This is a genomic window from Demequina sp. (assembly GCF_016278765.1).
Lineage (GTDB): Bacteria > Actinomycetota > Actinomycetes > Actinomycetales > Demequinaceae > Demequina.
In genome coordinates this window covers 1-51,259 of record NZ_JADQBE010000028.1, presented here as the reverse complement: position 1 = coordinate 51,259, position 51,259 = coordinate 1, and the positions used below count along the sequence as shown (strand labels likewise).

42 protein-coding genes and 2 pseudogenes are annotated in these 51,259 nt (G+C 65.3%); 18 read left to right on the top strand and 26 right to left on the bottom strand.

The genetic code is table 11. The features are described 5' to 3' along the window. The 7 genes and pseudogenes from QZZ29_RS05660 to QZZ29_RS05630 all read left to right on the top strand — a co-directional run. On the top strand, window positions 1-189 hold a 189-nt coding region (locus tag QZZ29_RS05660; RefSeq protein WP_291382014.1), incomplete at its 5' end, for a hypothetical protein. A 100-nt stretch (window positions 190-289) separates the two neighbouring features. Continuing rightward, entirely contained in the window at window positions 290-5,002 is a 4,713-nt protein-coding gene (locus QZZ29_RS05655) for a DEAD/DEAH box helicase family protein (RefSeq protein WP_291382013.1), read from the top strand. A gap of 68 nt (window positions 5,003-5,070) precedes the next feature. Further along, window positions 5,071-6,519 (top strand): NERD domain-containing protein, encoded by a 1,449-nt coding sequence (locus QZZ29_RS05650; RefSeq protein ID WP_291382015.1) that lies wholly within the window; start codon window positions 5,071-5,073, stop codon window positions 6,517-6,519. Beyond that, window positions 6,516-9,695: a helicase-related protein gene (locus QZZ29_RS05645; protein WP_291382012.1), complete on the top strand. Its 3,180-nt coding sequence runs from the start codon at window positions 6,516-6,518 to the stop codon at window positions 9,693-9,695. Before QZZ29_RS05650 ends, QZZ29_RS05645 begins: the two co-directional genes overlap by 4 nt. Beyond that, window positions 9,695-11,512, top strand: coding sequence for a DUF1998 domain-containing protein (locus QZZ29_RS05640; protein WP_291382011.1), 1,818 nt, complete (start codon window positions 9,695-9,697; stop codon window positions 11,510-11,512). The genes QZZ29_RS05645 and QZZ29_RS05640 overlap by 1 nt, the downstream gene beginning before the upstream one ends. 73 nt (window positions 11,513-11,585) lie before the next feature. Further along, window positions 11,586-11,705: pseudogene (locus QZZ29_RS05635) on the top strand (IS3 family transposase); the annotation flags it as partial. 683 nt (window positions 11,706-12,388) lie between these two features. After that, window positions 12,389-13,519 (top strand): DNA cytosine methyltransferase, encoded by a 1,131-nt coding sequence (locus QZZ29_RS05630; protein ID WP_291382010.1) that lies wholly within the window; start codon window positions 12,389-12,391, stop codon window positions 13,517-13,519. 132 nt (window positions 13,520-13,651) lie between these two features. Here the strand turns inward: QZZ29_RS05630 and QZZ29_RS05625 are convergent, their stop codons facing one another. From QZZ29_RS05625 to QZZ29_RS05615, 3 genes are all read right to left on the bottom strand, one after another. Further along, window positions 13,652-13,996, bottom strand: coding sequence for a YrdB family protein (locus QZZ29_RS05625; protein ID WP_291382009.1), 345 nt, complete (start codon window positions 13,994-13,996; stop codon window positions 13,652-13,654). A 116-nt stretch (window positions 13,997-14,112) separates the two neighbouring features. After that, window positions 14,113-15,279 (bottom strand): ATP-binding protein, encoded by a 1,167-nt coding sequence (locus QZZ29_RS05620; RefSeq protein WP_291382008.1) that lies wholly within the window; start codon window positions 15,277-15,279, stop codon window positions 14,113-14,115. After that, entirely contained in the window at window positions 15,276-15,995 is a 720-nt protein-coding gene (locus tag QZZ29_RS05615; RefSeq protein WP_291382007.1) for a response regulator transcription factor, read from the bottom strand. The genes QZZ29_RS05620 and QZZ29_RS05615 overlap by 4 nt, the downstream gene beginning before the upstream one ends. Before the next feature lie 150 nt (window positions 15,996-16,145). On the opposite strand from QZZ29_RS05615, the gene QZZ29_RS05610 reads away from it, so the two are divergent. From QZZ29_RS05610 to QZZ29_RS05600, 3 genes are read left to right on the top strand one after another with little or no spacing between them, the layout of a single operon-like run. Next, window positions 16,146-16,451 carry a glutaredoxin gene (locus QZZ29_RS05610; protein ID WP_291382006.1) on the top strand — a complete coding sequence of 102 codons (306 nt, stop codon included), beginning with the start codon at window positions 16,146-16,148 and terminating at the stop codon, window positions 16,449-16,451. A 1-nt stretch (window position 16,452) separates the two neighbouring features. Beyond that, the gene (locus tag QZZ29_RS05605) at window positions 16,453-17,415 is read left to right on the top strand and encodes a cytochrome c biogenesis CcdA family protein (protein WP_291382005.1); all 963 of its coding nucleotides are present in this window, start codon (window positions 16,453-16,455) and stop codon (window positions 17,413-17,415) included. Then, the gene (locus QZZ29_RS05600) at window positions 17,412-18,029 is read left to right on the top strand and encodes a peroxiredoxin (RefSeq protein WP_291382004.1); all 618 of its coding nucleotides are present in this window, start codon (window positions 17,412-17,414) and stop codon (window positions 18,027-18,029) included. The genes QZZ29_RS05605 and QZZ29_RS05600 overlap by 4 nt, the downstream gene beginning before the upstream one ends. A 37-nt stretch (window positions 18,030-18,066) precedes the next feature. Here QZZ29_RS05600 and QZZ29_RS05595 read toward each other — a convergent pair whose 3' ends face one another. From QZZ29_RS05595 to QZZ29_RS05575, 5 genes are all read right to left on the bottom strand, one after another. Continuing rightward, a complete protein-coding gene (locus tag QZZ29_RS05595; RefSeq protein ID WP_291382003.1) occupies window positions 18,067-19,497 on the bottom strand; it encodes a multicopper oxidase family protein in 1,431 nt (476 codons plus the stop codon). Further along, entirely contained in the window at window positions 19,494-19,742 is a 249-nt protein-coding gene (locus QZZ29_RS05590; RefSeq protein ID WP_291382002.1) for an SHOCT domain-containing protein, read from the bottom strand. The genes QZZ29_RS05595 and QZZ29_RS05590 overlap by 4 nt, the downstream gene beginning before the upstream one ends. 153 nt (window positions 19,743-19,895) lie before the next feature. After that, complete coding sequence (locus QZZ29_RS05585) at window positions 19,896-20,624, bottom strand: M50 family metallopeptidase (RefSeq protein ID WP_291382001.1); 729 nt, start codon at window positions 20,622-20,624, stop codon at window positions 19,896-19,898. A 37-nt stretch (window positions 20,625-20,661) separates the two neighbouring features. After that, entirely contained in the window at window positions 20,662-21,651 is a 990-nt protein-coding gene (locus tag QZZ29_RS05580) for an alpha/beta hydrolase (protein ID WP_291382000.1), read from the bottom strand. Beyond that, complete coding sequence (locus QZZ29_RS05575) at window positions 21,648-22,091, bottom strand: YbhB/YbcL family Raf kinase inhibitor-like protein (protein WP_291381999.1); 444 nt, start codon at window positions 22,089-22,091, stop codon at window positions 21,648-21,650. Before QZZ29_RS05575 ends, QZZ29_RS05580 begins: the two co-directional genes overlap by 4 nt. A gap of 154 nt (window positions 22,092-22,245) precedes the next feature. On the opposite strand from QZZ29_RS05575, the gene QZZ29_RS05570 reads away from it, so the two are divergent. Further along, the gene (locus tag QZZ29_RS05570; RefSeq protein WP_291381998.1) at window positions 22,246-22,614 is read left to right on the top strand and encodes a metalloregulator ArsR/SmtB family transcription factor; all 369 of its coding nucleotides are present in this window, start codon (window positions 22,246-22,248) and stop codon (window positions 22,612-22,614) included. Beyond that, a complete protein-coding gene (locus tag QZZ29_RS05565) occupies window positions 22,611-23,297 on the top strand; it encodes a cation transporter (RefSeq protein WP_291381997.1) in 687 nt (228 codons plus the stop codon). Before QZZ29_RS05570 ends, QZZ29_RS05565 begins: the two co-directional genes overlap by 4 nt. 99 nt (window positions 23,298-23,396) lie before the next feature. On the opposite strand, the pseudogene QZZ29_RS12760 reads toward QZZ29_RS05565, so the two are convergent. The 3 genes and pseudogenes from QZZ29_RS12760 to QZZ29_RS05555 all read right to left on the bottom strand — a co-directional run. Continuing rightward, window positions 23,397-23,501: pseudogene (locus QZZ29_RS12760) on the bottom strand (hypothetical protein); the annotation flags it as partial. Further along, window positions 23,498-24,895, bottom strand: coding sequence for a HAMP domain-containing sensor histidine kinase (locus QZZ29_RS05560; RefSeq protein ID WP_291381996.1), 1,398 nt, complete (start codon window positions 24,893-24,895; stop codon window positions 23,498-23,500). The gene QZZ29_RS05560 and the pseudogene QZZ29_RS12760, both read right to left, overlap by 4 nt. Next, window positions 24,892-25,593, bottom strand: coding sequence for a response regulator transcription factor (locus tag QZZ29_RS05555; protein WP_291381995.1), 702 nt, complete (start codon window positions 25,591-25,593; stop codon window positions 24,892-24,894). The genes QZZ29_RS05560 and QZZ29_RS05555 overlap by 4 nt, the downstream gene beginning before the upstream one ends. 214 nt (window positions 25,594-25,807) lie before the next feature. On the opposite strand from QZZ29_RS05555, the gene QZZ29_RS05550 reads away from it, so the two are divergent. Then, window positions 25,808-26,149 (top strand): hypothetical protein, encoded by a 342-nt coding sequence (locus tag QZZ29_RS05550; protein WP_291381994.1) that lies wholly within the window; start codon window positions 25,808-25,810, stop codon window positions 26,147-26,149. Window positions 26,150-26,215: 66 nt separating this feature from the next. Here QZZ29_RS05550 and QZZ29_RS05545 read toward each other — a convergent pair whose 3' ends face one another. The 6 genes from QZZ29_RS05545 to ilvD all read right to left on the bottom strand — a co-directional run bounded on the left by QZZ29_RS05545 (window position 26,216) and on the right by ilvD (window position 33,991). Then, the gene (locus QZZ29_RS05545; protein ID WP_291381993.1) at window positions 26,216-27,334 is read right to left on the bottom strand and encodes a branched-chain amino acid aminotransferase; all 1,119 of its coding nucleotides are present in this window, start codon (window positions 27,332-27,334) and stop codon (window positions 26,216-26,218) included. Window positions 27,335-27,442: 108 nt separating this feature from the next. After that, on the bottom strand, window positions 27,443-28,486 hold the full coding sequence (locus QZZ29_RS05540; protein ID WP_291381992.1) for a 3-isopropylmalate dehydrogenase: 1,044 nt from the start codon (window positions 28,484-28,486) through the stop codon (window positions 27,443-27,445). Between the two features lie 26 nt (window positions 28,487-28,512). Further along, window positions 28,513-29,544 (bottom strand): ketol-acid reductoisomerase, encoded by a 1,032-nt coding sequence (gene ilvC / locus QZZ29_RS05535; protein WP_291381991.1) that lies wholly within the window; start codon window positions 29,542-29,544, stop codon window positions 28,513-28,515. 47 nt (window positions 29,545-29,591) lie between these two features. Then, window positions 29,592-30,113: an acetolactate synthase small subunit gene (ilvN, locus tag QZZ29_RS05530; RefSeq protein ID WP_291381990.1), complete on the bottom strand. Its 522-nt coding sequence runs from the start codon at window positions 30,111-30,113 to the stop codon at window positions 29,592-29,594. Window positions 30,114-30,115: 2 nt separating this feature from the next. Then, complete coding sequence (locus QZZ29_RS05525) at window positions 30,116-31,966, bottom strand: acetolactate synthase large subunit (RefSeq protein WP_291381989.1); 1,851 nt, start codon at window positions 31,964-31,966, stop codon at window positions 30,116-30,118. A gap of 327 nt (window positions 31,967-32,293) precedes the next feature. Continuing rightward, entirely contained in the window at window positions 32,294-33,991 is a 1,698-nt protein-coding gene (gene ilvD, locus QZZ29_RS05520; RefSeq protein WP_291381988.1) for a dihydroxy-acid dehydratase, read from the bottom strand. Between the two features lie 95 nt (window positions 33,992-34,086). On the opposite strand from ilvD, the gene QZZ29_RS05515 reads away from it, so the two are divergent. The 3 genes from QZZ29_RS05515 (at window position 34,087) to QZZ29_RS05505 (ending at window position 36,906) form a co-directional block, all read left to right on the top strand. Continuing rightward, on the top strand, window positions 34,087-34,860 hold the full coding sequence (locus QZZ29_RS05515) for a MerR family transcriptional regulator (protein WP_291381987.1): 774 nt from the start codon (window positions 34,087-34,089) through the stop codon (window positions 34,858-34,860). 78 nt (window positions 34,861-34,938) lie between these two features. Next, on the top strand, window positions 34,939-35,493 hold the full coding sequence (locus tag QZZ29_RS05510) for an NADPH-dependent FMN reductase (RefSeq protein ID WP_291381986.1): 555 nt from the start codon (window positions 34,939-34,941) through the stop codon (window positions 35,491-35,493). Between the two features lie 66 nt (window positions 35,494-35,559). Continuing rightward, a complete protein-coding gene (locus QZZ29_RS05505; RefSeq protein ID WP_291381985.1) occupies window positions 35,560-36,906 on the top strand; it encodes a deoxyribodipyrimidine photo-lyase in 1,347 nt (448 codons plus the stop codon). On the opposite strand, the gene QZZ29_RS05500 is transcribed toward QZZ29_RS05505, so the two are convergent. Then, entirely contained in the window at window positions 36,872-37,822 is a 951-nt protein-coding gene (locus QZZ29_RS05500; RefSeq protein WP_291381984.1) for a 2-hydroxyacid dehydrogenase, read from the bottom strand. The two genes, QZZ29_RS05505 and QZZ29_RS05500, sit on opposite strands and share 35 nt — an antisense overlap. Before the next feature lie 155 nt (window positions 37,823-37,977). Here QZZ29_RS05500 and QZZ29_RS05495 point away from each other — a divergent pair, with 155 nt between their 5' ends. Then, a complete protein-coding gene (locus QZZ29_RS05495; RefSeq protein WP_291381983.1) occupies window positions 37,978-38,979 on the top strand; it encodes a LacI family DNA-binding transcriptional regulator in 1,002 nt (333 codons plus the stop codon). 59 nt (window positions 38,980-39,038) lie between these two features. Here QZZ29_RS05495 and xylB read toward each other — a convergent pair whose 3' ends face one another. Together xylB and xylA are read right to left on the bottom strand one after the other, a co-directional pair. Then, window positions 39,039-40,460 (bottom strand): xylulokinase, encoded by a 1,422-nt coding sequence (xylB, locus tag QZZ29_RS05490; protein WP_291381982.1) that lies wholly within the window; start codon window positions 40,458-40,460, stop codon window positions 39,039-39,041. Between the two features lie 91 nt (window positions 40,461-40,551). After that, window positions 40,552-41,745, bottom strand: coding sequence for a xylose isomerase (gene xylA / locus QZZ29_RS05485; protein WP_291381981.1), 1,194 nt, complete (start codon window positions 41,743-41,745; stop codon window positions 40,552-40,554). A 222-nt stretch (window positions 41,746-41,967) separates the two neighbouring features. Between xylA and QZZ29_RS05480 the strand changes: the two genes are divergently transcribed. Beyond that, window positions 41,968-43,218 (top strand): ROK family transcriptional regulator, encoded by a 1,251-nt coding sequence (locus QZZ29_RS05480; protein WP_291381980.1) that lies wholly within the window; start codon window positions 41,968-41,970, stop codon window positions 43,216-43,218. Between the two features lie 44 nt (window positions 43,219-43,262). On the opposite strand, the gene gatB is transcribed toward QZZ29_RS05480, so the two are convergent. The 6 genes from gatB to QZZ29_RS05450 form a co-directional block, all read right to left on the bottom strand. Then, the gene (gatB, locus tag QZZ29_RS05475) at window positions 43,263-44,792 is read right to left on the bottom strand and encodes an Asp-tRNA(Asn)/Glu-tRNA(Gln) amidotransferase subunit GatB (RefSeq protein WP_291381979.1); all 1,530 of its coding nucleotides are present in this window, start codon (window positions 44,790-44,792) and stop codon (window positions 43,263-43,265) included. Further along, window positions 44,789-46,294, bottom strand: a complete 1,506-nt coding sequence (gatA, locus tag QZZ29_RS05470) for an Asp-tRNA(Asn)/Glu-tRNA(Gln) amidotransferase subunit GatA (protein WP_291381978.1) — start codon at window positions 46,292-46,294, stop codon at window positions 44,789-44,791. Before gatA ends, gatB begins: the two co-directional genes overlap by 4 nt. Continuing rightward, window positions 46,291-46,590, bottom strand: coding sequence for an Asp-tRNA(Asn)/Glu-tRNA(Gln) amidotransferase subunit GatC (gene gatC, locus QZZ29_RS05465; protein ID WP_291381977.1), 300 nt, complete (start codon window positions 46,588-46,590; stop codon window positions 46,291-46,293). Before gatC ends, gatA begins: the two co-directional genes overlap by 4 nt. A gap of 10 nt (window positions 46,591-46,600) precedes the next feature. Continuing rightward, window positions 46,601-47,176 carry a GNAT family N-acetyltransferase gene (locus QZZ29_RS05460; RefSeq protein WP_291381976.1) on the bottom strand — a complete coding sequence of 192 codons (576 nt, stop codon included), beginning with the start codon at window positions 47,174-47,176 and terminating at the stop codon, window positions 46,601-46,603. Window positions 47,177-47,322: 146 nt separating this feature from the next. Beyond that, the gene (gene ligA, locus QZZ29_RS05455) at window positions 47,323-49,428 is read right to left on the bottom strand and encodes an NAD-dependent DNA ligase LigA (RefSeq protein WP_291381975.1); all 2,106 of its coding nucleotides are present in this window, start codon (window positions 49,426-49,428) and stop codon (window positions 47,323-47,325) included. Between the two features lie 150 nt (window positions 49,429-49,578). Continuing rightward, on the bottom strand, window positions 49,579-50,955 hold the full coding sequence (locus tag QZZ29_RS05450; protein ID WP_291381974.1) for an HNH endonuclease signature motif containing protein: 1,377 nt from the start codon (window positions 50,953-50,955) through the stop codon (window positions 49,579-49,581). Window positions 50,956-51,259: the final 304 nt, after the last annotated feature.

Below are 51,259 nucleotides of genomic sequence, written 5' to 3'. Positions count from 1 at the left end.
TCCCATAATGGACATCCTCTCTTACAAGGTGTCCACCAAACCGGGGCAAAGCCATCCGCGATCTTCGAATGGATCGAGGGGTTCTACAACCCCCACCGCCACCATACGGGCCTCACCGACGACCACGGCCGATCCCTCAGCCACGTCACCGTCGAAGCACTTCACACCCATCTTGAATTTGCGGCATGATCAACACACACCCCGTGTCTGGAAAAGCGGGGTTGGCTCCCTGTCTGCCAATGCGCAAGTCGCACCCGCTATCGGTTGACGACCTGGCTACCCTTGTCGAGTGACTATTTCGGTTGAGACATGGGCAGCGGACACTAGGCTGATTGGCGAAGTGAGGGACCAGTTTGACCGGGCAATCGATGCATACAGGGTCCACCCAGACCTAATATCTGAGCACGCCAACCATGAGGAATCGATACGAACTGGCGGCTACGCGAATCGAACACTCCTGGAACTTGTCCAGAATGCGGCCGACGCGCTGTCGGGTGCCTCGGAAGGGAGTGCGGGCCCCAATTCGGGTCGCGTCGAGATTGTGCTCGACACCGAGAATGACACGCTATATTGCGCGAACGCTGGACGCCCGTTCTCATCCAACGGGCTGACCGCGATTACCATGGCGCACCTGAGCGGCAAGCGTGGTGATGAGATTGGACGCTTCGGACTCGGATTTAAGTCGGTCCTCGCCGTCACAGATTCTCCTCAGGTGTTTAGCCAATCGATGTCGTTCGAGTTCAACTCGCAATTTGCGCGCGACGCATTGACTTCCGTTGGGCCTAGAGCCAAGAGGTACCCAGTGCTTCGCACTGCGACACCACTCGATGCGGTTGAGGAGTTTCGGAGGGACAAGACCCTCGCAGAACTCGGCGAGTGGGCGACGACGATCGTCAAATTGCCGCATGCCCGGAATCTCCAGCGATTGCGGGAGGAGATGGAGAGTTTCTCCTCGGAGTTCCTGCTATTCGTCCACGAGGTCAGGGAGGTGAAACTGCGCATTCTCGGCACAGACTCCCTCACCACAACCCACACCTCGCGAGACCTCGGCAACGGGGTCCTCAGAATCGAGGATCCCGATGGCCAAGGCGACGAATGGCTCGTTCAAGATCGAATGCACGCGCCAACGCCCGAAGCGCGGTCGCAAGTCGGCGAAGCCGTCTCACGAGAGCAAGTTAAAGTCACCGTCGCCGTGCCAACCCGCCAAACCCGCCTACGGATTGGCGAGTTTTGGTCTTACTTCCCTCTGCAGGATAGGACTTCGGCATCCGGTCTCTTCAACGCACCCTGGAGCGTCAACGATGACAGGACGACACTGCTAAACAACGACTACAACCGCGAGATCCTTCGCACGCTTTCAGAGATGTTTGTCAATCTGATGCCACGGGTGAGAACCGCTGACGATCCTGCGGTTCACCTCGATTACATGCCCGCGCGTGGTCGCGAGATACTGAGTTTCGGTGACGAAATCCTAATCGCACACATACCTCTCATCGCCAGTGAGACGGGACTCGTGCCCGACTCCGAAGGGAAGTTGCGACACGCAAGCGAGCTTCGGCCACTTGATTTTGCCATCACCTTCGACGCGCGCATCCACAAGGCGTGGAGCGACTCACCGAACACTGGGCTCGACGTACCGTCCTGGCGTTGCTACGGCACACCCACCCGGGCGACGCGACTTCGCGACATGTTCATCTCCAGCACCGCGCGTGACAGCATGGCGGGAGGGGTCAGAGACGCCAAGCGTGCTCTGGAGTCGGTGCCGACCCGGGGACTCCTCTCCTGGTTGCGGGAATGGGCTGAGGGAGACGACCCTGCGTCAGCAGCTGACGCTTTCAAGGTGGTGTGCGCGAATAGCCGCCTCGAGGGAGTTGACCAAGCCAAGGTGATCCCGACGACAGATGGCCTACGGGCGGTCGCCGACCACAGCGTCGTGTTCCTCACGCGCGACCAGGATGTTGAACTCGAGGGTTCCGCTTTCATAGATGAGAAGTTCCTGAAGCAGCCAGATGTTGAGGGCCTGCTTCGCAAGTGCGGTTTCCGGAGTCTCGACCCGCAAGCGATCCTCAACGCACGCCTCGCGAAACTGACGAGCAAGTCCGGTGACGAAGAGTTCGCACGACTCTGGGAGGCAGTGCTAGATGTCCCAGTCCAAGCGGCTGTGAAGTCGCTGCGCGCGGACCTACCGAAAATAAAGGTGCCCACACTCGCCGGAGGTTGGGCAGCCCCCTACTCGGTATTCGACGTCGATGATTCGATCGGCGCCGCTTTCCCCGAACGCTCGCTCGACCGCGAGCGCTGCCTGCCTGACGTGACGTACCAAATCGGTGTGGTACGGCACCCCGCGAAAGACTTCCTTCTTGAAGACGAGCCCCTCGTCGACGACTACCGCTCGTCGATTCTTGATGCGCTCAACGGAGTTCGGGGCCCTGGCGAGCGAGCCACGGAGCGCGTTGAGCTTACTCCGGGGCAGGGACCTGGCCCAGCGTCGATGCTCTTCATGTTGCGCGACGCGGGCGCCACTGAGGAAGCGCGTGAGTCGTGGACCAGCGCTCTGCTAAGTCACGGCGACAGCGAGTGGGTCGCTGAAGACCTGGATACCGGGCGGACATACGCCGCGAAGTCGCCGGTACGTTGGGCCGTCGACGCAGTCGGCCTCCTGAAAACAAACAGAGGCTTTCGAAGCCCAGCCGACGTGGTCGCGCCCTCGTTAGTCAAGTATGAGAGCCTGCTCCCGCTGTTGCGCGGATCGAGCAACGTTGCCACTTTGCTCAATCTCCCGGATGAGATCGAAGACGTGCCTCGACATTTGTTGCGCAAGGCGCTCGAGGCCGAGTTCTTCGCCCCGGCGATTTCGGATGCCACCTTGGTTGAGTTCATCCTCGTTGCGGTTCGGCGAGCGTACTCGGGAACAAGACCACCGAGCATTCCGGCTCGGGTCCGTCGGGCAGTGGAGGCCCGGTCTCCGAACGCCGTGTATTTGGCCACTACGGATGAGCAGGAAGAGTTTCTGTCGAATAGACAACGCCCCAGCCTGCGCGTGACCGAAGAAGACGCGCTCGAACTCGTTGCGGTCGTCGGCTGTAAGCGCTTTGAAGACAGCTTTGCCTTCTCAATGCTCGTCGAAGGGCAGCAGGATACTGAGCGTCTCGTCGACGTATTCACCGGGCTCAGGAACACAAGTGTGTCAGGCAAAGTGATCAACGCGAGCCTCACTCGCGCCGCGCTGCTAACGAAGCGAGTCACGACCGAAGACGGCGTTGAAGATCAGTCCATCGATTACCACCTCGATGCCGGGAACCTCATCGTAAAGAGCGAGGCAGACGCACCCGCAATCCTTCGATTCGCGAATGAGGCGTTTGACCTGGGTCTCAACAACGCTGAACTGGCAAATGTCCTACAGGCCGGCCTCGACCATCACCTTGAGGCGCTACGAGAGGAAGCCAAATCCGCATCGTCGGACGCTGAACGACTTGAAGTCTATTTCGGTCCGGACGATCTCCGCGACGCGCTACCCACAGGCCTCTGGTCTGCCTTGGAAGCTCAGGAACTAGTCAACCGGGAAACCTCCGTGGCCCAACTGTTCTTGACGGTATACGGCTCTGACTCGATCAAGATGCTCAGCGATCTGTTCCGCCAAGAGGGATTCTCAGATGTACCGAACGCTTGGGCTGGTGGAGGCGCGACGATCTCTTGGCTAAGGAAGATGGGCTTCAGTACAGAGTTTGCAGGTCGCCGGAACCAGCGCCAGGACGATGAGTTCGTAGTGCCAGGGGCAATAAAGCTGAATCCGCTCCACGAGTTCCAAGCGGCCATCAGCCGAGACCTGCGCGAGGTCATTACCACGCAGGAGGCCAATGGGCGCTACCAGAAGGCAATGGTTGAGTTGCCGACAGGCGCTGGCAAGACTCGCGTGGTAACGGAGACCGTGCTGCAAATGTTCATCGATGGCGAGCTGACGGGTCCCGTGCTGTGGATAGCCCAATCGCAAGAACTTTGCGAACAAGCAGTCCAGACTTGGAGCGAAGTGTGGAGGGGTCTCGGCGATGAGCGCCCGCTCACTATTGGTCGGCTCTGGGAGAGCAACTCGATACACAAACCCGATACCGAGTTCAGCATTGTGGTGGCCACCGACGCGAAACTGAATGTCATCCATGGCAGCCCCGAGTATGACTGGCTGAGCCAAGCATCGCTCGTGATCGTGGATGAGGGACACCGCGCAGGCGATTCTGCAATGTACGCACGCATCTTTGCGTGGCTTAGCATCGCGGGCCGCGGCTGGGAACGGCCGCTGGTCGGGCTTTCGGCTACACCGTTCAAGGGGACGTCCGTGAGTGCGACGCGTGCGCTTGCCAGTAGATTTGGAAATCACATCATCAGAGCATTCGAGGGAGACGCCTACCGTGAGCTCGCCCAACTCGGCGTGCTCGCTCGGGTGAACCACGAGGTCCTGCCGGGCGTCGAGGTAACGCTGTCCTCCGGGGAGATGGAGGACGTCCGCAATATCAGACGCCTTAGCCCCGCAGTCCTCGACCGAATCGGTCGCAATCAGGCTCGAATGTCTATCCTGGTCAGGCACATCATGAGTCAGGACTCTGATTGGCCCATCCTGGTCTTCACTCCCAACGTCTTATCTGCACAGGTACTCGCTGCGACGCTGCGGTACCGGGGGGTTGAAGCTGAGTCCGTAAGCGGGCAAACGGGACGACAGCAGCGCCGCGACGTCATTGAGAAGTTCAAGCAAGGCGAAATTCAGGTGTTGGCGAACTGCGATCTTCTCATTCAAGGCTTCGACGCGCCGGGTGTCCGCGCCTTGTATATTGCCCGGCCAACCTTCAGCCCCAACGCCTATATTCAGATGGCTGGGCGCGGACTCAGAGGTCCCGCGAACGGCGGGAAAGACGAATGCCTCATTGTCGATATGGCAGACGACTTTGGCGACATGAGCACCTTCCTCGGCTACCGCGAATATGAGCCACTCTGGCGGGAGCGGGACTCGTGATTCTTTCACCAGATCTCACAAGTATCCTGCAGACTGCGCAGAGTGACGCTGAGCGTCACCTCGCACGACTGCTTCTTGCAGTCGATGGTGACAACGATGCGGTTGGATTCCATTCCGTGAGGCTGAGATCTCATCCAGGGAAACAGCAGAGCGAGATCGATTTCGTCATTCTTTGGAGAGGGGTGGTGATTGTCGTCGAGGTAAAGGGCGGTGGGGTTCGGTGTATAGACGGCAAATGGTGGACCATTGATCGTCGCCAACAATGGAATGCGCTGCGCGAGTCGCCCATGGATCAAGCGGATGGCGCAAAGCATGCGCTGCGCGGAGTGTTGCATGAAGAGGGCCTTGCCTGGTACGCCGACCAACACGCTGTTGTGACACCTGATGTCGAAAACTTGGACCACGCGATTGGCTGGTACCCGTCACACTGGTTGGCAGCGCCTGACATGACTGTTGCTGGCATAAGAGATGCTCTGGATGCCATCGCGAAGCGCGCCCCATCGCCAGGGCCCGCGACAAAGCGAGCACGCATCGTGGACGTCCGTGAGCGGCTATATGGCGACTTCTCGCGACTGCCAATCATCGATGCCCAGCGGGGGGCCGTGCTTGAGGAACAGAATCGGGCGACCGCGGGACAAGCAAGATACTTTGAGGGGCTGTCTCGAAATTCACGGGTCCTTGTCCTCGGCGGAGCTGGCACGGGCAAGTCGCTCGCGCTCGCGGAAGGTGCAAAGCAAGACTTGGATCAAGGCAAGTCGGTGCTGATCACCTATCGGTCTCCGGGTCTCACTGACTTCTTCACCACACTCGTCGGCGAGCGCGAAATCGACGTCGTTCCGTTCGCCGAAATTCGGGCTGACCGCACCTATGACTCGGTGTTTGTCGACGAGGCCCAAGACCTCATGACTGCCGAGGACATGGACCGACTCGACCAAGTCATTGAGGGCGGTCGGGCGAACGGGCACTGGAGAATGTTTCTTGACAGGAACAACCAGGCCCACATAGACGGCGGCTTCGATGAGGATGTATTCGAGTTGGTCGTTGGAGAGGCCGTCGCTTATGAACTTCCCTTGAATGTTCGCAACACGAAGCCGATAGTCGACCTCGTTCAGAACTATTTGGGCGCGGATGTTGGGCAACCCGGAATCGTTCATGGCGAACCGCTCCACTGGCACGACGCAAAGGGCGCTGCAGACTTGGAGGCGGCTGAGACTCTTGCTGATGAATTGGTCGCCGACGGGACTCCGTCAGACTCGATCTGGATCATTGATGCTTCGTCCACGGATGCGCCAAGATCGACGCAATCTGGGTGCGTGATCACGAGTCCTCGCTACTCAAAAGGCTTGGAAGCCGACCGAGTCATTTTGTGCAATCTGCCAGAGGTCTTTGATCGTTTCGGCTCTGCCGCGTTTTATGTTGCTGCGACACGAGCACGCGTCGCGCTACACGTACTGCTGTCGAAGGCGGACAAGAAACGGCTGCAACAGTTGCTACGCACGGGGATGGGGATGAAGTGACACTCACGGCGGCGCAGGAAGCAGCCCTAAAGCATATTCGTTCGGCGTATATCGGCCCGGAGGGCGGGCCCAACGAGTTGATTGTAAACGGACGCCCAAACTTGCAATACAGCGTCGGAATGCTGTTTCCGCCCGAGTCCGACACGAATCCAGATGCGGAGTCCTTCGGGACGAGTGATGGAGACGACGGGGTTGATGCAGATGTCGCCGAGGGTGAAGTCGAGGACCTCGAGGCTGGAATTCCACTCGCGGAGGACTGGCGCCCGTCGTCAGTGGCCATATCCTTCGTGACAGATTCCAAAGGCATAAAGTGCGAATTCGCGGGTGGTACGTACGCTCCGATCGACGTAGACGGTCCACCTCAATGGCGTCGTGAACCCTTCGCCGTAGGCGACCTCGAACTGTCCGCAGACGCTCCGCCGCAAGAGCATCGAGTTGGAGAAGTGACGGTTGAAATCGGATCACGATGGCGACCGTACGGCGATGCTTCGCTCGTCACAGTTCACGCGAGAATACTTACCCGTGCCACGGGTGACAGCAAAGCGGATGCGGCCCTGATGCTCTACCAGGTGGCGCTAGCAGTAGTACCTGGAGCAGACGGACAATTCTTGGAATACGACACCTCGAGCGCGCTGGATACCGATTCCGAGTCGTCAGAACTCCGTCTGAGGTACGCGAATCGGAAGAACTACGCTGTCGGACACGGTATGGCGGCCGACTGGGAAATGATTGACGGAGCGTGTGCGAGAGTATTCATCGATCCGGTGCCTTCGTTCGTGGTTCCCGCCGTTGAGACGGTCTCCTTCGATCCAGAGTCCGTGGAGGCCCAGGCCCTGCAACTTGAATTTCTTTCAACCATCGATAGTGCCCCAGACTCTGTTGCCAACGCGCTCGATGAGTTCGTCAACGCGTTTAGCCAATGGGTCAAGCAACAGGAAGACCGGGTAGCCGGATACGGTGCCAGCGAACCCATAGCAAACGACATTGTTGGGCGATCACGTATCGCGGCCGATCGAATGCGGGCAACGGTAGAACTCTTGCGCAGTCCAAATCGCACCAATTTGCGAACTGCTTTCGCCTTGGCAATGGCCGCCATGCGGCTTCAGATGCGCCAGGCACGTGTCAGTGAAGGTAAGAGTCCAGACTCCTTGGCAGAACCAGCGTGGCGGCCATTTCAGTTGGGATTCATCCTCGTGTCCCTGGCCTCAGCAGTTGACGAGAATCACGAGGATCGTGAACTTGTCGACCTGATCTGGTACCCGACGGGTGGAGGCAAAACCGAGGCTTACTTGGGACTCGCAGCGATCGAGATGTTTCGAAGGAGGCTCGACTACGGCGCCGCCGGTGGAGGCACCGCAGTTGTGACGCGGTACACCCTGCGTCTCTTGACAGCACAGCAGTTTCACCGTGCTGCGGCACTGGTGTGCGCCATGGAATTGCTGCGGCGCACTGACCGGATTGCTGACGTCCGCGCTCGAGGAGTGGCCCCGTTCTCGATCGGACTCTGGGTCGGCAACCAAGTTACGCCGGGCTCTCGCGCTGAAGCGCGGCGCGCTCTAGAGCGTCTCCTCAAAGCTGCCCGCCCTGAAGAGGCCAACCGATTCCAGATCGAAAGTTGCCCATGGTGCGGTGCCTCGCTCCTGCCGACAAACCACTCGGCAGACCCGAACGACTACGGAATACGCGCGGTTGGCAATGACGTAGTAGTCGGATGCATCAGTGAAAGTTGTGAGTTTCAGTACGAGCTTCCTGTGTCTGTCGTGGACGAGATGCTCTACGAGAACCCGCCAACTTTCCTCCTAGCAACGGTGGACAAATTCGCTCGGATGCAGTTCAGGCCCGATGCGGGCCGACTCCTGGGTTTGGGTACGACATTCCGCCAACCTTCGATGATTATTCAGGACGAGCTGCATCTGTTGTCTGGCCCTCTCGGGACCACCGTTGCCGTATTCGATGCAGCAATTCAGCTGCTCGCGAGGAAAGACGGAACCACTCCGAAAATCATCGCTTCTACGGCTACGATCCGTTCCTCCGCAGAACAAGTCACAGGCCTGTACGGACGAGAGGTCGCCCTTTACCCGCCTTCCGGACTCGAGGACGACCGGAACTTCTTCTCACGCCCCGTCGCATCGGGAGAGGGGCGTCTATACCTCGGGCTTATGCCTCAGTCCATGTCGCAAGCCTCCGCGGTAATCGCGGCGGCAGCTCCGTTGCTGGAACTGCCAGAAGTCGTTAGCGCAGGTGAGGGACCCTCCAAAGACGCGTACTGGACCGCAGTGATGTACCACAACAGCCTGCGAGAACTGGGACGAACTGGGACTCTCGTGGTCGACGACGTCAATGCGAGGCTCGCAGCTCGCGCCGATCGACTGAGCCTGCCACTTCGTGGGGTGCGACCCGACCGCGTGCTCGAACTTACGAGCCGGCGTGGGCCCGAAGAATTGCCCAATGACCTGCGCGAACTGGGCCGGAGCATCGATACCACTGATCAGGCAATCGATGTAGTGCTCTCGTCCAACATGCTGTCCGTCGGTATCGACGTACCACGCCTAGCGCTCATGCTGATGGTCGGCCAGCCCAAGACTACATCCGAGTACATTCAAGCCACTAGCCGAGTTGGGCGCGGCGACGTGCGGGGGATCGTCGCCACGCTCTTCAGGTCGAACCGCGCCCGAGACCGCTCTCAGTTTGAAACGTTCCGCGGGTATCACGAGTCTCTGTATCGGACGGTCGAGCCAACCAGCGTTACGCCTTGGTCACTAGCGTCCCGTGAGCGTTCGCTCGCTGGCGCACTTGTGATGCTAATTCGACAGCAGTTCGGCAATTACGCAAGCAACGAGGCGGCGGCGCACCTGGACCTGAGTAACCCGAATATCAAAGGTGCGATAGACGCGCTTCTGGCGGAGTTCATCAAGCAAGTTGCCAAATCAGACAACGTGGAGGAGGAGGAGACAGCCACCCAGCTCCAGTTGTTGCTCGCAGATTGGGACCGCCGGGCAAGTGAGGCCCGCAGAACTGGGACCGGCCTGACGTACGAGCGTTCAAAGAACATCGATGCAGCATTGTTGAAGAGATTCGGGCAACCGGGAGAAGGGTGGCTTGTTGCTGACTCGATGCGCTCCGTGGACCCAAGCGTCGCGGTGGAAGTCCGTGAGCCGGAGGGTGGCAGCAACTAATGGATCCCATCAAACATGACCTACGGCTCTCGGAGACGGTCGCGCCATATGGCGTCGGAGCCATCGTCGACGTTCGCGGTGAGTCACTTATCGCACCTGACACTTCCTGGTGGGACAAGAAATCTTCACCCGAGATCAGTTGTGATCGGTTACTCAGTCGCATCGGCGTCGGGGTGCTGCGGCAGGCACCATCCCACTCAGGGCCCGCTGCCAAGGACACTCCAAGCCTGCGGTATTGGAGATTCCCCGAGTGGCGATTCTGCGAACGTTGCACGAGGGTCTCAAAGTGGACGGGCAAGAGCAAAGGGAAGTGGGTCAACAAGTGCGAGTGCGGCGGAGTGCTTGTTCCAATGCGCTACGTCGCGATTTGTGAAAAGGGGAGCCACATTCAAGATATCCCTTGGTTCAAGTGGGCGCACCGAGGGCATGATGCTGGCGTCACGGATGAGGTGCGATTCTGTCGGGCGTACAAGGAGCTCAAGTTCGTGCGATCAGCTAGCCTCGGCGAAGGCCTTGCTGCGCTAAGCATCCATTGCTCCGCGTGCAAACGATCACGCTCCATAGCGGAGTTGGTCCTTGCTGGTGCGCTTGCGCGCGATGGAATCCAATGCGACGGTCGTCAACCGTGGGTCGAGTCCGCCCCCGACGAGCCATGTGAACACAAACTCTTAGCGGTACAGCGAGGAGCTACTGGCAATTACATCGCCGAGCGTCTCTCAGCGCTAGATATTCCAGAAGAGAAGTCACAGTCGGCCGACCTCGCGGACGGAGTGCGAAGGCACATCTACTTCGAGAAAGTCGTGTCGGACAACGGTGGGCCTCAGGCGCAGATGGTCGCGGGATGGATTGCGACCGAGCTTGGCACCACGGAAGAGGAGGTTCTCAGGATCGCCTCAAACGACGTCTCTGATGACATAGAGACCAATCCGCTGTTGGACCTCAAGGATGGCGAATGGTCAGCCTTCCTAAAGAAACTCAAGAACAGCCGAGACGGAAGCGGTAGCGATTTTGTTGTCGACGGCTGGCCCATTGAATCCACACGCGCGTGGCCGCAGGCTTTGACTGATCGCTTGGTCGCGGTTGGGCAAGTTCGCCGTGTCCGAGAGGTACGAGCCTTGCTCGGGTTCCGCCGTCACTCCGCAGACGCTGAGTTCATCCCCGCCGATCTCGGACCGGACCAGAAGAGAAGGCCCATCTACCCAGCGATCGAGATGTTCGGTGAAGGTCTCTTTCTGCAGTTTGACGAACAACGGGTTAGTGCGTGGGAGAAACTCCCCGAGGTGAGGGCGCGCGCCAATGTGCTCGCACGACGCAGGGAGCAGTCAACGTGGGCCCACAGGCTCGACGTTCCCGAACCGCGGTTCATCGCACTCCACACTGTCGCTCACCTGCTCATCCGGAGGCTCGCGTTCGACAGTGGCTATTCGTCAGCGTCGCTTCAGGAACGCATCTATGCGAGTTCGGAACGGCCCGACCGCACTGCTGGGATTCTGATATACACCGCGGCGGGTGATGCACAAGGGACTCTCGGTGGCCTTGTGCGGCTCGGGGCACCCGACAAGCTCGTACCTCTACTCATTGCCGCGCTTGATGAGGCGGACGTTTGCTCAAACGACCCCGTTTGCATAGAGAGTGACCGTCAGGGTTCTTCGAGTTTGAACTTGTCGGCGTGCCACGGGTGTGCACTCGTGAGCGAGACGTCGTGCGAATGCGGCAACCGCCTTCTCGATCGTCAACTCGTCCTCGGCGGCAGCGCTACCGCTGGGTTCCTTGAAGGGGTGCTCAATGATTTCTGGGCGAGCGCGGCAGCCAACTAGCCGGGGCGCTGAAGGAGCGCACCGAACCCAGCCAGCGACCACAAGAGGGAACACGTGAATCTCGCATCAGACCCTCGTGTCGATCGTGGACGAGCACACCCGTGAATGCATTGGTGGCCTCGTGGAGCGTTCCATCACCGCCGGACGCCTCACCTCCCGCCTCGAGGACCTCGTCCAACTACGTGGCGCCCCCGACTTTGATCACGGTTTCGGTGCTGGGTGACCTGCGGGGCTGGGACCTGGGGTGATGCTCGTGGGTGGGGTGCTTTCTGTGCACTACGTGTGGGCGCTCTAGGGTTGTGTGGTGGCTCATATTCGTGTCGTGACGACTGCCTCGGGGGCGCGGGCGGTGCAGATCGTGTATTCCAATCGCAAGGGTTCGCGGGACATCGAGCACATTGGTTCGGCGCATGATGATGCCGAGTTGGAGTTGCTGAAGGCGGTGGCGCGCCAACGGCTCGCGGCCAACCAGGGCGAGCTGGACCTTCGACTATGCTCGGCAATGCACCCCTCACTTAGTTACCGACGACTCCCACAACGTCCAGACCTAACAACGGGGGCGGCCCAACTTCGCTGCACCGGGGGCCGTGATGCGACCGCCTTCCGCCGAGCCCAGGGGTCAGTTCGGTGTAGTCCGCAATCAGTTGGGAACTAACATCTGCGTCACGGTCCACATGCAGAAGGCGGCCGCGGCCAGCGTCGCCCTTAGCGCTGGCCGGGCGCAGACCAGAGGGATCGGCCAGCCTGCTCACGAATCTCGAAAGGCCTCGACGCACGACGTCAGCGCGACCAACGCTTGGCTCTCGCGGCGCGCGTTCTGCTCGTGCTCCAGCGATGCGCCCCCAAACGACTCGCTTTGGCGGATACGCTCAAGCCATGCAGCAAGGCGCCGTGACGGAGCGTGAATCGATGGAGGTCAGTGGCGTGAGCGAGAGGACCGATCGCATTCGTGTGCTCGACCTCTTCGCGGGTGCGGGCGGACTGACGTGCGGATTTCACGCGGCAAGTGACCGCTTTGAGACGGTCACAGCCGTGGAGATGGACGCGGAAGCGGCGGCGACGTATCGGCAGAACTTCGGCGACGTCGTCTATCAGGGGTCGATTCAGGATTGGCTCGCGGCAGAACAGGTTCCGCGGGCGGACGTGATAGTAGGAGGTCCGCCGTGTCAGGGGTTCTCCACGCTTGGTAAGCAGGACGTCGAGGATAAGCGCAACACCCTGTGGCACGAGTACGCGAAGACCATCGCACTCGCCAAACCGATGTACTTTGTCGTCGAGAATGTCGCCACATTCTTGAAGTCGAAGCAGTATGAAGACTTCCTCTGGGAGACGCACCGCGGCAAGCCGCTGGCCGCATATCGGATTCAGTCGACCGTCCTCAATGCCGCCGATTTTGGCGCGCCCCAGGCACGCAAGCGCGCGGTGCTGATTGGGCACCTGGCGACTCTCCCCTTCCCCGGCTTCCCGGAGCCGACCACACCGGGCGCGCATGTGACCGTGCGGCAGGCGCTGAAGGGGGTCCGGCGCTCCGTGACGGAGACTTTGCTGCCCCCGCGGTCCGTCGCAGTCGGTGGGCGGGTCCTAGCAGGGCCGTTCAAGTCTCGGGAGCTCCACCTCGGGCGTGACTATGAGCCACTGTCGCTAGCCCGTTTCGCCAGCATCCCATCTGGCGGAAACCGTTTCGACCTCCCTGACGCGCTCAAGGCGCGTTGCTGGATAGGCCACACGAAGGGCTCGGGTGATGTCATGGGGCGCATGCACTGGGACCGACCTTCGGTGACAATCAGGACAGAGTTCTTCAAGCCTGAGAAGGGCCGGTACCTGCACCCGGACGAAGACCGCGCGATCACGCACTTCGAGGCGGCGCGACTTCAAGGGTTCCCCGACGACTTCAAGTGGATTGGGTCCAAGACTTCTATTGCTCGGCAGATCGGCAACGCCGTGCCGATTCCTCTGGCGCGGGCGATCGGTGCGCAGCTTGTTGCCGCGATCGATCGCGAGAAATGACCAGCTCAAGGGCATGTGCCCCTCACTACTTAAACTTGCTCGGTCGGAAAGCCCACGACACCAGCAAGTGAATTGCTACGGATTCGTTGGCCGCCGAGTCCTCCCCGCTCCGACCGCGGCGCGAATCGGCTACTACCGACCAGCCTCGGCCACACCCTTGGTGTCCCCCGCCAGCACAGTCCCCACCAACGCGAACACAGCCACCAACACGGCGAGCCACCAGACGCCCGCCATCCACGCCGCCGCCGCACCGCCGAGCATCAGCATCAGCCGCACCATGACGTTGAGCGCGCGCTGCACAGGGCGCGGCGCCCGTGGAGACAGGAACATCCCCCAGAACACGGCGACCGCCACAGGCAACGCCACGCCTAGCACGACCCCAAGAACGCCCGTGGCGAGCGACCACCCCAGGACGGCAAACCCGGCATACATGCCGAGTTCTGCGAGGAACACGACCCCGGCCCCAAACGGCTTCATGCGCCCAGAATGCCACCGCGGGGTCGCCTCACGTTCGGAGGCGGCCCCACGGCGCACACGGCGAGCGCAAGTCGCCCGACTGCCCGGGTTCACCACAAGAGGACCCCGAGGCGTCGTCAGCGGTCACTCCCGACACCTGCTATCGGTAGCACCACGACGAAACGTGCGCCTGTCCCAGCACCGTCACTTTCGGCGCGCACCGCACCGCCGTGCGCTTCGACCAGGGCCTTCGTGATTGCGAGGCCGATGCCAGAACCCCCGTGAGCGCGGTCTCGCGCCGTATCGGCACGGTAGAAGCGCTCAAATACGTGAGGGAGGTGCTCCGGGGAAATTCCTCCTCCCGTGTCCGACACCGAAAGCTCCACGTTCGCCCCCGCAGGCCTCGCGGCGAGCACGATGCGACCTTGAGCCGGAGTGTGCCTCAACGCGTTGTCGACCAGGTTTCCGAGTACCTGGGCCATCCGATCAGCGTCCACCCTGACGCGCGCGCCGCCCGGTTCCGCATCGAGCGAGAGCGACACGTGGCGGTCCGCTGCGGCTTCGCGTGCCACCTGCTGCGCGGCGCGCAACAACTGTGCCGGATCGCATGGCTCGAGCGACAGCACCAGCTCCCCACTCTCAGCACGCATCACCGCAGCAAGGTCCTCGGCCAGGCGCGTCAGCCGCACGCTTTGCGCGCGCAACATCGCTACGGTGTCAGCGTCGAGATCCGTCACACCATCCTCGAGTGCCTCCAACGACGCGTGAATCGTGGCGACCGGAGTCCGCAATTCGTGGGCAACATCGGCGAGGAGGCGCTGACGCAACCTCTCACTCGCGCCGAGCCGTGAAGCCATCACATTGAACGACTCCACCACTTCGTCGAACTCGCGACCCAGGCGCGGCGAGGGCACTCTGGTGCCCACTTCACCGTCGGCCACTCGCCGGGACGCGGAGGACAGCGAAGCCAGCGACGACCCTATCCGGCGGGCGATCACCGCGCTCACCACCAACGCGGCAACAATCGCCACGCCCAACGCGACCAACAGGGCCACACCGCTCGCCGACCGGAACGCGAGTTCCGCGTGAGCGGCCTGCTCTGTGGCATTTCGACGCCCGTCACCCACGAGGTGTTGATGGAAGATGTATGGGCCGATTGCCGCTGCAACCAACCACGCGGTCAGGACGACTACGGCCAGCACAAGTGCGAGCGCTGCCAGCAGACGCGCCCCAAGCCCCGCCTGCGCGAGTCGATGTGATGTGGCTTCATGAATCCTTGCGATGCGCCCGCGCGACGTCGTCATTGGCCCGTGCCGATGCGGTAGCCCACTCCACGCACAGTGCGCACGTAGCGCTGCAGCTCTGCATTGTCGCCGAGCTTTTGCCGCAAATGGAGAACGTGCACGTCAACAAGGTGTTCGTCGCCATTCCAGCCACCACCCCACACCTCTTCGAGCAGCGCGGCACGACTGAGCACCATCTTGGGGCGGACCGCGAGCGCGGCAAGCACGTCAAATTCCGTACGCGTCAGGGGTACACCGTCGCCAGCAATCCGCGCGTCACGCGCAGGGACATCCACCACAAGATTGCCGATGACGATGGGGGCGCCTTCGTCGGCGGAGCGTGGAACTCCGGTCCGGGGACGGCGCAGCATCACCCGAATCCTCGCCACCAGCTCTCGTGGGCTGAATGGCTTTGTCAGATAGTCGTCGGCCCCCACTGAGAGCCCCACCAGCTTGTCGACCTCCTCCGCCCTCGCCGTCAGCATCACGACGTAGCAATCGGAGAAGGTGCGCAGGCGTCGGCACACCTCGACGCCGTCGATTCCCGGCAATCCGAGATCGAGCACCACCACGTCCGGGTCGAGCGTCCGCGCACGGCGAATGGCTTCTTCACCATCGCCCGCGACTTCCACTTCGAAGCCGTCGTGCCTGAGATATCCGGAAACCAGCTCCGCCAGTGGCGCTTCGTCCTCGACCACCAGCGCACGCAATCCGGTTGGCGCCGCGTCAGGGGTCATGGCACTCATTGTCACGCACCTCGCGACCGGAAGCGACGGAACCGTGAAGAACACTTCACGGTCTTCATCAAATCTTCATCGAACGACAAGCAATCCTGCAGGGAGGCGGAGTGAAGATGCTGGGGACACTCTTCAGAACGGGAGCCACCTGTGAACCAGCTTCACCCCACGCGGCCGGTAGCCGTCACCCTGGTGACGAGTCCTGCGTGCCACTTTTGTGACGACGCGCATCGCGCGCTGGGTGACCTCGCCACGACCTACGCGCTCGACATCACTGCGGTGGCGATCGACTCTCGCGAAGGACAGGCCCTCACCGCGACCCACCGGCCGCCCATGAGTCCGTTGGTGCTGGTCGACGGGGAGTATTTCTCGGCGGGCAGATTGCCGCGGCGAAAACTCACCAAGCTACTGGAAGAGCGCCGAGCGCGCCCCAGAGCAGTCAACGTGGCGCGCTGAGATGGGCGCCGAACTTCTCACCACCGGATCCATCCTCGCCGCCTTCTTCGCTGGCGGCGTCGCATTGTTCGCACCGTGTTGCATCGTGTTTCTCGCCCCGAGCTATGTGGCGGGCGCCATGAAGAATCGTCGCTGGAGTCTCTTGCCGCTGACGTTCACGTTCGCGGCGGGCCTCGCCCTTGTCCTGGTCCCCATCACTCTTGGGATGAGTTTGTTGGCGGGCGCCATAGCGCGCTACCACCAGGAGATCTACTTCGCGGGTGGTGCGCTCATGATCGCTCTCGCGGCACTGTCGCTGACCGGGCGCATGTGGTCACTGCCGTCCATGCTGAGAGCGCCCGACACGAGTCGTGGAGACACCGGAAGCTTCTTTGCCTTGGGTGTGTTTTCCGGAGTCGCTTCGAGTTGCTGCGCCCCTGTATTGGCGGGAGTCATGACGCTGTCCGTCCTGTCGGGCTCAGCCATCGGCGGCGTCACACTGGGGCTGGCGTACGTGTTTGGCATGGTCTTCCCGCTGTTCGTCATGGCACTGATCTGGGATCGTGCACGCCTCGGCGAACGCAGTTTTCTCCGCGCCAAGGCGGTGACGCTCCGACTTGGCGCGCGAACTCTTGTGACCAACACCGTGAACATCGCCGTCGCCGTGGCCTTCGTGATCATGGGCGGACTTGTGATCGCCCTTGCGGGATCCACGGACATGACGGGCGGCACCCAGGCGCAGACGTGGGCGAGCGGCTCTTTGACGACAGTCTTCAGTCGGGTGCAGGAGTTCCTCTCCCCCATTCCCGAGTGGATCCAGGGCGCCGGGCTTCTTGCGATCGTCGTCCTCTTCATCTGGGTCATGCTTCGGGACCGCCGATCGTCCAAGCCCATGCCCGCACCGACACCCACGGAAGCCCAGCACGAGTGCTGCGCTCCTGAGCCGGAGCGGACCGCCACCATCGATCACAAGGAGCGATCATGACCTCTGGAAGCACCGCAAAACATCAGCGCGCCGTAGCGGCCGTCATGGACGAGGCCCAAGCGCTGGAGCACCGCGGCGCGATGCGGGAACGGATCGGCTGGCTCATCGCGATCGTCGTGGTCGGGGCACTCGTGGCCTTTGCCTTGGTGTCGTCACGGCCAGAGACCGACACCGCGTCGTCGCAAGCAAGCGCCTTCACGTTGCCTACCAGCGACGGCGGATCGGTCTCGCTGTCAGACTTCACTGGCGAGCCTGTGCTCCTGTACTTCAACGAAGGCGCGGGATGCGACTCGTGCCTGTTGCAGATGGCTGCGATCGAGGCGAATCCCCAATTCGCCGACGCGGGCATTTCGGTGGTCCCCATCGTCATGAACACCGCCGATCAGATCAACGCGGACCGCGATCGTTTGGGGGTCGCAACGCCCTTTGCGCTGGACGACGGCACCGTCTCCGAAGCGTACGGAACGCTCGGCACGGGGATGCACGCCGGCCTGCCCGGTCACGGCTTTGTGCTGATCGATGCGGACGGCGTGCAGCAGTGGTACGGCAACTACCCGTCGATGTGGCTCGACCCGGAAGAACTCCTGAACATCGTTCAGTCCGAACTCGCCTAGCGCGCGGGTGGGCCCGTCACACCGACTGGCCCACCGCTCAGCTCGCCTCAATAACGCCCATCATGCCAAGGTCCTCGTGGTCGAGGATGTGGCAGTGATACACCGTCCGGCCCGGGAAGCGATCGAACGCGATCCGCACCCTGACCGACCTCCCGGCGGGCACGTCCACCACGTCGCGCACGTCAACGCCGTTATGGTCCACCAGCTGCATTGGCCAGATGTGCAGGTGGAAGGGGTGACCCATCATCGTGGCGTTGGCCAGCGTCCACTCCTCCACGGTGCCGATGTCGACCGTCTGGTCGACGCGGTCGGGATCGAAGGGACGGCCGTCTATCAGGAACCTCATGCCCCCTCCCATCCCCATCGTGAAGGTGAGGGTGCGCGCGTGGTCAATATCCCCATTGCGTAGGTCCCGCGGCGGGCTCTTCGCTGGGGCGGCGGCGGCGGTCGGACCGGCCCCGGCGTCGGGCACCAGCGTGAGAATGGTGGCGTCGGACTCTTGCTCGACCGCGCCCATCATGCCCATGCCGCCCGCACCCCGGTCGTAGGCGCGCGCCACCAGCGCGACGGGCCGGTCGGGCCCCTCAACCAGCACGTCGGCGCGGTTTCCGGGAGCGAGCACCAGACGGTCGACGGTGCGCGGCGGAACGAAGGAGCCCGAGTCGAGGCCCCGCACCGTCATGGCGAGGCCACCCAAGTCAAGGTAGCGGCTGACGCACGCGTTGACGATCAGCAGTCGCTCGGTGCCGCCCGAGGGAACCGCCAAGGGCGGCGCCGCGAGCCCGTTGGTCAAGACGACGTCGCCCACACGGCCCTGGAGTCTTTCCGCATCGGAAACGGACGCCACGGCGCCTCCCGCGAGGGTGACATCGGACACGACGACGACGCGCGGCGGCCGCTGAGACCATTCCTCCTCGTCCACGACGATCGCGCCGTACAGGCCCCCAAATACCTGGTCCGCGACAAATCCGTGCCGATGGGGGTGGTACCAGAACACGCCGTGCGGATGGTCATCGGGCAGGGATATCTCGTAGTCAAACGACTCCCCCGGCTCCACCGACACAAAGGGGTTGTCCCCGTTGCCCCGGGCGCTCACCACCAGGCCGTGAGTGTGCAGGTTGGTGGGCTGGTCCAGGCGGTTGACCAGGTGCACGCGGAGCGTGTCTCCCGGACGCACGTGCAGCGTGGGCCCCGGGACCGTGCCGTTGTACGCCAGCATGCGCGCGGACGTGCCCGCGACGTCGACCGTGGCCTCGGAGACGGTGAGATCGAAGGTCAGTACGCCACCGGAGGAGGCAAGCACGGTCGGCTCCGACCATGAGGTCGCGGGGGCACCTCCCGACGCGTTGGCGGCCGAAGGCCCTGAACGCAAGCCCGACGACGCCACACCGGCGACCCCGAGGCCCAGGGAACCCACTCCGAGCAGGCCAAGGCCGATCGCCCGGCGTCGCGAGATCGGGTGGGTCATTGTCCGTCGAGGGCACGCATCCGGTCGCGGAACTCGTCGCTGTCGATCTCGCCCCGTGCGAGCCGCTCCTCAAGGATCTGGCGTGCGGTGGAGGGCTTCGCCTGACCCGGCGCCGCCGCATCGCCACCACCTGACGGCTTGCCGTCACCCGAACGGGACGCCAGCCTCACCGCCACGTAGACGAGGACACCGATTCCGATGACAACGAGCAGCCACCAGGCGCCCATCCACCACAGACCGCCCATTCCGACTCCGTGATCCCAATACCCCATGGCTTCCTCTCCCGGCCGCCGACCTCCGTGCGACCCTTCGCTTCCATCATGTCCTTCAATTCTGAGAATCAGCGGTGCACAACGATGAAGGTTCCGTGAAGATCGGGCGACCGGGTGCCGGAAGTGTTACCGGTCAAGTACATCCCCCAGCATCAGCCACGCTCCGCCTGCAGCGCAGGCCACCGTCACAAGCCAGAACACCCCCACCCAGATCACGCCTGGTATGCGGGTTGCCCGGGCCAGAGCGTCGGCGTCGGAGCTGCGCCCTCCTGCCGACCGCCGCGACCCGTGCAACTCCACTACTGCCCGCACCGCCCCCAGCAGCAGCAGCCACGCCACCCCGTAGGCCACGCCGATGCGCCACGCGTCCGGGGCGGACCACGCCAGCCACCCGAAGCCGCCGATTGCGAGCACCATCACCACAAACCCGTAGACGTTGCGGATCTGCACCAGGACGAGCACCAGCAGGATCACCACGACCCACAGCAGCGCGAACGCGTAGCCCTGGCGCAAGAAGGCGGCGGCGAGCACTCCCACCACGGCCGGGGCGGGGTACCCGGCGAAGGCGGTCAGGGCCAACGGGAGGCGCTTGGTCGAGCCGGAATGCGTCGTCAGCCCCGAGGTGTCGGAATGCAGACGGATCCCGCGCACGTCGCGGCCCAGCAGCGTCGCCACGGTCGCGTGGCCCGCCTCGTGCGCGATGGTGACCACGTGGCGCACCAGGTGCCACAGCTGCGGCACCAGAAGGCAGACTGCCACGACGCCCAATGGCCACAGCGCCGCCGACGTTGAGGCAGTCACCTGGGTGGTCACGTCGGCCCACAGTGTGTCGATCACGTCCGCGATGCCGCTCATGCCTCAAACCTAGCGCCGGTGCGACACCCCCGTTTGTTCACGGAGCGTCGAGACTCGACCACCACATCTCAAGCAGCCGTGCGATCTCGGCGGGATGGTCAAGCCATGGTTGGTGACCCGAGCCTGTCATCACCCGCACGGTCGCGTCCCTCGCGTGGCGGGCCCAGGACCGTACGCGCTCGGGCGTCGCGAAGGGGTCGTTCTCCCCCGCCACCCACAGCGACGGCGCCGCGAGCGACTCGATCTCTTCGGGACTCGCCACCCACTGTGGCCGCGGTCCCCGCCACGTCGCCGCCAGGCGCAGCATCGTCATCTCATGCGCGTATGTCTGGGTGTCGCGGGACAGCGCGTAGCGCCATTCGAGATCCGCTTTGGAAAGTGCCCCGTTGCGCACCAGATCGCCATGGCCCATGGATCTGAAGGACCGGCGCAGGTCACGTTCGTTGACCTGGTGGCGAGCGACCGCACGCGCGACGGGCGGGAAGGTCGCTATGCACATCGACGGGGGAAGGCGCATGCCGTCGACGGCTGGCGCGCCCAACAGTGCGAGGGTGCGCACCAAATCGGGGCGCCTCGCGGCGAGCACCAGCGCGGCCAGGCCTCCCGCAGAACTGCCCACCACGTCCACCGGTCCTGGGGAGACCGCTTGAATCAGCAGCGACATCCATGACTCGACCACGTCTCGCATGCGCTCCGGCGTCATGCCAGCGAAGTCCAGAGGAGCGCTGAGGCCACAGCCCGGACGGTCCACGACGATGGCGCGCACGCCACTCAACTGGCCCACGAGCGGCACAAATACTCCGCCAGCGGTGGGCGTGCCGTGCACAAACAGCACCGGGCGGCCCCCGCCGTGCTCGAGCGCGCGGACGCGCAGGCGGTGCGCATCGGCCTCCACCCACCGCTCCGTCGGCTCCATGCCATGGTGGTTCCACATGGCCCGCTCGGCCGCCCGGTAGCGCTCCTCGTCGCGCTCGCGTGCATCAGTTGCGTGGACCTTACCCGCAGCGCGGGATCGGTCCGTGCTCATCGCGAGTAGGTGCCGACAAGCCTGGCCTGTCCCACCACCACGCCGCGATACTCGCGAAGGAACTGCTCCCTCGTGGGCGTGCCCGCGACGCGTGCCTTCAATGCGTAGACCCAGAAGTAGTAGTGATGCACGCCGTGCCCCACGGGCGGAAACGGCCCGACGTAACCCACGCCGTCGTCGTCATGGGGGCCAGCCCGGCCAGCCGACACGTCAATCTCGCCGTCCTGGGCCGGCAGACCGTACAAGGTCCAATGGGTGAACCCTTCCGGCAGGGGCGCGTCGGGATCGTGGCAGATGATCGCAAGTTCGACCGCCCCGGCGGGCACGCCGAAGACGCTCAACCGGGGCGTTTGGGCACCCGTCTGACCGGCGAAGCGCTCGGCGATGCGCTCATGGTCCGCCAGGTCAGGGCTGGTCAACGCGAAGTCCTTGGTGGACACGTCCGCCTCCTCTATCCAGGTGCAACTGGACTCTTCTCATCATGCGCCCGCGACGCGCGGGACGCGAGCCGAGCCGTCGCGTCGGCCGGCGGTCCCTCAAGTGCTCCACGACCGCAACGTGGCAATAGGTCAGTACTAGATGTAATGTCAGCACATGCTGACCATTGCCTCACGTGTGGACGTGATGAACCGACTCGGCCGCGCCATGGCCGATCCGACACGGTCCAGGATTCTGCTCTCGCTGCTCGACGGCCCGGGCTATCCCGGAGAGTTGGCTCGCGGGCTCGAGCTCACGCGCTCGAATGTGTCCAATCACCTCTCGTGCCTGCGCGGCTGTGGAATCGTGGCGGCCGTGCCCGAGGGACGGTCGACGAGGTATGAGATCGCGGATCCGCACCTGACGAGGGCGCTACTGATGCTGGTGGACACCGTGCTCGCCGTCGACGACGGGCTGGAGTGCGCCGACGACGCATGCGACGTGCCGTTGTGCTGCGCCCCCGTGGATCGCGGGACCGGCGCATGAGCGCGCCCACCGCAAGCGGAATCCGCGACCTCGGCCAGCGTCGCAAGCAAACCCACCGCCGACGCATCCGGTGGATCGTCGCCGCGACAATCAGCTACAACGTGGTCGAGGCGATCGTCGCTATCGCTGCGGGTACCGCCGCTTCATCGGCCGCGTTGATCGGCTTCGGCCTGGACTCGATTGTCGAGGTGCTCTCCGCCGCCGCGGTCGCCTGGCAGTTCGCCTCGCCCGATCCGCAGCGCCGCGAGAAGACCGCACTGCGCGTCATCGCGTGGTCGTTCTTTGCGCTCGCCGCCTATGTGACCATGGATGCCGGGCTCTCGCTGGCGGGCCTGCGAGAAGCGGAACACAGCACGGTGGGCATCGCGCTCGCCTCGGTGAGCCTTGCGGTCATGCCCGTGCTGAGTCTTGCCGAGCGTCGCGCTGGCCGCGAGTTGGGGTCGGCCACCGCGGTTGCCGACTCGAAGCAGACCTTGATCTGCTCCTACCTTTCCGCTGCCCTTCTGGTCGGGCTGGTGCTGAACAGCCTGCTCGGGTGGGCGTGGGCGGATTCCGCTGCCGCCTTGGTGATCGTGGTCTTCGCCGTCCGTGAGGGCCTCGAGGCATGGCGCGGCGACGCGTGCAAGTCGCCGCTCGACGCGCTCACCGGGGAGCGCGACGTGGAAGCCTGCGACTGCCGCTGACGCGGTCAGGGCGCTCGCACGGCGACGTCTACACGACGCGCTGGCCGCCACCGCCTCGTCGGCCGTAAAGTCCTTCTCTATCACCTTCACGTTGTCGTCCTGAAGCTGTTGGATCACTGAGGCACATGTAATCCCTTCGAGGATCGTGCCGGTGAGGCGCAGGGTCTCCACGGTGCCGTCACGCCGCACCGCGAACACGTTCATCCCGGGAGGTGATGAGCGGCTGGCAGCGCAATGACGAAGACAGCGCCGTCGTGCCCGTCGGCACGCGACTCGATGTGGATCGCACCGGAATGCACCGAGGCGATATCTTTGGCGATCGCGAGCCCCAGTCCGGCTCCACCGGCGCCCAGGTCGCGCGAACGTGCATCGTCCAGACGCGTGAAGCGTTCAAATACCCGTGTGCGGTCTTCGACAGGCACCCCTGGCCCATCATCCGCTATGGAAATCAGCGCCTGTTGTCCTACCCGGGCCACACTGATCCCCACAGTCGAGCGGGCATGCCTCACCGCATTGTCTCCGAGGTTGCGTACCATGCGTGCAATGTCCCTTTCCAGACCGCGCACCTGCACGGCGTCCACGTGTTCGAGCGTCACCGCGATGCCTCCGCGAAGACGAAGCCGTTTCGCCTCCGCCAGCATCAGTTCGTCAAGATCGACGATTTGAGCCGTGCTGTCGGAGAGGCGCTCGCTGGTGCGGGCAAGCAGCAAGACATCGTCAATCAGCGCTCCCAACCGCGCGGCCTCGGCGTGCACGCCTTCGAGGGTCTCTCGAAAGTCGGCGCGTTCAGGGTGGGCGAGTGCGACGTCGACTTGCGTGCGCAACGCAGTCAAGGGGCTTCGTAACTCGTGCGATGCATCCCCCATGAACCGTTCCTGACGGAGCGCCGACGCTTCCAGTTGCGCCAGCATCTCGTTCACTGTGGTCGCAAGTCGATGCACCTCGTCATGCGCCACGGGAACGGGCACGCGCTGCGAGAGATCCTTGCCTATCACCACGGCACGCGACCGAATAGCCTCGATGGGCGCGAGCGCCCTGCCGATCGCGACCCACACAGCAGATCCCACCAGGAAGACCAAAAAGGGAAGCCCCACCGACAGGACCAGGATGACGCTCGCTACCGCAGCGTCCACCTGGGAAAGCGAGTGTGCGACGTAGACCCACCCGAGGCCTGTGGGAAGGTCAATCGGCTCCGCGTAAATTCGAAAGCCATGTCCGTTCTCTCCGATCGGCAAATTGCGGATCGTGGCCGTTGTCGCCACGCGCGAAGCAGGAACCGCGGGCAACACCGCCGCCTCGCCCTGGACGTTGGCGCTCGAAGACAGCACTCGACCGTCCGCCGAGACCACCTGAATAAGTGACGTCTCACCGCTGCTGAGGGAAATGGTGGGTTGAAGCCCATCGGCCGCGATGATCGCTGCCACATCGGCCACGCGGGCACGGCCAGAGGAGTCGACATTAGCTACCAGCGAGCGATGTACCAGCAACACCAGACCGGCCGACGCTACTAACAGCGCGAGCGCTAGCACTGCCGTTGCCGATGTCGCGACTTTCGCGCGAATAGTCCACCCCCGGGGCATGCGGGCCCGTGGGCTCATGGCGTACTCCCGGGGACCCCTGCCATGTGGGGGTCCGCCAAGCGGTAGCCGCCGCCACGCACCGTCTCGATGTCGTGACGACCAAAGGGTTGGTCCACCTTGCGCCGCAGGTAGCCGATATACACCTGAACGACGTTCGAGTCGATGTCGAGTTCGGCGTCCCAGACGTTTTCCGCGATTACGGAGCGGCTCAGCACCTGCCCTTTGCGGCGCACCAGCAATTCGAGCAAGGCGAACTCGCGCGTGGACAACTTCACCTCTTCGGCGCCACGCCAACACTTGCGTGACGCGGGATCGAGCGTGAGGTCACCTGCCGAAAGCCGCGGCCCACGCTCGACGGGGGCCCGACGCAGCAGGGCACGAATCCGCGCAAGCAGCACCGTGTAGGAGAACGGCTTGGACAGGTAGTCGTCCGCACCAAGATCAAGCGCATCGGCCTCATCGTGCTCACCGTCCTTCGCCGTCAGCATCAGGATCGGCACTTGCGAGCCCTCCTCGCGCAGGCGGCGACAAATCTCGTAGCCAGACAACCCCGGGAGCATGAGGTCGAGGATGATCACATCGAAGCTCTCCTCTTGGGCCATCCACAGGCCGTCGACCCCGTTGAAAGCGACGGCCGTCACAAAGCCCTCGGCCTCGAGACCCTGCTGGACGGCGCGCGCGATCCCACGGTCATCTTCGACAATGAGCAATCGCATGGGTGAGACTCGGTCCTTTTCGCGGAGAAGGCTGCGCGCAGATGCGCGTGAAGCAAGGCTGCCGTCCCAAGGTAAGTGAAACATAAGAGCGTGCGCGTGGACTTCACGCGCGGCACCCGCCGAAATCGCCTCGTGGCGACTTATCTCGTTCTTAACCGCGACAACAACGATGGGTCTTGTCCATCCGGACTTCACGACGAGCAAGGAGTACAACATGGTTCACACCAGCACCAAGACCAAGGCCCTCATCGCCACCGCCGGAATGATCGGCCTCGGCGTTCTGACCACCGGTACCGCGTCCGCTTCCACCACCCCCGCACCCGTGACCCCGACGAGCATCGAGGCCCCCGACGTTGCAGGCGCGGAGGTCGCAACCGTCGATGACGGCGCGGATGGTGGCCACGAGGACGCCGACGGCGTCGACGTCACTAACGCTGACGACGCGACCGAGGTCGCAGATGCAGAGACCACAGGCGTCGACGACGGCGCTGATGGCGGACACGAAGACGCCGACGGCGTCGACGTCCAGAACGAGGGCGGAGCCGACGAGCTCTAGCCGATGACGTGTGGGGGGCGCGGGTACGCGTCCCCCACACGTCTGCGTGTCTCGAGCCTTCGAGAGCTACACGACGCGCCGCATCCACCCGTAGGTGTCCTCGGCGCGGCCGTACTGGATGTCGGTGAGCGCCTTGCGGATGCGCATGGTCACCTCGCCGGCCTCCCCGCCGTTGATGGTGACGTCAAAGTCGGGGGACGCGAGGCGCCCCACCGGGGTCACCACGGCGGCGGTGCCGCAGGCGAACACCTCGGCGACGTCGCCGGACTCGATGCCCGCCACCACCTCGTCGGCCGTGATGTCCTTCTCGATCACCTTGAAGTTCTGGTCCTCCAACTGCTGGATCACGGAGGCACGGGTGATGCCTTCGAGGATGGTGCCGGTCAGGCGCGGGGTCTCGACGGTGCCGTCGCGGCGCACCACGAACACGTTCATGCCGCCCAGCTCCTCCAGGTAGCGGTCATCGCGCGCGTCCAGGAACAGGACCTGCTGGCAGCCGTGGTCGTAGGCCTGCTGCTGCGGCAGCAGCGACGCCGCATAGTTGCCGCCGCACTTGGCGTCGCCCGTTCCGCCGGGGCCGGCGCGGTGGAATCCTTGCGCCACCCAGATGGACACCGGCTTCACTCCGCCCGCAAAGTACGGACCCACGGGCGAGGCAATCAACAGGTAGTCGATCACGTTCGCCGGCCGCACGCCCAGGAACGCCTCGGACGCGAACATGAAGGGCCGCAGGTACAGGCTGCTCTCCTCCACACCCGGAACCCATGCGTTGTCGACCGCGAGCAGCGATGTCACCGAGCCAAGGAAGTCCTCCACGGGCAGTTCCGGGAGCGCCATCCGGCGCGCCGAACGGTTGAGGCGCTGCGCGTTGGCCTCGGGGCGGAACAGCCACACCGAGCCGTCCGCCCAGCGGTACGCCTTGAGGCCCTCGAAGATCTCTTGCGCATAGTGCAGCACCGCGGCGGCCGGGTCGAGCTGGAGCGGTCCATAGGGCTCTACCCTGCGGTTGTCCCAGCCCCCGTCCCTGGTCCACGTGATGCGAGCCATGTGGTCGGTGAACTGCGTGCCGAACTTGAGGTCCGCGAGCGCGGCCTCCCGGTCCGCCGCAGGCATCGGCGAGGGGTTGCGGACGACGCGGAAGTCCCCAGCGGTCGATGCAACGGCCAATGCGGTGGTGTCGGTCACTTCAGAGCCTTCCTTGAGTTTGGCTTCGGTGTGCCCTGGCAGGAGTTGAGTGCTGGAATCCGCTCTGATTCAGCACTGAACTCCTGCCAGCACGCATGGGGGTGGGTGCTAGCCCTTGATGAGCGCCGCGATCGCGTCGCCCACCTGAGCGGTCGTGCGGGGGGCGTCGCCCTTGGATGCGGCGTCGGCCGCGACCGCGTCTTCCACGCGCTTGGCAATCTCAGGGTATCCCAAGAAGTCCAGCATCATGGCGACGGACAGCACGGTCGCGGACGGGTCGGCCTTCTGCTGGCCCGCAATGTCGGGAGCCGATCCGTGGACGGGCTCGAACATCGACGGCCCGGTCCTGTCCGGGTTGACGTTGCCCGATGCCGCCAGGCCGATACCGCCGCTGATGGCCGCCGCCTCGTCTGTGAGGATGTCGCCGAACAGGTTGTCGGTGACGATCACGTCGAACGATGCGGGGTCCGTGACGAGCTTGATGGTGGCGGCGTCCACGTGCAGGTAGTCCCACGTGACCGACGGGAACTCGGGCGCCACGGCCTCGACCGTGCGGCGCCACAGGTGCCCGGCGTGCACCAACACGTTGTGCTTGTGCACCAGGGTCAGGTGCTGGCGCGGGCGGCCCGCGGCCACGTTGAACGCGTAGCGCACCACGCGCTCCACGCCGTGACGGGTGTTGACGGACACCTCGGTGGCGATCTCGTGAGGCGTGTCGACGCGTAGCGCGCCGCCATTGCCCACGTACGGTCCCTCGGTGCCCTCGCGCACCACCACAAAGTCGATGTCGCCAGGGTTGGCCAGCGGCGACACCTCCCCCGGGTACAGGCGCGACGGACGCAGGTTCACGTACTGGTCGAGCGCGAAGCGCAGCTTGAGCAGCAGCCCGCGCTCGAGCACACCCGACGGCACGGTCGGGTCGCCGATGGCGCCCAGCAGGATCACGTCGTGGCCCTTGATGGCCGCGAGGTCTTCGTCCGTCAGGGTCTCCCCCGTGGCGTGCCAGCGCGCGGCACCCAGGTTGAATTCCGTGGTCTCGAACGCGATGTCAGCGTCGGCCGTGGCGGCGGCGAGGCACTTGAGCCCCTCCGCAATCACCTCCGGGCCGATGCCGTCGCCGGCGACCACGGCAAGACGGTACCTCTTGGTCACAGCGTCATTCAAGGCAGCACCGCCCACTACCGGGCCGTCTGGCCGTCGACGTAGTCCGCGTCGGCGTCGGCGGTGGACCATGCGAACAGCTTGCGGAGCTCACGGCCGGTGGTCTCGATCGGGTGACCCTCGCCCTTGGCGCGCAGCTCCTTGAACTCGACGGCGCCGTTGTCCTGGTCGTCGATGAACCGCTTGGCGAACGCGCCGGACTGGATGTCCGCGAGCACGGCCTTCATGTTGTCCTTGACCTCGGGCGTGATGACGCGCGGGCCGGACACGTAGTCGCCGTACTCGGCCGTGTCGGACACGGACCAGCGCTGCTTGGTGATGCCGCCCTCGTGGATGAGGTCGACGATCAGCTTGAGCTCGTGAAGCACCTCGAAGTAGGCGATCTCCGGCTGGTAGCCGGCCTCGGTCAGCACCTCAAACCCGTACTGGATCAGCTGAGAGGTGCCGCCGCACAGCACGGACTGCTCGCCGAACAGGTCGGTCTCGGTCTCTTCGGTGAAGGTGGTCTTGATGACTCCTGCGCGCGTGCCGCCGATGCCCTTGGCGTAGGACTTGGCCGTCTCCCAGGCGTGACCGGAAGCATCGGACTCCACCGCGATGATGTCGGGGATGCCGCGGCCCGCGACGAACTCGCGACGCACCGTGTGGCCGGGGGCCTTGGGCGCGACCAGGATGACGTCCACGCCAGCCGGGGCCTCGATGTAGCCGAACCGGATGTTGAAGCCGTGCGCAAAGGCGAGCGTCTTGCCGGGGCCCATGTGCGGCTTGATCTCGTCGCTGTAGATGGTGCGCTGGTACTGGTCCGGCGCCAGGACCATGATGAGGTCGGCCCACTCGGCGGCATCGGACACCGGCAGCACGGTGAAGCCGTCATTTTCCGCCTTGACGGCCGAACGCGAGCCGTCACGCAACGCGACCCTCACCTCGACGCCGGAGTCGCGCAGGTTCTGCGCGTGGGCGTGCCCCTGCGAGCCGTAACCGACGATCGCAACCTTCATGCCCTGGACGATCGAGAGATCGGCGTCCTTTTCGTAGAACAGCTCAGCCATGGTGGTGTGTCTTCTCCTTGGGTTGTGTGGCTAAAAACTAGTGCCTGTCAGGCAATGACGCGGTCGAACGCGCGCTCCGTGATGGAACGGGCACCCCGGCCGATGGCCACGGTGCCTGACTGGACGATTTCGCGCAGGTCGTGCTGCGCGAGGGCCGCCAGCAACGCCTCAAGCTTGTCGGGGTTGCCGATCGCCTCGATCACGAGCGAATCGGGCGCCACGTCCACCACGTGGGCGCGGAACAGGTCGACCACTTGGAGCACTTCCGCACGTTGGCGCGAGTCGCAACGCACTTTGACCAGCAACAGCTCGCGCTGCACGGACTTCACCGCGTCAAGTTCCACAATCTTGAGCACGTGCACCAGCTTGTTAAGCTGCTTGGTGACCTGCTCGAGCGGCAAATCCTCCACGTCAACCACCACGGTGATGCGCGAGATCTCGGGATGCTCGGTGGGGCCCACCGCAAGCGAGTGGATGTTGAAAGCGCGCCGCGAGAACAGTCCCGCCACGCGTGCAAGCACGCCTGGCTTGTTCTCCACCAGCACGGACAGAGTGTGCTTCTTGCTCACGGTTACGCCTCCTCGCGGTCCCACTCGGGGGCAACGCCCCGCGCGTACTGAATTTCGTCGTTGCTGACGCCCGCATTGACCATCGGCCACACCATCGCGTCCTTGGAGACCGTGAAGTCGACCACGACAGGCTGGTCGTCAACCTCGTTGGCACGCTTGATGGTCGCGTCCACGTCCGCATCGGACTCACACCGGAGCCCCACGCAGCCCATCGATTCGGCCAACTTCACAAAGTCGGGGACCCGGCGGGTGCCGTGGCCGGTGTGCAGGTCGGTGTGGGAGTAGCGCGAGTTGTAGAAAAGCGTCTGCCACTGGCGCACCATGCCGAGCGAACTGTTGTTGATGATCGCGACCTTGATGGGGATCTCGTTGAGCGCGCAGGTCGTGAGCTCCTGATTGGTCATCTGGAAGCAGCCGTCGCCGTCGATCGCCCACACCGTCTGGTCGGGCATGCCCACCTTGGCTCCCATGGCCGCGGGAACCGAGAAGCCCATCGTGCCCAGGCCGCCCGAGTTGATCCACGTGTTGGGTCGCTCGTACTTGATGAACTGGCTGGCCCACATCTGATGCTGGCCCACGCCGGACGTGAAGATGGTCGACTGCGGGTCGTTGAGCGCGCCCAGCCGCTGGATCACGTGCTGCGGGCTCGACAGGCCGTCTTGCGTGGCCGCGTAGCCGAGCGGGTACGTCGCGCGCCAGTCGTTGATCTGCAGCCACCAGGCCTCAAGGTCCGGCCTTCCGTGCTTGCGTTGCTCCTCCTGGAGTGCCGGCACCAGGTCGTGCAGCACGTCCTTCAGGTCGCCCACGATCGGCACGTCCACGGCACGGTTCTTGCCGATCTCCGCCGGGTCGATGTCGGCGTGAACCACGGTCGCGTGCGGCGCGAAACTGTCCAGCTTTCCCGTCACGCGGTCGTCGAAGCGGGCACCCAGGGACACCACGAGGTCGGCCTTCTGCAGGGCGGCCACCGCGGGAACGGTGCCGTGCATTCCGGGCATGCCCAGGTGCTGCGGGTGGCTGTCGGGCAGGGCGCCGCGCGCCATCAGCGTGGTCACGACGGCCGCGCCGGACAGGTCGGCCAGCTGACGCAGCCCTTCCGATGCCCCCGCGCGAATGATGCCGCCGCCCACGTACAGCACGGGCCTGCGGGACGTGGCGAGCAGGCGCGCCGCCTCTTGGACGGTCTTGGCGTGTGGCTTGGCGCCGGAGTTGAAGCCGGGCAGTTCCACGCGGTCGGGCCAGGTGAAGACGGAACTCGACTGCATCGCGGACTTGGCGATGTCGACGAGCACCGGTCCCGGGCGGCCGTGGCTCGCGATGTAGAAGGCCTGCGCGATGGCGGGGCCGATGTCGGCCGGGTCTTTGATCAGCATGTTGTGCTTGGTGATGGGCGCCGTAATGCCCACGATGTCAGCCTCTTGGAAGGCATCCGTGCCGATCAGCGAGGCCCCCACCTGGCCGGTGATGGCGACCATCGGGATCGAGTCCATGTTGGCATCGGCGATGGGCGTCACGAGGTTGGTGGCGCCCGGGCCGGAGGTGACGATGCACGCGCCCACCCTGCCGGTGGCGTGGGCGTAGCCCTGGGCCGCGTGGCCGGCACCCTGCTCATGCCGCGTGAGGATGTGGCGCAAGACCGTGGAATCCATCAGCGGGTCATAGGCCGGGAGGATCGCGCCGCCCGGGATGCCGAAGATGTCGGTCACCCCCGAGAGCTCAAGCGAACGGATCAGGGCTTGTGCTCCCGTCATCGTCTCGCCGGAACCCGTGACCGCGCGCGGGTCCGCGGGCCGAGGTGCGGTGGTCGCCTGGGGCCGCTGGGGCGCCTGAGGCTTGGCCTGCGCCTGAGTCATGTCACTCCCATGTGTCTCAACGTTGACGAAGCTTTGTTGCCGTCGCCTCGCATGAAAAAACCCCTCGGACCTGTGGCGGACCTCGGGGAAGCGCGCGGACGATGCCGTGGAACGGGACCTTAGGAGTCCGCGCGCCTGGTAACTCGTACAAGCTGGTGTCGCATGCGTTGACTGTACGCCCGGGCTTCAGCGAATGTCCACTTCATCAACGCTAATCTCACATAGTGGTTTACCGTCTCGCATAATGGGACACCATCCCGCTCCCCGACATCACGCAGATGGATCCGCAGGCTGAGCACACCGCCTGTCAACTGCGCCCGGCTCCCCTTAACTGAGCACCGCACCCTTGGAGGCGGAACCCACCAGCTTCTGGTACTTGCCCAGCACTCCGGTGGTGAAGCGCGCGGGAATCGGGACCCAACCCACCTTGCGCGCCTCCAACTCGGCGTCGTCCACCAGCAGTTCGAGCGTGCCGTTCGCCACGTCCAGCGTGATCCTGTCACCGTCCTTCACGAATGCGATCGGCCCGCCATCCACCGCCTCGGGGGCGATGTGACCCACGCACAGGCCGGTGGTGCCGCCGGAGAAGCGGCCGTCCGTGATGAGCAGCACATCCTTGCCCAGTCCCGCACCCTTGATGGCGGCCGTGATGGCGAGCATCTCGCGCATGCCGGGTCCGCCCTTGGGGCCCTCGTAGCGGATCACGACGCAGTCGCCGGCCGTGATCGTGCCGTTCTCCAGCGCGTCGAGCGCGGCGCGCTCGCGGTCAAACACGCGCGCCGTGGCCTCGAAGACGTCGTTGTCGAAGCCCGCCGACTTCACGACGGCGCCGTCGGGGGCCAGCGAGCCCTTGAGGATCGTGATGCCGCCGGACTTGTGGATCGGGTTGTTGAGCGCGCGCACCACACGGCCGTCGATCTTTTCCGGCTTGAGGTCCTCCATGTTTTGGGCGAGGGTCTTTCCCGTGACGGTCATGACGTCGCCGTTCATCAGGCCGACGCCCAGCAGCGTGTTCATCACGGCCGGCACTCCGCCGACGCGGTCCACGTCGTTCATGACGAATTGGCCGAACGGCTTGAGGTCGCCCAGGTGCGGGACGTCCTTGGCGATGCGTGCGAAGTCGTCGAGCGTGAGGTCGACGTCGGCCTCGTTCGCGATGGCGAGCAGGTGCAGCACCGCGTTGGTCGAGCCGCCGAACGCCATCACCACGGCGATCGCGTTCTCGAAGGCCGGCTTGGTCATGATGTCGCGCGCCGTGATTCCTTGGCGCAACATGTTCACCACGGCCTCGCCGGACTTGTGCGCGTAGTAGTCGCGGCGACGGTCGGGGCTGGGCGGCGACGCCGAGCCGGGGATCGACATGCCCAGGGCCTCGCCGACGGAGGCCATCGTGTTGGCCGTGTACATTCCGCCGCAGGCGCCCTCGCCCGGGCAGATCGCCTTTTCGATCGTGAGTCGGTCCTCTTCCGACATGAGCCCCGCGTTGCACGCACCCACGGCCTCGAAGGCGTCGATGATCGTGACGTCCTTCTCGGTGCCGTCGGAGAGCTTCACGTGGCCGGGCATGATCGAGCCCGCGTACAGGAACACCGAAGCGAGATCCAAGCGCGCGGCCGCCATCAGCATGCCGGGCAGCGACTTGTCGCAACCCGCAAGAGTGACTGAGCCGTCGAGGCGCTCCGCCATCATGACCGTCTCGACCGAATCCGCGATGAGATCGCGCGACACGAGCGAGTAGTGCATGCCCTCGTGTCCCATGGAGATGCCGTCCGAGACGGAAATGGTGCCGAACTCGAGCGGATAGCCGCCAGCGGCGTGCACGCCCTCCTTCGCGGCCTGCGCGAGCCGCTGCAGCGACAGGTTGCACGGCGTGATCTCGTTCCACGAGCTCGCGATGCCGATCTGGGGCTTGACCCAGTCGTCGTCGCCCATGCCCACGGCGCGGAGCATGCCGCGCGCGGCAGTCGCCTCCAGACCGTCGGTCACCTGGCGGGAACGGGGCTTGATGTCTGGCGTCTTTGTCATAGTCGCGAGTCTAGGACTGGCGCGGGCGTCGCCGCCTCCGATCGGGAAAAACCGCGTTTGACATTGACGTGGCGTCAACTTCTACAGTGGTCGACATGGACCTTGACACCGACGCGGACCACGACATCGGGCGGGTGGCGAAGATGAGCGGCGTCACCAGCCGGACCCTGCGCCACTACGACGACATCGGCCTGCTCAATCCCACCAGGACGGGACCCGACGGCCGCCGCCGCTACGGCCCGCCGGAGTTGCTCCGGCTGCAACACATCCTGGTGCTGCGGGAGCTCGGCACCAGCCTGGACCGCATCGCGGCCATCGTCGATTCCGACGACCCCTCCACCGCGATCGCCCTGCTGCGCGACCACCTCACGGGTCTCACCGCCGAGCGCGAGCGCTACGCCCGTTTGGCGGCCACCGTGGCCCGCACCATCGACTCACTCGAGAAGGGAAAGCCCATGACCGCCTCGCAGATGTTCGACGGCTTCGATCACGAGCACTACGAGCCCGAGGCGCGCGAGCGCTGGGGCGACGACGCCGTGGATCGCGCCAACGCCAGTTGGCAGGGGCTCGGCGAGGAGGGGAAGAGGCGCCACATGCGCACCGACCGGGAAATCGTCGAGGCGCTCGGCGCGGCGGTGCGGGTCGGCTTCGCCGCCGACAGCGCCGAGGTCCGGGAGATCGTCGCGAAGCACCACGCGTGGCTGAGCGAGATCTGGAAGCCCGATGCGGAGGCCTACCGCTCGCTCACCCAGATGTATGTGGACGACGACCGCTTCCGCGCCCACTACGACGAGGTGGCGCCCGGCGCGGCGGAGTTGCTCAGGGATGCGGCGGCCGAGTTTGCGCGTAGCAGGTTGTCGATGGAATAGTTGACACATCACCATTGTTCACGGGACAGACCGCCAACGACGCCGGCCGACACCTACGCCCCTCACCAAGGAGTCTTCATGCGCATCGGCTACATCGTCGGATCCCTGTCTAGCACCTCGATCAACCGCAAGCTCGCGCGCGCCTTCGTTGCGCTCGCCCCGGAAGGCATCGAGCTCGTCGAACTCAATTACAAGGAACTGCCCGTCTACAGCCCCGACGTCGACGGTGACTACCCGCAGGCCGCGTTGGACTGGAAGTCCTCGATCGAGAGCGTCGACGGCATCATCATCCTGACCCCCGAGTACCTGCGCTCCATCCCCGGCGCGCTGAAGAACGCGATCGACTGGGCGTCGCGGCCGTGGGGCACCAACTCCTTCAACGGCAAGCCCGTGGCGATCGCCGGCGCATCGATGGGCGCCATCGGCACCGCGGCTGCCCAGCAGCACTTGCGTGCCGTGCTCGGCCACCTCAACGCGCCGACCCTCGGCCAGCCCGAGGTGTTCCTCCAGTACCGCGCCGACGCCTGGGATGCGGAAGGTGCACTCGTGGACGAGCAGACCACCGCCCTGCTCCAAGGATTCCTTGCGGCCGTGGTCACGCACGTCGACCGTTACGCCACCGTCGCCGCCTAACAGACTCGGTCTCACCTCTGTCCGCCCGCCCGGGAACACTTCGGCGGGCGGCGAGGTTCTGCAGTCATGACCTCGCTGTGGTGGATCCGCCGTGACGCCCGGCTGAACGACAACCCGGCACTGCTCGAAGCACAAGGCGACGGCCCCGCAGCCGCCGTCTTCGCGTGGTCGCCCGCGGTGCGACTGTGGTCCGGACGGCGCCGGGCGCACCTGGCACGCGTGCTGTGGAGCCTGAGCGAGGACACCGGTCGCAGCGTCGGGGTCCGCCACGGCGATCCCGCCGACGTGGTGCTGGAGGCGGCCCGCGAGGTGGGGGCCACCGTGGTGTGCGCCCAGCACGAGTACTCCCCCAGCGGACTGCGCGAGCAACGGGCGGTAGAGGAGGCCCTCACGCACGACGGCCGCCACCTGCGGCTGGTCGGCTCGCCCTACGCCGTGGCCCCCGGCCGCGTCCTCAAAGCCGATGGCACCGAATACCAGGTGTTTACCCCGTTTCGACGCGCGTGGCGCGACCACGGCTGGCGCCGGCCGGCCGCCCCGGCCGATCCACGCGGGTTCGTGCCCGTCTCCTCGGACATCGACCTGGATCACGACGCCGCCCTGGGAGACATTCAGGATCCCCTCGGATACCCGCCGCCCTTCACGGAGACGGCGTGGCTGGAACGCCTGAGCGACTTTGTCGCGGGACCCCTGGCGCAGTACACGAGCGAGCGCGACCTGCCGAACGTCGATGCCACGTCCCGCATGAGCATTCCGCTCGCCTACGGTCAGGTGCATCCGCGCACCCTGCTGGCGGCGGCGGAGGATGCGGCGACGGCCAACCCTGACCTGAGCGCCAGTGCCGCCACGTTCACGTCGGAAGTGGCGTGGCGCGAGTTCCACGCCAACGTGCTGTTTCACCACCCCGACGCGCTGCGCACGTCGCTGCGCCAGGTCATCCCGGACGATGCCTGGGCCACCGGCAAGGAGGCGGACGACGCCTTTGACGCATGGCGAGACGGGCGCACGGGCTTCCCCTTGGTCGATGCGGGAATGCGGGAGATGGCCGCCACGGGCATGATGCACAACAGGGTGCGGATGGTCGTAGCCAGTTTTCTCATCAAGGATCTGCACGTGCCATGGCAGCGCGGAGCCGACCACTTTCGGCGCGGGCTGCTCGACTACGACGACGCGCAGAACCAGCTCAACTGGCAGTGGGTCGCGGGCACCGGACGCGACGCGGCGCCCTACTTTCGGGTCTTCAACCCCGACGGCCAGGGTGACAAGTTCGACCCCTTGGGCGCCTACGTGCGCCGCTGGCTGCCCGATCTGGACACGCCCGCCTACCCCGAACGCATCGTCGATCACCAGCAGGAACGGCAGATCGCGCTCGCCGACTTCACGCGGGGAAAGCGCCCATCACCACAAAGTTGACGGGATCGTCCCCGCGGCGGCGCGCATCGATCTGGCGCTTCACCAGGTCCGTGAACCGGCGATTGGTGAGCACCTCGACCCCCGCCACATGGGGGACGATGACGCACTGAGGCGCCGACCACAACGGGTGCCCCGAAGGCAACGGCTCCGGGTCGGTCACGTCCAGCGCCGCGAACAGCCGCTTGGTGGTGAGCTCGGCAAGCAGGGCGTCCGTGTCGACCACCTTGCCGCGCCCTACGTTGATGAGCAGCGCGCCGTCGGGCATCGCCGCCAGGAACGCGGCGTCCACGAGCTTGTCGGTCCCGTCGGTGTGGGGCGTCACGATGATCACGATGTCGAAGTCGGGCAACAAGGTGGGCAGGTCCTCCGCGGCGTGCACGACGGTCCCGTCGGGCGCAATGCGCGCGGACCGTGCCACCCCCTCGACGTGCACCTCACTTGCGCGCAGTCTCACCCCAATCGCCGCGCCGATGCTGCCGTAGCCGACCACGAGCGCGCGCGAGTCGGCCAGGCTGCGGGTATCGAACTTCGGCTCCCAGGACCCCCGCGATTGCGCCTCGAGGAACTGGGGAAGCAGACGCCGGCTCACCAGCGCCAACGCCAACGTCATCTCGGCCACACGCGAGTCGTGAACTCCCCTGGCGTTGGCGAGCGATACGCCCGCGGGCACGAACGGAAGCGCGTGCTCGAAACCTGCTGACGGAATCTGGATGACCTTGAGCTGCGGGCACTGGGCGAGACGGCCGTACACGGTGCGCCCGCCCGAGTAGTGACGCAGGCACGCGATCGTGATGCGTTCGCGCTCGGTCTCGGGCGCGTCAGTCTCCGCCGGATCCCACACGATGACCCGGGCGTCGTCGCCCACGGGTCCCAGTGCATCGGCGATGGCCTGTTCGGGAACGGAAACCGTGATCATGGGGCCAGTCTTTCACTGGCGGCTCCTGCAGTGACACCGGTGCGACGGGGGACACCCCCCGTCGACCTCGCCAAAAGCGGGTCGGCCACACCGACAAGAGGCGAAACCGATAACGTTTTCTTTTTCGACGTGCGGTGCGCGGTAGCATTCGCCACATGGACACACCCGGACGGGTCAAACTCGCGGATGTCGCCGCACGCGCCGGGGTGTCGGTGGCGACCGTCTCCAAGGTCGTCAACGGACGCTACGGCGTCGCCAAACAGACGATCGCTACGGTTCAGGAGGTCATCGACGACCTCGGGTATGTGGGAAATCTGGGGGCGTCCGGGCTGCGCAACTCGCGCACCAACGTGGTGGGCATCCTGGTCGCCGACTTCGAGCCCTACTCCAGCGAACTCATCAAGGGAGCGGCCCGCGCAACCAACGGCACCCCCTACGACGTGATGGCGTATGCAGGTGGAGACGGCTCCGGGTGGGAGCGCCGGTCGCTTGCGCGACTGGGCGGCACGCTGATCGACGGTGCCGTGGTGGTGACGCCCACGTCGCTCGATGCTGCGATCTCCCTGCCAGTGGCTGCGGTTCACCCTCACTACTCCTCGACCTGGCTGCCTCACATCGACTGCGACAACGCCGGCGGCGGCGAGTCCGCGGCAACTCACCTCATCGAACTCGGCCACCGCCGGATCGCGTTCATCGGCGGCCGCCAATCGGCCGATTCCTCGGAACTGCGCGAGACCGGATTTCGGGACGCGATGCGGCAGGCAGGAATTCCCGTGACCGAGGACTTGGTCCGCTATTCGCGGTTCGATCCCGATGCCGCTCACCAGATCGCCAGCGCGCTCCTGTCGTTACCCGAGCCGCCCACGGCAATCATCGCGGCGAACGACCTCACGGCCATGCGCGTCATGGACGCGGCACGTGCGCGAGGCCTCCGCGTCCCCGAGGACGTGTCCATCGTCGGCTTTGACGACGTCCCCGAAGCGCTCCTGTGCGACCCGCCCCTGACCACGGTGAGGCAACCGCTGCAGGCCATGGGTGCCGCCGCGATGACAATGCTTCTTGCCATCCTCGACGGGCGCGAGCACGATCAACACCTTCGCATGGACACCGAGCTGATCGTGCGCTCGACCACCGCGCCACCCCGCGTCTCGCAGTGAACCGGCCGCGCTCGCGCGGTCCCGCGTAGCGGCTCAGGAGCCTCGAGGACCGCGCGCACCTAGGAATACAGCTGCCTTGTTGCGTCGGCGTATTGCGTCCGCACGTGCGGTTGCGGATCCGGATCAATATGCGTGTCCATCTCGACCGACCAGCCGGGGCGTTCGCCCACGAGCGACCACGCGGCCTGCACCGCCGCGCCCAGCGCCACGTACTCCCCTGGCTTGGGAATGTCGATCGGCAGTCCGAACACCTGTGCCGCAGCCCTGCCCACTGCGGGGTTGAACGCGGCGCCGCCCACCAGCAGCACACGCTTGGCTTCCAGCCCGTGCGCACGCACGGCGTCGATGCCATCCGCGAGGCCGCACAGCATTCCCTCGACGTGAGCCCTGGCGATGTTCGCCCGAGTGGAGGAGGACAGGGTCAGGCCCACCAGGCTCGCCGTGGCATCGGGGCGATTCGGAGTGCGCTCGCCCTCGAAATAGGGGACCAGGACCACACCTCCTGCACCCGGTTCAGCCGACAGGGCCAACTCGGCCAATCCGTCAAAGTCGACATCCAGTAGCCGGGCCGCGGAGTCGAGCACCCGCGCGGCGTTGAGAGTCACGACGATCGGCAGGAACTGGCCGCCCGCGTCGGCGAATCCCGCGATGGTGCCGCTGGCGTCGGTGACGGGCTCAGGGGTCACGGCGAAGACCGTTCCCGACGTGCCAAGCGAGACGACGATGTCCCCCTCGCCGGCGCCGAGCCCCAGGCCCGCACCCGCGTTATCTCCCGCTCCGGGGCCGATCACAATCTCCGTCGGGCCGTCGTAGCCCACCGTGCCCGCACGCCCGTCGGGTGCGATCACCGTGGGCACCACCGCGTCGTGTCCGAGCGCGGCCACGAGCAGGTCGCGATCGTACTCGCCCGTGGTGGGGCTCCAATATCCGGTTCCGGAGGCGTCCGAACGATCCGTGGTGAGCGCGTCCAGTCGCGGACCCAACGGCGACTCCCGTGCGGGCCCGTAGCCCATGAGTCGCCACGTGAGCCAGTCGTGCGGCAAGGCGACCGCTGCGACCTTGGCGGCGTTCTCTGGCTCCGCGTCGCGCAGCCAGCGCAGCTTGGTCACTGTGAAGGACGCGACCGGCACCAGTCCGGTACGACGCACCAGGTCCTCGGCCCCAAACTCCTCGATCAGGTCGCGTGCGGCCCGCGCGGATCGCGTGTCATTCCACAGCAGCGCCTCACGCACGACGTTGCCGTCGGCGTCGAGCGCGACCATGCCGTGCTGTTGGCCGCCGACGCTGATCGCGGCGACGTCGCCGATGCCGCCCGCGTCGGCCTGGGCCGCCAGCAGCGCCGTCCACCAGTGGTCGGGGTGGACTTCGGTGCCGTCGGGATGCGAGGCGCGGCCCGAACGGACCACCTCACCGGTTTCGAGGTCGCGCACGACCACCTTGCAGCTTTGCGTGGAGGAGTCGACTCCTGCGACGAGCGTCATTGCTGTCTCCTTGACTTTCGGATGAGGTGTGCCGCGAGGCCACCCCGCCGCCGGCGTGACATCGGGGGCGGCGGGCCGGTCAGGCGGTTCGCTAGCCGCGGGCACCCATCAGGTGCTCGGCCGCGAGCTGCTGCAGACGGACAAAGCCGTAGCCCTTCGCGTCGTAGTACGAGTCGGCGTCGAACGTCTCGTAGACGCTCGTGTCGGCGATCAGGTCGGCGACGGACTCGTCGGCGCCCAGCGTCGTCTGCGCAAGCTGGTCCTGCTTGGTCGCCTTGATGGCCTCCTGGACCTCAGGGTCGGCGCGGAAGGCCGCGGCCCGCTCCTTGAGCAGCAGGTACATGCGCATGTTGGCCCTCGCCGATTCCCACACGCCGTCGATGTCTTCCGTGCGAGACGGCTTGTAGTCAAAGTGGCGGGGGCCGGTGTACGCGGGCTTGCCGTCGGGGCCGTCGCTCTCCAGCAGGTCGACGAGCGAGAACGCGTTGTACAGGTCGCCATGACCAAAGACCATGTCCTGGTCATACTTGATGCCGCGCTGTCCGTTGAGGTCGATGTGGAAGAGTTTACCGTGGTCGAGCGCCTGAGCGACGCCAGCCGTGAAATTCAGCCCGGCCATCTGCTCGTGACCGACCTCGGGGTTCAGGCCCACCATCTCGGGGTGATCCAGGGTAGTGATGAATGCCATCGCGTGTCCGACTGTCGGAAGCAGGATGTCGCCACGGGGCTCGTTGGGCTTGGGCTCGATCGCGAACCTGATGTCGTAGCCCTTGTCAATCACGTACTGACCGAACAGGTTGGCCGCCTCGCGGTAGCGCTCGAGTGCCACGCGAATGTCCTTGGAGAAGTCATACTCAGCTCCCTCACGCCCGCCCCACATGACGAAGGTCTTCGCGCCGAGCTCGGCAGCCAGGTCGAGGTTGCGGAGCACCTTGCGCACCGTGAAACGACGCACGTCGCGGTCGTTCGAGGTGACGCCACCATCCTTGAAGACGGGGTGCGAGAACGTGTTCGTGGTGATCATCGGAATGGTCATGCCGGTGTCATCGCAAGCCGTCTTCAGGGCGTCGATGGCAGCCCGACGGTCGGCGTCAGAGCAACCGAACGGGAACAGGTCGTCGTCGTGGAAGGTCATTCCATAGGCGCCAAGCTCGGAGAGTTTGTGAATGGCCGTGACAGCGTCGATCGGCCCGCGGGTGGCCGAGCCGAAGGGATCTTGTGCGGCCCAGCCGATGGTCCACAGACCAAAGGTGAACTTGTCTTCGGGTGTGGGAGTGGTCGCCATGGTGAGGCTCCGATCTTCTTTGATCAATAGTTGTTAGTGCGAACTTATTAGCGGATTCGTCGCTTGTCAACACCTTCCGGGAGAGCTGCATGTGTCTCGGAGGCGACTGCAATCTGCCAGTGTGCGAACCGCGACGCTTGTCCGGTTGGAGCATCGGTTATATGTTGTCAGCATCCACTTACTGTGATGTTACAAGACGAAACCCCAGCAAAGGAGCCACGGATGGGCGACCCCTTGAAGCAGTACGACCCATGCGGAGCGCCGCGTGGCACCTCGTCGTTCTCAGCGGGTCGTGGCAGCCGCGTCGACGCGACGCGGCGCCACAACCTGTCGACCATCCTGACGGCGGTGCACCACCACCCGGGGATGTCTCGGGCGGACCTGACGCGCCAGACGGGTCTGAATCGCTCGACGGTGGGAGTGTTGGTCGCCGAGCTCGCGGACCTGGGTCTGGCGCGTGAGATAGCTCCTGGGGAGCATGCTTCGCGTGGACGCCCGAGCCCTCACGTGTACCCGCGAACCGATGTCTTGGCGCTCGCCATCAATCCCGACCTCGACGCCGTCACCATCGGCCTCGTCGGGCTCGGCGGAACGCTTCACCGGCGCGTGCGACACGAGTGGAAGAGCCCTCCCACAGTGGCGCAGACCGTCGACGCGGTCACCCAGGTCTTCCGCGAACTCCGCGACGAGGTGGGTCCCGCCAACATCGTGCTTGGAGCCGGCGTGGCCGTGCCGGGTCTGGTGCGATCCGAGGACTCGTTCGTGGTGCGCGCCCCCCACCTCGACTGGACCAACGAGCCGCTCGGCGACCTGTTGGCGGACGCGCTCGGCATTCCGGTGGTCATCCGCAACGATGCGAGGGTCGCCACGATCGCCGAGTCGGTGTTCGGTGCCGGCCGCGCAGTGCGAGACGTGGTCTACCTGAATGGCTCGCGGTCCGGAATCGGTGGTGGCGCCGTGGTCGACGGCATCATCTTGCGGGGGCATTCGGGTTTTGGTGGAGAGCTTGGACACACCGTTGTGGCCGGCAGGCGCGAACAGTGTCACTGCGGTCGCCGCGGTTGCCTCGAGACGGAAGTGAGTCTTTCGAAGTTGCTGGTGGCGTTAGGGCGCGACAGCGTGGACCTCGTTGACCTCGACGACGAGCTGGCTCGGGCCGGCGCCGACCCTACCGTTCGCGCCGAGATCCAGCGTCAGTTGGGAGTGCTTGCGGGTGCCATCGGCAACGTCATCTCGATCTTCAACCCGGAGCTGGTGGTGTTGGCGGGATTCTTGGGGTCCTTGTACGCGGCAGCACCAGCCGTGCTCGATGGGGCGGTCGCCAAAGAATCTTTCGCCCAGATTTGGGCGGGCACCCGCATCGAGCGAGCCCAACTCGGCGGTCGCGTGCACTTGGTGGGTGCCGCCGAACTCGCGTTCCTGCCGCTGCTGCGCGATCCCGCTTCCTTCAAGCGCGACGCGCCACAGTCGTAACCCGTTGCCCGTTGCCCGTACTCAGCGCTACGCGGTCCGCTGCGCTAGCCCTCGACGCCCGCCCGCGCCAGGATGATCGCGCGAACCCGGCCAGCATCGGCCTGGCCGCGAGTGGCCTTCATGACCGCTCCCACAATGGCGCCGGCAGCCTGGACCTTGCCCTCGCGGATCTTGTCCAGAACGTCCGGCTGCGCGGCGAGTGCCTCGTCCACCGCGGCCTCAAGGGCCGAATCGTCGGAGACCACTTCGAGCCCCCGAGACGCGACAACATCGGCGGGCGATCCCTCACCGGCGAGCACTCCTTCGAGGACCTGACGGGCGAGCTTGTCATTGATCTTGCCCTCATCCACCAGACCCTGAAGCTGCGCGATGTCGGCGGGCGTCACCGCAAGCTCCGGGAGCTCCACGTCCTGCTCGTTGGCGGTGCGGGCAAGCTCACCCATCCACCACTTGCGCGCTGCCTGGGGTGCGGCGCCAGCCGCGACGGTGTCGGCGATCAGGGTCAACGCATCGGCCGCGACCGCGTCGCGCATCTCCAGATCACTGAAGCCCCACTCCTCGCGCAGCCGCGCACGCATCTTGGCGGGGTGCTCGGGGATCGACGCCCGCAACTGTTCCACCCACTCCCGCGATGGCTCGACAGGTAGCAGGTCGGGCTCCGGGAAGTAGCGGTAGTCCTCCGCCTCCTCCTTGGAGCGGCCGGGCGTGGTCGAGGAGGTGTCCTCGTGCCAGTGGCGCGTCTCCTGGACCACGGGCTCACCCGCGAGTAGCAGCGCCGCCTGGCGGCCCGCTTCGTAGTGAATTGACCGCTCGACTGCGCGTAGCGAGTTGACATTCTTGGTCTCGGAGCGCTTGCCGAACGGCACCGCGCTCTGGTCCTCGCCGGGAGCGGCCTTGGCACGCAGCGACAGGTTCACGTCGGCGCGCAGGCGGCCCTGCTCCATGCGGCCGTCCGAGATCCCCAAGGCACGGACGATATCGCGGATGGTGGCCACATAGGCGCGCGCCACCTCGGCGGTGCGCTCGCCCATGCCCTCGATGGGCTTGGTGACGATCTCCACCAAAGGGACGCCGCCGCGGTTGTAATCGACGAGCGAGTGGGAGGCGCCCTGGATGCCGCCGGTGCCACCCACGTGGGTGTTCTTGCCGGCATCCTCCTCCATGTGTGCGCGCTCGATGCCGATCATCACCACGGTGCCGTCGTCCAGCACCACCTCGAGTTCACCCTCGTAGCAGGTGGGCTCGTCGTACTGACTGATCTGATAGTCCTTCGCAAGGTCGGGGTAGAAGTAGTTCTTGCGCGCAAAGCGGCTGGACTCGCGAATCGAGCAACCCAGCGCGAGCCCCAGGCGGATGGCCGATTCGACGGCCTTCTCGTTGGTCACCGGCATCGACCCTGGTAAACCGAGGCAAACGGGGCACACCTGGGTGTTGGGTTCGTTGCCAAAGGTGTTCTCGCAACCGCAGAACATTTTGGTCTTGGTGTTGAGTTCGACGTGAACCTCGATACCGAACACCGGGTCAAATGCCGCCATGGCATCGTCGTAGCCGACCAGGTGCGTCGCCGCGCTCATCGCGTCACCTCCAACTCGGGGGCCATCGAAGCCAACGAGCCACCCCACTCGGCAACGAGCGCCTTCTCCAGTGCGGCGCCGATGCGATACAGCCGCGCGTCCTCATGGGCCGGGGCAAGTATCTGGAAGCCGACCGGCAGACCGTCCTCGGGCGCCACTCCTGAGGGAAGCGACATTCCGGGGATGCCTGCGAGGTTGGCGGGGATGGTCGCGATGTCGTTGAGATACATCGCCACCGGGTCGTCGACGCGCTCCCCTAGCTTGAAGGGCGTGGTCGGCGTGGTGGGCGAGACGAGCACGTCGGCCTTCTCGAACGCTGCGACGAAGTCGCGCTGGATGAGCGTCCGCACCTTCTGGGCCGAGCCGTAATAGGCGTCGCGGTATCCCGCCGAGAGGGCGTAGGTTCCCAACACGAGTCGGCGCTTGACCTCGTCGCCAAAGCCTTCGGCGCGCGTGGCGCCCATGGTCTGCTCGATCGTGTCGCGCTCGACGCGCAGGCCAAAGCGAACCGAGTCGAACTTCGCAAGGTTGCTCGACGCCTCGGACGGCAAGATCACGTAGTAGGCGCCCATTGCGTACACAAATGACGGGCAGCTCACCTCCACGATCTCGGCCCCCGCAGCGCGCAGGTGGTCCAGCGCCTCCTCAAAGCGTTGCTTAACGCCGGCTTGGTAGCCGTCGCCTCCCAGCTCCTTGACCACGCCGACGCGCACTCCCTTGAGGCCATTGGTGGCGCCATCGCGGGCGGCGTCCAGGCAGGACGGCACGGGTTGGTCGAGGCTCGTGGCGTCCATGACGTCGTGACCGCCCATGACCTCGTGGAGCGCAGCGGTGTCGGCGACGGTGCGCGCGCACGGGCCCAACTGGTCCAGGGACGATGCAAGGGCGATCGCGCCGTAGCGGCTGACACCGCCGTACGTGGGCTTGACGCCCACGGTGCCGGTGACGGCGGCGGGCTGACGGATCGAGCCGCCGGTGTCGGAGCCGATGGCCAGCGGCGCCTCCCATGCGGCGAGGGACGCGGCAGAGCCGCCGCCCGAGCCTCCCGGGATGCGGTCGAGGTCCCACGGGTTGTGTGTCGGGCCATAGGCGGAGTGCTCCGTCGAGGAGCCCATCGCGAACTCGTCCATGTTGGTCTTGCCCAGGATCGGCATCCGCGCCTGGCGGATTTTGGACGTCACCGTGGCGTCATAGGGAGGCATCCAGCCCTCAAGGATTTTTGATCCGGCGGTGGTGGGCATGCCCTTGGTCACCAGGATGTCCTTGATCGCGATCGGGACCCCCGCCAGGAGTGGGAGGTCCACTCCCGCGGCGCGGTCGGCGTCAACGGAGGCCGCGACCGCGAGGGCGTCTTCGGTGTTGACGTGAAGGAAGGCGTGAACGGCGCCATCGACGCCAGCGATGCGATCCAGGTGGGCCTGCACCAACTCCACCGACGTGACGGTTCCGGCGCGCAGGGCAGCGGACATCTCGAGCGCCGAGGCGCGGGTCCAGTCGGTCATGCTTCCTCCCCCAGGATGCGCGGCACGCGGAAGCGCCCGTCCTCCGCCTCCGGCGCGGCCGCCAGTGCGTCGGCTTGGGCCAGGGACGGTCTCACCTCGTCGACGCGGTGCACGTTGCTCATCGGAATGGGGTGGGAGGTGGCTGGGACGTCCTGATTGGCGACTTCGGACACGAGTGCGACGGCGTCGACAATGGCGTCGATTTGACCGGAAAGGCGGTCAAGGTCGGCGTCATTCATGTCGATGCGCGCGAGCGCGGCCAGTCGCGCGACGTCGGCGCGGCTGAGGTGGGACATGGCCCCGAGTCTACCGGCCGGGCTCCCACGAATAGCCCAGCAGCCGGACGCTGTCACGTTCATTGCTGGGGCTCGCAGCGGGGTCCACCTTGGAGACGCTGCCGTCCGCATTGTCGGTCACGACCCAGTCCAGCTCGGGACGTCGTTCGAAGCCCATTTTTTCGTAGAGGCCGTGGGCCGCGCGCATCGTCTCCATGGTGGACAGCACCACGCGCTTGGCGCCGCGTTCGACCGCCATGTCCAGCGCCGCCTGGGTCAGCTGCTTGCCGATGCCGCGACCACGTTCCAGCGGAGACACGGCAAGCATCCGCAGTTCGTACTCGTCCTCATTGGCCACCTCCGCGAAGGGCGAACCCGGCGGCACGAGGGTCAACGTACCCACGATCTTGCCTTCGCCACGCTCGCCATCGATCATGGCGAGCAGCACCGCGTCCGCGGCGCGAGCGGCCGCGTCACGCAGTCGCGGCATGTACGGGTGCGCACTGTCGACGAGGCCGTCGGCCAGGTAGGCCAAGGCTGTCAGTTCGCCGATCTCTTGGAGCCTGCCGGTATCGGTCGGCTCCACAATGCGCACGGTCTGGCTCATCGGCTGCCCTTCCTTGAGCGAACGAGTGCCGCTGGTTGGCCCTCAAGTGTCGGTGTCACCAATGTAGGTCTAGTTCCACAACCAGCGCCACCCGTCGCCGTCGTGTCCGAAATATCCCCTATGGCTGGATCAACGCCGATGCGTCGTCAGTGCTCGAGCTGTCCTCGCGCAATCAACGCCACAAATTCCGCCTCCGTCAGCATCGGCACGCCCAGCTCCTCGGCCTTGGCCGCCTTGGACCCGGCGTTGGCGCCCACAACCACGTAGTCGGTGGCCTTGGAGACCGACGACGCTGCCTTGCCTCCGCGGGAGATGATCGCCTCCTTGACGCCGTCGCGCGTGAATCCTTCGAGGGAGCCGGTGGCGACGATGGTGAGGCCGGCGAGCGTCTGCTCGATCGAATCGTCGCGGTCGTCTGCCATCCGGACTCCGGCGGCGGCCCATGCCTCCACGATGCGTTGATGCCAGTCCACCGCAAACCACTCGCGGACCGACTGCGCGATGATCGACCCGACGCCCTCGACGGCTGCGAGGTCCTCCTCGCTCGCCTCACGAATGGCGTTCATCGAGCCGAACGCGGCCGCGAGCGCGCGCGCCGCGGTGGGGCCCACGTGACGGATGCTGAGCGACACGACGACTCGCCACAGGGGCTGCTCGCGTGCCGAAGCCAGGTTGGCGATGAGCTTGCGGCCGTTTTCGGCCACGTCCCCCGCCCGGCGTCCGACCACCCCGGCGGCCGCTCGCTTCTTGGTGAGCTTTTCGTCCACCTCGTAGACGAACATGGGCACGCGCCGCAGGTCCGCCTCCGTGAGGTCGAACAGGCCGGCCTCGTTGGCGAGCACTGCCGACTCCACGAGCGCCGCCGCGGCCTTCTCCCCCAGCATCTCGACGTCGAGCGCGCCCCGCGAGCCGATGAAGGCGATCCGGTCGGTGATTTGCGCGGGACAGAACTCGCTGTTGGGGCAGCGCAGGTCCTTGTCGCCCTCCTTCTGCTGCGCGAGCGCGGTGCCACAGGACGGGCAGTTGGCGGGCATCGTCCAGGCGCGTTCCTTGCCGGTGCGCGCAGCGACCACCGGCCCGACGATCTCGGGAATCACGTCGCCCGCCTTGCGCAACACCACGGTGTCGCCGATGAGCACACCCTTGCGCGCCACCTCGTGCGCGTTGTGCAGGGTCGCGTACGTGACCGTGGAACCGGCCACCGTGACGGGGGTCATCACGCCGTACGGGGTGACCCGACCGGTGCGGCCCACATCCACGCGGATGTCCTCCAGCGTGGTGTGGACCTCTTCGGGCGGGAACTTGTAGGCGATCGCCCAGCGGGGGGCGCGGGAGGTGAACCCCAGTTCCGTCTGCACCGCGCGGTCGTTGACCTTCAGCACCGCGCCGTCGATCTCGTGCACCATGCTGTGCCGCTTGGCTTCGAGCTCACGCAGGAAGGCCTCGATGTCTTCGATGCCTCGCAGGACCTTCGCGTGGGCGGTCACGGGTAGCCCCCACTCGGAAAGCACCTGGTACACGCCGGATTGTGATTCCATCCTGGCGTCGGTCCCGGCCTCGCCCCACTCCAGCGCACCGAGAGCGTAGGTGGTCACCGCGAGCGGGCGTTCGGCGGTCACTGCCGAGTCCTTCTGGCGCAGCGACCCGGCGGCCGTGTTGCGGGGGTTGGCATACGGGGCCTTGCCGTCCGCGAGGAGGGCCTCGTTCAGGGCCTCGAAGTCCTTGATGCGTAGGTACACCTCGCCGCGCACCTCGACGAGTGCGGGCACGTGTGGTCCGTCCAGACGGTGCGGCAGGCCCGCGATGGTGCGCACATTGGCGGTCACGTCTTCGCCGTGGGTGCCGTCGCCTCGCGTGAGCCCCTGGGTCAGCTCGCCGTCCACGTACGTGAGTGAGATGGACAGGCCGTCGATCTTCGGCTCGCAGACCACTTCGTGATCGCCGGCCTCCTTGCCTACGCGCGCGAGCCACGCGGCCACGTCCTCGATCGAGAACGCGTTGTCGAGGCTCATCATGCGTTCGCGGTGCTTCACGGAGGCGAAGCCGGTTGCCACCCCGGCGGAGCCCACCGTCTGAGTGGGCGAATCGGGCTCGGCAAGCTCCGGATACTCCGCCTCGAGAGCGCGCAGGTCTCGCTCGAGCGCGTCGTACTCCGCGTCCGAGACGGTCGGGGCATCGTCGCCGTAGTAGGCGGCGCGGTGTTGCTCGATCTGCTGCACCAGGTCCTGGTGGCGGGCGCGAGGGTCTGTCACGGCTCTATCGAATCACGCCGGGGCCCGGACTTGATGGCTCCCGCACGGCATTCATGGTGCGCGACTCTGCTCTGCCGCGGAGGTGGCGTCCTTTGCCTGAACCACAAAGCCCCCCAAGGGCCCCCGTGTCCACCAACATTCCTGTGCCCCTCACTCGGCGTCGATGGTGATCGCTGCCAGTCCCCCGGGTCTCGAACGACGCGACGAGTCGATGTTGGGTGGCGGGATGAAGTCCACCCGGCCTGCCCGGATCTGGATCTCCCAGCCTTGGCGGTGGATGTCGTGGTGGCAGCGGGTGCATAACATGACCCCGTTGTTGAGGTCTGTGCGACCTGCCTTGTCCCACCAGCGAATGTGGTGGGCCTCGCAATGCTCTGGTGGGGCGTGACATTTGGCGCACCCCCCGTCACGTTCCACCAGGGCAAGCCGTTGGGCACGGGTGAACATGCGCACGCGACGCCCCAGGTCCAGCACCTCGCTCTCACCGCCAAGCACCGCAGGCACAATCCCCGCATCGCCAGCGAGCCGGCGCAGCTGCCCCACCGACACGGGTTGATCCGTGCCGTCGATACGCCCCAAGCCGCGTCCCGTGTCAAGGTCACGCTTGGTCATCCGCACCACGATCGTGGTGCGCACACCCGACCGATCCGTTTCCTGGCAACCCAACGCGTGACGACACAGGTCAAACAGCGCGTCGGCACGCATCTGACCCACGCTCCGCTGGTCTTGGTTGGTGGGGTCCTGATCACGGCGCGCCCCGAACTGCTGGGTGACCATCTGTTCGATCACGGTGCGCAAGGGCGCGGCGGTCACAGCGTCGAGTCGACCGGTTAGCGTGACCATCCCCGTCTGGTCCTCTTTCCAGGCCAGGAACCGTTCCGCATGCTGACGCTTCTCACGTTCCTCATGACCGGCCAGATCAGCCCGCGCCACAGCCCTCGCGACCATCCGACGCACCTCATGCTCCGCCAAGTTCACCGCCTTGCCCACCAAACGCTCCTCCAGCGCGTGAAGCTGATCGCTGGAGACCCGGTCGGTCAGGGTCTCAAGACCGGCGGTGATGAGTCCGGCGGCATCCACGGATAAGTCGCCAGCCGTCGTGGCCGACGCCACTGCGGGGTAGCGGGGAGGAGGTGGAGTTGAAGACGAGGGGGGCTCACCGGCCTGGTCTGCCACAGGCAGCATCGCGGCCATATCCGGCAGGAGTGCGCGTCCGGCATCGATTGCACGAAGCGCGCCCGTCCGAGATCCGCCGGTCACGGACGCGACCATCGTGCCCGCGCTCCCGAATCCTTGCTGCCGGGCCAGACCTCCCCCGGGCAGGTCCGGCGCAGAACGCCGCGCAAGATCGCCCGCAAACCGCGCCCGCAACGCGTCAGTCAAACGGCCGAGCCGCGCCACAGCGTCGTACGTCTCCAGGAAGTCTTCTTGCGACAAGCCCGAGACATCAAGGCGCGCCAGGTCGCCCACCAAGGAGCTCACGTGCGTGATCTGCGCCGCCCCATTCACTGCCGCCTCGACTGCCATAGACCCAGTCAAACAGAAGGGTCTGACAGGCGCTTACCAGGTACGATGACCTGTGGAGAGACTGTGCAACACCGGCCTGGGCACGACGCCCGGTGGGGTCGGAACACACCCGGGCTGGGGGTCGGAACACGCCCGGACCGGAAGGCGAGGGCGACACGAGACGCCGACGCGGGTAATGCGAGACGCCAGGTCCGCGGACCCCAGCGGGAATCCGCGTCGGCTACGCCGCACCGCACCGCACTGCACTGCACTGCACTGCACCTACGATCGAAGGGTGACGTCCCCGAGATCGGAAGAGCACACG

Bases quoted from the DNA above. Each gene is read 5' to 3' on its own strand.
- xylB (WP_291381982.1), bottom strand. From the start codon at position 40,460: ATGACGCTCGTCGCAGGAGTCGACTCCTCCACGCAAAGCTGCAAGGTG.
- QZZ29_RS05595 (WP_291382003.1), bottom strand. From the start codon at position 19,497: ATGACCCACCCGATCTCGCGACGCCGGGCGATCGGCCTTGGCCTGCTC.
- gatA (WP_291381978.1), bottom strand. From the start codon at position 46,294: ATGACCGACTGGACCCGCGCCTCGGCGCTCGAGATGTCCGCTGCCCTG.
- ilvC (WP_291381991.1), bottom strand. From the start codon at position 29,544: ATGGCTGAGCTGTTCTACGAAAAGGACGCCGATCTCTCGATCGTCCAG.
- QZZ29_RS05555 (WP_291381995.1), bottom strand. From the start codon at position 25,593: ATGCGATTGCTCATTGTCGAAGATGACCGTGGGATCGCGCGCGCCGTC.
- QZZ29_RS05500 (WP_291381984.1), bottom strand. From the start codon at position 37,822: ATGATCACGGTTTCCGTTCCCGAACAGGCCATCGCCGATGCACTGGGA.
- QZZ29_RS05625 (WP_291382009.1), bottom strand. From the start codon at position 13,996: ATGAAGCCGTTTGGGGCCGGGGTCGTGTTCCTCGCAGAACTCGGCATG.
- QZZ29_RS05515 (WP_291381987.1), top strand. From the start codon at position 34,087: ATGGACCTTGACACCGACGCGGACCACGACATCGGGCGGGTGGCGAAG.
- gatB (WP_291381979.1), bottom strand. From the start codon at position 44,792: ATGAGCGCGGCGACGCACCTGGTCGGCTACGACGATGCCATGGCGGCA.
- QZZ29_RS05550 (WP_291381994.1), top strand. From the start codon at position 25,808: ATGGTTCACACCAGCACCAAGACCAAGGCCCTCATCGCCACCGCCGGA.
- QZZ29_RS05505 (WP_291381985.1), top strand. From the start codon at position 35,560: ATGACCTCGCTGTGGTGGATCCGCCGTGACGCCCGGCTGAACGACAAC.
- QZZ29_RS05640 (WP_291382011.1), top strand. From the start codon at position 9,695: ATGGATCCCATCAAACATGACCTACGGCTCTCGGAGACGGTCGCGCCA.
- QZZ29_RS05615 (WP_291382007.1), bottom strand. From the start codon at position 15,995: ATGACCCCTGACGCGGCGCCAACCGGATTGCGTGCGCTGGTGGTCGAG.
- QZZ29_RS05585 (WP_291382001.1), bottom strand. From the start codon at position 20,624: ATGAGCGGCATCGCGGACGTGATCGACACACTGTGGGCCGACGTGACC.
- QZZ29_RS05560 (WP_291381996.1), bottom strand. From the start codon at position 24,895: ATGAGCCCACGGGCCCGCATGCCCCGGGGGTGGACTATTCGCGCGAAA.
- QZZ29_RS05630 (WP_291382010.1), top strand. From the start codon at position 12,389: ATGCAGCAAGGCGCCGTGACGGAGCGTGAATCGATGGAGGTCAGTGGC.
- QZZ29_RS05605 (WP_291382005.1), top strand. From the start codon at position 16,453: ATGGGCGCCGAACTTCTCACCACCGGATCCATCCTCGCCGCCTTCTTC.
- QZZ29_RS05620 (WP_291382008.1), bottom strand. From the start codon at position 15,279: ATGACGACGTCGCGCGGGCGCATCGCAAGGATTCATGAAGCCACATCA.
- QZZ29_RS05495 (WP_291381983.1), top strand. From the start codon at position 37,978: ATGGACACACCCGGACGGGTCAAACTCGCGGATGTCGCCGCACGCGCC.
- QZZ29_RS05580 (WP_291382000.1), bottom strand. From the start codon at position 21,651: ATGAGCACGGACCGATCCCGCGCTGCGGGTAAGGTCCACGCAACTGAT.
- xylA (WP_291381981.1), bottom strand. From the start codon at position 41,745: ATGGCGACCACTCCCACACCCGAAGACAAGTTCACCTTTGGTCTGTGG.
- QZZ29_RS05570 (WP_291381998.1), top strand. From the start codon at position 22,246: ATGCTGACCATTGCCTCACGTGTGGACGTGATGAACCGACTCGGCCGC.
- QZZ29_RS05590 (WP_291382002.1), bottom strand. From the start codon at position 19,742: ATGGGCGGTCTGTGGTGGATGGGCGCCTGGTGGCTGCTCGTTGTCATC.
- QZZ29_RS05480 (WP_291381980.1), top strand. From the start codon at position 41,968: ATGGGCGACCCCTTGAAGCAGTACGACCCATGCGGAGCGCCGCGTGGC.
- QZZ29_RS05460 (WP_291381976.1), bottom strand. From the start codon at position 47,176: ATGAGCCAGACCGTGCGCATTGTGGAGCCGACCGATACCGGCAGGCTC.
- QZZ29_RS05600 (WP_291382004.1), top strand. From the start codon at position 17,412: ATGACCTCTGGAAGCACCGCAAAACATCAGCGCGCCGTAGCGGCCGTC.
- QZZ29_RS05510 (WP_291381986.1), top strand. From the start codon at position 34,939: ATGCGCATCGGCTACATCGTCGGATCCCTGTCTAGCACCTCGATCAAC.
- ilvD (WP_291381988.1), bottom strand. From the start codon at position 33,991: ATGACAAAGACGCCAGACATCAAGCCCCGTTCCCGCCAGGTGACCGAC.
- QZZ29_RS05525 (WP_291381989.1), bottom strand. From the start codon at position 31,966: ATGACTCAGGCGCAGGCCAAGCCTCAGGCGCCCCAGCGGCCCCAGGCG.
- gatC (WP_291381977.1), bottom strand. From the start codon at position 46,590: ATGTCCCACCTCAGCCGCGCCGACGTCGCGCGACTGGCCGCGCTCGCG.
- QZZ29_RS05450 (WP_291381974.1), bottom strand. From the start codon at position 50,955: ATGGCAGTCGAGGCGGCAGTGAATGGGGCGGCGCAGATCACGCACGTG.
- QZZ29_RS05565 (WP_291381997.1), top strand. From the start codon at position 22,611: ATGAGCGCGCCCACCGCAAGCGGAATCCGCGACCTCGGCCAGCGTCGC.